Source organism: Flavobacterium sp. CG_9.10, from assembly GCF_015752245.1.
Taxonomy (GTDB): domain Bacteria; phylum Bacteroidota; class Bacteroidia; order Flavobacteriales; family Flavobacteriaceae; genus Flavobacterium.
Genome location: NZ_JADOVD010000003.1, coordinates 57672 through 115342 on the forward strand (window position 1 = coordinate 57672; position 57671 = coordinate 115342).

At 34.3% G+C, this 57671-nt stretch carries 49 protein-coding genes (2 of these 49 cut by a window edge); 13 read left to right on the forward strand and 36 right to left on the reverse strand.

Annotated features, from left to right (window positions below; translation table 11 throughout):
* From IWX84_RS03185 to IWX84_RS03280, 20 genes are all read right to left on the reverse strand, one after another.
* A protein-coding gene (locus tag IWX84_RS03185) for an MBOAT family O-acyltransferase (protein WP_196849323.1) crosses the window boundary here: on the reverse strand, positions 1-976 show its 5' portion. The gene continues 458 nt to the left of window position 1, outside the view; 976 of the gene's 1434 nt are visible here — the first part of the coding sequence; its start codon is at positions 974-976; the stop codon falls past the left edge of the window.
* A 16-nt stretch (positions 977-992) separates the two neighbouring features.
* A complete protein-coding gene (locus IWX84_RS03190) occupies positions 993-2075 on the reverse strand; it encodes a glycosyltransferase family 4 protein (RefSeq protein WP_231385398.1) in 1083 nt (360 codons plus the stop codon).
* Complete coding sequence (locus tag IWX84_RS03195) at positions 2066-3457, reverse strand: hypothetical protein (protein WP_196849324.1); 1392 nt, start codon at positions 3455-3457, stop codon at positions 2066-2068. Before IWX84_RS03195 ends, IWX84_RS03190 begins: the two co-directional genes overlap by 10 nt.
* Entirely contained in the window at positions 3457-4578 is a 1122-nt protein-coding gene (gene neuC, locus IWX84_RS03200; RefSeq protein WP_196849325.1) for a UDP-N-acetylglucosamine 2-epimerase, read from the reverse strand. Before neuC ends, IWX84_RS03195 begins: the two co-directional genes overlap by 1 nt.
* 274 nt (positions 4579-4852) lie before the next feature.
* Positions 4853-5641, reverse strand: a complete 789-nt coding sequence (locus tag IWX84_RS03205) for a glycosyltransferase (RefSeq protein ID WP_196849326.1) — start codon at positions 5639-5641, stop codon at positions 4853-4855.
* Positions 5634-6674 carry an N-acetylneuraminate synthase family protein gene (locus IWX84_RS03210; protein WP_196849327.1) on the reverse strand — a complete coding sequence of 347 codons (1041 nt, stop codon included), beginning with the start codon at positions 6672-6674 and terminating at the stop codon, positions 5634-5636. The genes IWX84_RS03205 and IWX84_RS03210 overlap by 8 nt, the downstream gene beginning before the upstream one ends.
* Positions 6675-6815: 141 nt before the next feature.
* Positions 6816-7493 (reverse strand): cytidylyltransferase domain-containing protein, encoded by a 678-nt coding sequence (locus IWX84_RS03215; RefSeq protein ID WP_196849328.1) that lies wholly within the window; start codon positions 7491-7493, stop codon positions 6816-6818.
* Between the two features lies 1 nt (position 7494).
* Complete coding sequence (locus IWX84_RS03220; RefSeq protein ID WP_196849329.1) at positions 7495-8379, reverse strand: glycosyltransferase family 2 protein; 885 nt, start codon at positions 8377-8379, stop codon at positions 7495-7497.
* A gap of 635 nt (positions 8380-9014) precedes the next feature.
* Positions 9015-9455: an acyltransferase family protein gene (locus IWX84_RS03225; protein WP_196849330.1), complete on the reverse strand. Its 441-nt coding sequence runs from the start codon at positions 9453-9455 to the stop codon at positions 9015-9017.
* Positions 9456-10463, reverse strand: a complete 1008-nt coding sequence (locus IWX84_RS03230) for a glycosyltransferase family 2 protein (protein WP_196849331.1) — start codon at positions 10461-10463, stop codon at positions 9456-9458.
* Positions 10460-11365, reverse strand: a complete 906-nt coding sequence (locus IWX84_RS03235; protein WP_196849332.1) for a beta-1,6-N-acetylglucosaminyltransferase — start codon at positions 11363-11365, stop codon at positions 10460-10462. The genes IWX84_RS03230 and IWX84_RS03235 overlap by 4 nt, the downstream gene beginning before the upstream one ends.
* Complete coding sequence (locus IWX84_RS03240) at positions 11366-12511, reverse strand: glycosyltransferase (RefSeq protein WP_196849333.1); 1146 nt, start codon at positions 12509-12511, stop codon at positions 11366-11368. It lies immediately after the preceding gene.
* A complete protein-coding gene (locus IWX84_RS03245; protein WP_196849334.1) occupies positions 12512-13318 on the reverse strand; it encodes a glycosyltransferase family 2 protein in 807 nt (268 codons plus the stop codon). It lies immediately after the preceding gene.
* Between the two features lie 4 nt (positions 13319-13322).
* Entirely contained in the window at positions 13323-14315 is a 993-nt protein-coding gene (locus IWX84_RS03250; RefSeq protein WP_196849335.1) for a glycosyltransferase family 2 protein, read from the reverse strand.
* Entirely contained in the window at positions 14276-15397 is a 1122-nt protein-coding gene (locus IWX84_RS03255; protein ID WP_196849336.1) for a glycoside hydrolase family 99-like domain-containing protein, read from the reverse strand. Before IWX84_RS03255 ends, IWX84_RS03250 begins: the two co-directional genes overlap by 40 nt.
* A complete protein-coding gene (locus IWX84_RS03260; RefSeq protein WP_196849337.1) occupies positions 15398-16273 on the reverse strand; it encodes a glycosyltransferase in 876 nt (291 codons plus the stop codon).
* 18 nt (positions 16274-16291) lie between these two features.
* Positions 16292-17128 (reverse strand): class I SAM-dependent methyltransferase, encoded by an 837-nt coding sequence (locus tag IWX84_RS03265; RefSeq protein WP_196849338.1) that lies wholly within the window; start codon positions 17126-17128, stop codon positions 16292-16294.
* Positions 17129-17133: 5 nt separating this feature from the next.
* Positions 17134-18411 carry an ABC transporter ATP-binding protein gene (locus IWX84_RS03270; protein WP_196849339.1) on the reverse strand — a complete coding sequence of 426 codons (1278 nt, stop codon included), beginning with the start codon at positions 18409-18411 and terminating at the stop codon, positions 17134-17136.
* Between the two features lie 225 nt (positions 18412-18636).
* Entirely contained in the window at positions 18637-19506 is an 870-nt protein-coding gene (locus IWX84_RS03275; protein WP_196849340.1) for an ABC transporter permease, read from the reverse strand.
* 946 nt (positions 19507-20452) lie between these two features.
* A complete protein-coding gene (locus IWX84_RS03280; RefSeq protein ID WP_196849341.1) occupies positions 20453-20731 on the reverse strand; it encodes a helix-turn-helix domain-containing protein in 279 nt (92 codons plus the stop codon).
* A gap of 640 nt (positions 20732-21371) precedes the next feature.
* Here IWX84_RS03280 and IWX84_RS03285 point away from each other — a divergent pair.
* The 3 genes from IWX84_RS03285 to IWX84_RS03295 are packed head-to-tail and all read left to right on the forward strand — an operon-like array spanning position 21372 to position 28508.
* The gene (locus tag IWX84_RS03285; RefSeq protein ID WP_196849342.1) at positions 21372-24437 is read left to right on the forward strand and encodes a SusC/RagA family TonB-linked outer membrane protein; all 3066 of its coding nucleotides are present in this window, start codon (positions 21372-21374) and stop codon (positions 24435-24437) included.
* Positions 24438-24453: 16 nt separating this feature from the next.
* Positions 24454-25881 carry a RagB/SusD family nutrient uptake outer membrane protein gene (locus IWX84_RS03290; protein ID WP_196849343.1) on the forward strand — a complete coding sequence of 476 codons (1428 nt, stop codon included), beginning with the start codon at positions 24454-24456 and terminating at the stop codon, positions 25879-25881.
* The gene (locus tag IWX84_RS03295) at positions 25881-28508 is read left to right on the forward strand and encodes an alpha/beta hydrolase family protein (protein WP_196849344.1); all 2628 of its coding nucleotides are present in this window, start codon (positions 25881-25883) and stop codon (positions 28506-28508) included. The genes IWX84_RS03290 and IWX84_RS03295 overlap by 1 nt, the downstream gene beginning before the upstream one ends.
* 78 nt (positions 28509-28586) lie before the next feature.
* On the opposite strand, the gene IWX84_RS03300 is transcribed toward IWX84_RS03295, so the two are convergent.
* The 5 genes from IWX84_RS03300 to IWX84_RS03320 form a co-directional block, all read right to left on the reverse strand.
* The gene (locus tag IWX84_RS03300) at positions 28587-28835 is read right to left on the reverse strand and encodes a hypothetical protein (protein ID WP_231385399.1); all 249 of its coding nucleotides are present in this window, start codon (positions 28833-28835) and stop codon (positions 28587-28589) included.
* 111 nt (positions 28836-28946) lie between these two features.
* Positions 28947-30044 carry a hypothetical protein gene (locus tag IWX84_RS03305; RefSeq protein ID WP_196849346.1) on the reverse strand — a complete coding sequence of 366 codons (1098 nt, stop codon included), beginning with the start codon at positions 30042-30044 and terminating at the stop codon, positions 28947-28949.
* 2 nt (positions 30045-30046) lie between these two features.
* Positions 30047-30496: a MauE/DoxX family redox-associated membrane protein gene (locus IWX84_RS03310; RefSeq protein ID WP_196849347.1), complete on the reverse strand. Its 450-nt coding sequence runs from the start codon at positions 30494-30496 to the stop codon at positions 30047-30049.
* Positions 30497-30648: 152 nt separating this feature from the next.
* Entirely contained in the window at positions 30649-31584 is a 936-nt protein-coding gene (locus IWX84_RS03315; protein WP_196849348.1) for a helix-turn-helix domain-containing protein, read from the reverse strand.
* A 38-nt stretch (positions 31585-31622) separates the two neighbouring features.
* Positions 31623-32000, reverse strand: coding sequence for a hypothetical protein (locus tag IWX84_RS03320; RefSeq protein ID WP_196849349.1), 378 nt, complete (start codon positions 31998-32000; stop codon positions 31623-31625).
* Between the two features lie 210 nt (positions 32001-32210).
* Here IWX84_RS03320 and IWX84_RS03325 point away from each other — a divergent pair, with 210 nt between their 5' ends.
* The 6 genes from IWX84_RS03325 to IWX84_RS03350 all read left to right on the forward strand — a co-directional run bounded on the left by IWX84_RS03325 (position 32211) and on the right by IWX84_RS03350 (position 37912).
* Positions 32211-34658, forward strand: coding sequence for an aminotransferase class I/II-fold pyridoxal phosphate-dependent enzyme (locus tag IWX84_RS03325; RefSeq protein ID WP_196849350.1), 2448 nt, complete (start codon positions 32211-32213; stop codon positions 34656-34658).
* Between the two features lie 31 nt (positions 34659-34689).
* Positions 34690-35523, forward strand: a complete 834-nt coding sequence (locus IWX84_RS03330; RefSeq protein ID WP_196849351.1) for an RteC domain-containing protein — start codon at positions 34690-34692, stop codon at positions 35521-35523.
* A gap of 380 nt (positions 35524-35903) precedes the next feature.
* Positions 35904-36185: a helix-turn-helix domain-containing protein gene (locus tag IWX84_RS03335; protein WP_196849352.1), complete on the forward strand. Its 282-nt coding sequence runs from the start codon at positions 35904-35906 to the stop codon at positions 36183-36185.
* A 202-nt stretch (positions 36186-36387) separates the two neighbouring features.
* Positions 36388-36723: a hypothetical protein gene (locus IWX84_RS03340; protein WP_231385400.1), complete on the forward strand. Its 336-nt coding sequence runs from the start codon at positions 36388-36390 to the stop codon at positions 36721-36723.
* 72 nt (positions 36724-36795) lie between these two features.
* Positions 36796-37563, forward strand: coding sequence for a hypothetical protein (locus IWX84_RS03345; protein ID WP_196849353.1), 768 nt, complete (start codon positions 36796-36798; stop codon positions 37561-37563).
* A 52-nt stretch (positions 37564-37615) separates the two neighbouring features.
* The gene (locus IWX84_RS03350) at positions 37616-37912 is read left to right on the forward strand and encodes a hypothetical protein (protein ID WP_231385401.1); all 297 of its coding nucleotides are present in this window, start codon (positions 37616-37618) and stop codon (positions 37910-37912) included.
* 326 nt (positions 37913-38238) lie between these two features.
* Here IWX84_RS03350 and IWX84_RS03355 read toward each other — a convergent pair whose 3' ends face one another.
* Positions 38239-38535 (reverse strand): hypothetical protein, encoded by a 297-nt coding sequence (locus IWX84_RS03355; protein WP_196849354.1) that lies wholly within the window; start codon positions 38533-38535, stop codon positions 38239-38241.
* A 744-nt stretch (positions 38536-39279) separates the two neighbouring features.
* Between IWX84_RS03355 and IWX84_RS03360 the strand changes: the two genes are divergently transcribed.
* From IWX84_RS03360 to IWX84_RS03370, 3 genes are read left to right on the forward strand one after another with little or no spacing between them, the layout of a single operon-like run.
* Positions 39280-39483 carry a helix-turn-helix domain-containing protein gene (locus IWX84_RS03360; protein ID WP_196849355.1) on the forward strand — a complete coding sequence of 68 codons (204 nt, stop codon included), beginning with the start codon at positions 39280-39282 and terminating at the stop codon, positions 39481-39483.
* Between the two features lie 12 nt (positions 39484-39495).
* Positions 39496-39822 carry a HipA N-terminal domain-containing protein gene (locus IWX84_RS03365; protein ID WP_196849356.1) on the forward strand — a complete coding sequence of 109 codons (327 nt, stop codon included), beginning with the start codon at positions 39496-39498 and terminating at the stop codon, positions 39820-39822.
* Positions 39822-40808 (forward strand): HipA domain-containing protein, encoded by a 987-nt coding sequence (locus tag IWX84_RS03370; protein WP_196849503.1) that lies wholly within the window; start codon positions 39822-39824, stop codon positions 40806-40808. The genes IWX84_RS03365 and IWX84_RS03370 overlap by 1 nt, the downstream gene beginning before the upstream one ends.
* A 1126-nt stretch (positions 40809-41934) precedes the next feature.
* Here the strand turns inward: IWX84_RS03370 and IWX84_RS03375 are convergent.
* From IWX84_RS03375 to IWX84_RS03400, 6 genes are all read right to left on the reverse strand, one after another.
* Entirely contained in the window at positions 41935-42189 is a 255-nt protein-coding gene (locus tag IWX84_RS03375) for a hypothetical protein (RefSeq protein WP_196849357.1), read from the reverse strand.
* A gap of 2 nt (positions 42190-42191) precedes the next feature.
* Positions 42192-42614, reverse strand: a complete 423-nt coding sequence (locus tag IWX84_RS03380) for a DUF5675 family protein (protein WP_196849358.1) — start codon at positions 42612-42614, stop codon at positions 42192-42194.
* Between the two features lies 1 nt (position 42615).
* The gene (locus IWX84_RS03385; RefSeq protein WP_196849359.1) at positions 42616-43371 is read right to left on the reverse strand and encodes a hypothetical protein; all 756 of its coding nucleotides are present in this window, start codon (positions 43369-43371) and stop codon (positions 42616-42618) included.
* 1186 nt (positions 43372-44557) lie between these two features.
* Positions 44558-45061, reverse strand: coding sequence for a DUF6169 family protein (locus IWX84_RS03390; RefSeq protein ID WP_196849360.1), 504 nt, complete (start codon positions 45059-45061; stop codon positions 44558-44560).
* Positions 45045-45194, reverse strand: a complete 150-nt coding sequence (locus IWX84_RS03395) for a hypothetical protein (RefSeq protein WP_196849361.1) — start codon at positions 45192-45194, stop codon at positions 45045-45047. Before IWX84_RS03395 ends, IWX84_RS03390 begins: the two co-directional genes overlap by 17 nt.
* Before the next feature lie 836 nt (positions 45195-46030).
* Positions 46031-47722 (reverse strand): hypothetical protein, encoded by a 1692-nt coding sequence (locus IWX84_RS03400; RefSeq protein ID WP_231385402.1) that lies wholly within the window; start codon positions 47720-47722, stop codon positions 46031-46033.
* Positions 47723-48282: 560 nt separating this feature from the next.
* Between IWX84_RS03400 and IWX84_RS03405 the strand changes: the two genes are divergently transcribed.
* On the forward strand, positions 48283-49020 hold the full coding sequence (locus tag IWX84_RS03405; RefSeq protein WP_196849363.1) for a tyrosine-protein phosphatase: 738 nt from the start codon (positions 48283-48285) through the stop codon (positions 49018-49020).
* Positions 49021-50156: 1136 nt separating this feature from the next.
* Here the strand turns inward: IWX84_RS03405 and IWX84_RS03410 are convergent.
* From IWX84_RS03410 to IWX84_RS03425, 4 genes are all read right to left on the reverse strand, one after another.
* Complete coding sequence (locus IWX84_RS03410) at positions 50157-50447, reverse strand: GIY-YIG nuclease family protein (RefSeq protein WP_196849364.1); 291 nt, start codon at positions 50445-50447, stop codon at positions 50157-50159.
* A 2673-nt stretch (positions 50448-53120) separates the two neighbouring features.
* Complete coding sequence (locus IWX84_RS03415; protein ID WP_410505219.1) at positions 53121-54977, reverse strand: polysaccharide biosynthesis protein; 1857 nt, start codon at positions 54975-54977, stop codon at positions 53121-53123.
* 288 nt (positions 54978-55265) lie between these two features.
* Entirely contained in the window at positions 55266-56405 is a 1140-nt protein-coding gene (locus tag IWX84_RS03420) for a DegT/DnrJ/EryC1/StrS family aminotransferase (protein WP_196849366.1), read from the reverse strand.
* Positions 56406-57211: 806 nt separating this feature from the next.
* Positions 57212-57671 carry the 3' portion of a sugar transferase gene (locus tag IWX84_RS03425; RefSeq protein ID WP_196849367.1) on the reverse strand. Its footprint extends 116 nt past the window's final position, so only the last 460 of its 576 coding nucleotides appear in the window; its start codon lies beyond the right edge, outside the window; the stop codon is at positions 57212-57214.

Genomic DNA, 57671 nt, shown 5'->3' on the forward strand with positions numbered 1-57671 from the left:
GCCAGAAACCACTCACCAGAAAAATCACGAAAGTATTGCGAATTTTCATCGCCATGCCTCCACTACTTCCTCCTAATGGAATGTATAAATAATCCTTGAACCAAGAAGACAGCGAAATATGCCACCGCCGCCAGAATTCTGCTATGTCTCTGGAGAAATACGGATAATTAAAATTGCGCAACAAATCGATCCCAAACAGTTTAGACATCCCCAGCGCCATATCCGAATAACCGGAGAAATCTCCGTAAATCTGGAAAGCAAAATACACTGCACCAAGCAACAAGGATAGCGAATTCATTGCTTCATAATTATCAAAAATGGCATTGGCATACGTAGCACAGGTATCGGCAATGACCACTTTTTTAACTAATCCCCAAACAAACTGAAAAACGCCTTCCTTGGCTTTTTGAAAGTCAAAACTGCGTTTTACTTTTACCTGTGGCAATAAATGCGTGGCCCGTTCTATAGGACCCGCGACCAGTAATGGAAAATAACTCACAAACAACGAATAATCTATAAAGTTATATTCGGCTTTAATTCTTTTTAAATAGATATCGATTACGTAGGACAATCCATGAAACGTGTAGAAGGAAATCCCTACCGGAAGAATCACGTTTAACAGCAAAGGACTCGTTTGCAATCCAAACCCATTTAGTAAGTTGGAAAATGAATCCGCGAAAAAATTATAATATTTAAATATACCTAGAAAACCGAGATTGATGCTTATACTCAACCAAAACCAAAATTTACGAAGGGGTGCTTTCTTTGCCTTTTCAATTTGAATTCCAGTGTAATAATCTAAAAAAGTCGAGAAAACCAATAGAAACAAAAAGCGCCAATCCCAGCAGGAATAGAAATAATAACTGGCAACAATTAACAGTAAATTTTGGGTGCTTTTATTTTTATTAAAAATAAACCAATACAAGATAAATACGATAGGCAGAAAGAGGGCAAAAGCAAAGGAATTGAAAAACATCTAATATTATTGAACTTTAGTAAATTATTTTTAAGTGATTTTCTACCATTTTTTCTAATGAAAAAGAATCAACGATTAAAGTCCTCGTATTTTTAGTGATTTTAGACTCGCCCAAATATACTTTTTTCAATACATCTTGCAATAAATTGATTTCCTTTACAGTAGTTATAAAACCATTTTCTCCAGTTGTAATGACTTCCTCATTACCGCCAACATTGGTAGTAATCACCGGAACATTAGCGGCTAAACTTTCTAAAATAGAAAGACTAAAACACTCCATGTGGGTAGGCTGTAACATATAATCGTATTGGCATAGTAATTCATTGAGATTGGATTTACTACCCATTAATTGAAAATTTCCTGTCAATCCCTTATCTTTAATTAGTTGTATTAAAACATCTTTGTAAGGGCCATCTCCAAAAACAGCTATTTTAATTTCACTTTTAATAGGCTCCTCTAATTGAGAAACGGCTTGAATTAGATCTTGAATCCCTTTTGATTCTCTAAGATGTGATACCACCATAAATGTTGGTTTGATAACATTTCGGTTTACTCTCACTTTTATATCCTTAATCAACACCCCGTTATAGATGATAATCGTTTTGTTTTTTAAATGGGATCCAAAATCTTTTAGGATTTCACTTACCGTATAATTAGATACTCCGACAAACAAATCGATGTATCTTGAGAACAAAATTCCTTTTACTTTTTTTTCTAGTCTCTTTTTTAACGGATAGCCAGCAATGGGTCTTGGATTGTGATCTATGACTATAATTTTGGCCGACGATAGCTGTTTCAATTTATAAAAAAAAGGGGTGCACAATTCGACAAAATGAGTAATAATATGAGAATACACTAGCTGCTTACTTTTGCATGTCTCTAGAAAAAAAATTTCTAAATTAAGACCGTTGCTCTCCAGGATAGTCAAATTAGAATAGTCCCCATGATGCGAACGATTTGGAAAAAACCAATCTACTTCGAAACCATTCTCTTTGCATTTTGCATCAAACTGCCAGAAGAAATAGTCCATTCCTCCTACCCGTTCTGGTACTAATTCATAGTTGCAAAGGATCGCTATTTTTTTTTCGCTTATGACCATTGTAAAAGCGTTTCGGCGATTCGCTTCCCAGTTCCTTTCAATGGTTTTGAAACCTGCATTTCTAAAAGTTCTTCTCTGTTTGCTTCATCCAAAATAGGATTTTCGAGATAATCATTAATAAAAGTCACGAGATCTTTCTCATTTTTAGCAATTTTTGTTGCCTTAGTATTCACCACATTGATCAGATGAGCATACTTTAAAAACCGTTGATCGTCATATAGACCATTTTCTTTAGTTCCAAAAACAGTATTAATCACCGGTTTCGCAAATTGCATAAAATCTAAACTCATCGTAGACAACATATTGATATTCAAATCAGAATGATTTAATATCCCTCTCAAATCTTTTACGTCTTCAACTGTCGGAACCCGTTGTGACCATTCTTCTTGATGCCCCTTGCGGGACAAATACCATTTGGGGAAATTCCATTTGACGAAAGGAAATTTTTCGGCTACCAAAGCAAATCGAATCGGGTCTTCCGCAGGAGAAGTCCGAACCAATAAAGTAACATCTAATATCCTTTTTTCTAAAATAGCAATTGCAATGGTTTCAATATACAATGCATCATTTTTACTGGTAGAACTATCGCCACAGCTAAAACAAATTATTTTTTTTAACGGGTCTAACTCAAATTTCAAGAGAAATTCTTCTTTATTGACGTAGTATCTATCTAATACATAAGGCTCAAATTGCGGCGTTCCCACTATTTCAATATTTTTGGCTTGCACTGTTTTATAAAAATGCAACAGCTCTTTTTTCATCAAATCACTCCAAACTAAAAAATAATCAAATTCAGCAGCCATTCGCCCTTTCGAGGCCAAATTATCCCAACTAAAAATAAAAGAAACTGTTTTTAATTTCATTTTTTGGGCTTGGTAAGCCAAAGGAGCGATAAACGGTGGACGTTGGTGCGTGAAAAATAACAAATCAAATCTTTCTTTTTCAAAAATTGCCCCGTAGTCTTTAACGATTGGATTATTTTTAAAAGACCATTGCTGTAATTGAGTATAGCACTGAATCCAATTTTCGGAATGAAATATAGAAGTCCACCTAAAAATCAATCGAGTAGCATATCCTCTCGGGTTTTTTGCATTAGATGTATTAGTATTTAAATTGTCTGTGATTCCAAAATTATCTTTTTTATGCAACTTCAAATGCGCCACTTCTTTTGCTTTTCTAAAAAACCACGTGGGGAATTTTTCAGCAAATACAGGCAACTCAATAATCCTAGAATTAATAATAAAATCAGCAAAGATTTCAGCTGGTAAACAAGATAAAATAATGACCTCATCAAACGACTTTTCTACCTCTACTAAAAAATCACTTAATATAAAATTTCTAAAACCAACTCCGTCTGTAATAACTATTCCTATTTTTTTCATTAAAAATCTTTAAACTGTTTTTGATGGTTTAGTTTCCAAATATCGCTTTTTTCTAAAGAATACAGGAACAATTGCGCACTATTTCCATTTCCATAATCTGTATCGGTCCGGTGAACTTGGTGGGTATCAATATCTGTTAAGACATCAATAATACTTTCTTGATGATAATCTACATTTATAATATCGGCATGCACAGCCCTGTTTTGTTGACGAGTTCCTATGTTAATTATTGGAACACCATAATAGGGAGCCTCTCTTATTCCTGCACTGCTGTTTCCTATGATAAACTGACTATTTTTCAGTAAGGTTAAAAAATATTCAAATCGCAAGGATGGGAAAACTCTGAAGCGCGGATTACTTTGCAAACGTTGATACTCTTTTATAATACAACTGCTTCCTAAATCATTGTTAGGATATATCACCACATACTTATGTGTATCCTGCAACAGACTATCAACAAAATCTTTAGCATAATGTTGCATTTCAGTGGATTCAGTGGTCACTGGATGAAACATAACTATAGCAAAATCATCAAAATTGATTTCGTAATAGTCTTTTACAACCGCTAAATTGGGAAGTGTATCCGAGAACATAATATCAATATCCGGCGAACCTATATTAAAAATGGAGGTTTCCATTTCGCCCATTTGCAACAATCGTTTGGCTGCATCCTCATTTGAAACAAAATGAATATGGCTTAATTTACTCACACTATGCCGTATTAATTCATCTACTGTTCCTGATAACTCTCCTCCTTCAATGTGAGCCACCAATATATTATTCAAAGAACCTACAATTGCACCAGCCAGAGTTTCAACGCGGTCACCGTGCACTATAATTAAATCTGGGTTTATTTCTTTGCAGTAGGCAGATAATCCTTCTATTGTTTTGGCCAGCGTCAAATCCATGGTGGTTTCGTGCGTATGATTCTCGAAAATATGAATGTTTTTGAAATTGCATCGCTCAATTTCTAACACAGTATACCCATATTCCTTTAATAAATGCATTCCTGTCACAAAAACAAAAACTTCAAAATCAGGATGGGTATCTAGAATAGAAATGAGTGATTTAATTTTGCCAAAATCTGCTCGTGTTCCGGTAAGAAAAAGGATTTTTTTCATTTTGATAATTTAACCTCTATATTTTCACAATTTGCAAATATACTTTTTTAAACTTACTCTATATCATGTCAAGCGCAGGCAAAATGTTTTCAAAAAAAAACACCATCGCAACTAAAGCATATATTGAGCGAAATACGTAAGACTCGATTTGACATGTTCATTACCCCTCCAGCTATGTCACGTCGAGCGCAGTCGAGACAGAGTATAAAACAATACCTATTTTTTACTTTTTACAAACCAAAAGACTTTAAAAAAGTAAAATTATCCCAACTGTTTAGAACTTTTCAGGCTTATTATGTATGAATTTTACAAGAAAACAGAATCTTTTGAAAGTATAATACATACTACTACTAAAAACTCTACAGGCATTTATAGTTGAACCCGCTACCATTTTCAAAGCGGTAGTAAATTTATAATCGGTATGCCATAGTTGATAACTGCCAATGACTTCGTTTTTATATCTAAAAAAAAGCTGTTCATCGGTTCTTTTTATATCATAGCAAAATATAGCGGGAACAAATTCAATATCATATCCCTGATGGAGTACTCTTTGTGACCATTCTTTATCCTCCATGGTCTGAATATCATCTTTAAATTTGAATTTTTCCCACACCTTTTTATTAAATGCTGAACCGCAAAAAATCACACCAGCTTCATTTGGATTTTCCTTAGACGAAACTTCATTAATGTAGTGTTTGTAATCATTACCATTATGAAGACATCGAAGTCCAGCCAAATTACTGTTTTTTAGAAAACTTATTTTTATAAGTTTAAAAAAATCATGACTAACTGGAAAAGCATGCGCACTAAAAATCACTATTAAGTCATTTCGTGCACTTTCAGCTGCTAAATTAGCACTCCCACCATAAGAAAACTGATCTATAGTCACTTTTTTTACACCCTGTTTTTCAATAATTTGCAAACTATTATCTGAAGATCGATTATCCAACACAATGATTTCATCAATATCCTCTGAATACCTTTTTTTTAAATTAGTAAGCAAAAAATCTAAGGATTCGGCCTGATTTTTATTTCGAATAACAACGGTTATTGTATCATTCATAATCACTCCCATTTAATTGCTCATCGCTATCAATGTCTTGAGTTGCTGTTTTCCCAATGATATCATTATACCGTTCGGCTAAAATAGCTCCAGTTCCCGGACGCTTTACCCAGATATTTTCTTTGGTAAATACCTCTCCTTTTTTTATTGGAGCAATGGAACAAACCGTAGCAAAAGCAAAATCAATCGTTACTTGTTCCTCAAAAGCAGGCTTCTTAGTTCCACCGCGCATCTGCCACATTTCATGAGAACTTGCAATCAACTCCGCACAAGCCTGCTCATCCATACTGCATACAATATCGGGTCCGATGCGTTGCATGCTATCTGTAAAATGACGTTCCAAAATACTAGCGCCCAGCGCAACAGCACCCAAACAAGCATTATTATTTAAAGTATGATCCGACAAACCAAAAACTTTATCGGGAAAAGCATAATGCATTTCCATCATAGCACCAAAACGGACTAAATGAATGGGAGTTGGATATAAATTAGTAGTATGCAACAGCGCGACAGGTACGTTGTGCTTGTCAAAAATAGCCACCGCTTTTGTAATGCTTTCAATGGTATTCATGCCAGTACTTAAAATCACCGGCTTGCCAAAAGCTGCAATATGTTCCAGCAGCGGATAATTATTACATTCTCCAGATCCTATTTTGTACGCTGGAATATCAAATTTCCGCAGCCTTTCTGCAGCCGCTCTTGAAAAAGGGGTAGAAATGAAAATCATACCTTTACTTTCTACATAATTTTTCAGTTCCAATTCATCGGATTCGTTTAAAGAGCAGCGATCCATAATTTCGTAAATCGAAACGGTGGCATTACCTGGAATTACTTTTTTGGCTGCTCCACTCATTTCATCTCCCACAATATGAGTTTGGTGTTTGACTACCTCAGCACCTGCTTTGTGAGCAGCGTCAACCATTTCTTTGGCTACAGATAAAGAACCTTCGTGATTAATTCCTATTTCGGCAATTACTAAGGGAGGATAATCCGGTCCAACTTTTCTGCCTGCAATTTCTATGTATGGATTCATTATTTTTAATGAATGGTTTTAGGTTAAGTTTTAAAATAAATATTTAAAGTAAGCGCACTAAGATTGCTTTGAGCGATGTCAGAAATAAACAATCTCGACTGCGCTCGATTTGACAACAAAATTCTCATATCTCAACAACTGTCACGTCGAGCGCAGTCGAGACGATTTGTTAATTAAATACTCCGCATAATCCAAATCATCTTGGGTATCAATATCTACTGTCGCAAAAATATGATTTACTTCATAAGGGGCGCTATTTTCAGAAACTATTTTGCCCTCCCGTATCAAATTTGCTTTAGTAACGTACAATAATCCATTTTCAAAATAAAGTGGTTCTAAATCCTGACTACGCTGACCTATGGAGTAGTTATAAGGTATAAAACAATTGTTTTGTATTTTTCCTAATTTTTGATGATTCCTAGTCACGGTGAATAAACTGTCGGCATCACTATTGCGATACTTTTCAAAAGCTTCTTGCAGCAATTTCTCTGGTCGCAACGGATTAGTAGGTTGTAGTAACACAACCAATTCTACAGCATCAGGAATACTTTCTAGAACATGTTGGACGCAACTTATCGTAGGCTCAAAATCGCCCGATAAATTATCAGGTCTATCGATTACCCTAGCACCATACTGTAAAGCAATTTTTTTAATTGCTGCATTATCGGTGGTTACATAGATTTCATCAATAATAGACGCATTTCTTTGGGCATATAAAATACTATGAACCAACAAAGGAATTCCTTCTAAAAGCAACAAATTCTTGTTTGGCAAACGTTTTGAGCCACCACGAGCTGGAATTATTACGATAGTTTTCATATTAAAATTGTGGATTACTAAGTTGATTCATTTTTAGTAAAGTTTCAGGATTTACTGGCGCTCGAAATTTTAAAACTGCTGAAGCTTGAGAAAAAACGATAATAATAGTCTTAAAAAATAATTTAAAACATTCCCAATCTGTTAAAGCGTATTTTTTAAAGTTGTGCCAGTACAGTTTTATTATTTTGAGTAAAGGAGACGGATAATAAACTAGATAGTAAAAAGTTGTGTTTTTTAGTTGCTTTTCAAATCTAAAATAATTCTGTTTATTTAATTTTCTTTTCGCAATATTGACCCGATGATTTACTTTTATTGCGTTAGTATATAAAATATCAAAACCCTCAGCTACAACTTCAATTGACAAACAGGATTCCTCTCCATAAATATCAATCCAAACTGGAAATCCGTTTGTCATATCGTAAACGGACTTTCGAATAGCAAATCCACTTCCAATAAATTCAGAACAAAAAAATTCGATATGCTTATTTCCTGATTGTTTGTATGCCTCTTCATCTGATGAAAATACACCTTTTATTTCTTCAAAAGCTAGAATTGCAACTTTTGGATTTGCTTTGAAGAGAATTTCTATTTCCCATACAAAGTTTTTAGTTAGCGGATGTGCATCATCATCGAAACCAATTAAAATTTCAGATTTTGCAAAGGGATAAATTTGATGTCTCGCTGCTGAAGCGCCAATAGACTTTTCTGAAATAAAAAACCTGACCCAGCTCAATTCATCAATAATACTAGGCGAATCATCGGTACAACCATCGAGAAAAACTAAAACCTCAACCGCAGATTTATCAATTAATGAATCAATAATTCTTAAAGTTTTAAGTAATTCTTCTTTTCTGTTTTTAGAAACAATAAGTATTGATGCTTTCAATGTCTTTAAAATTTAACATGATTTCTAAAAAACTTAATAATCTTAATCTCAATATCTTTTGTAAAAAGAAAGCTAATAATTACGAACACGAGAATAAAAAAAAGAGGCATTATTACAGACAAATAATTAGAATTTATAAAATTTTTATTTATCAATAATACTCCAATGTTTTCATGAATTAAATATAAGAAATATGACGACACTCCTACTTTATGTAATACTAAATTATCCAAATATGCTATTTTATTTGGTCTGTAAATCATTAAATAAAATAAAGAGAGGAAGATCAGTATCAACAATATTTTACCAGAATCATAAATACTATTAAAAATTAAAAAAAGAGAAAAGAAGAAAAAAACAAATAATAATAAGTTTGAATTTCTAATTTGTCTCGCTCGATTATTAAATAACACATAAAAAGCCGAACCCAAACAGAAAAAAGGAAGTGCATCAATTAAATTAAAAATTGTCATCAAAGACTTTAACTTTAAAATTATGTAATCATTAGTGTATATATGTGATAAAAGCCAGCTAAAGACAGCAAGTAAAATAGCAGTGCCAAAAAACCAAAAATATTCTTTTTTTGAAACAAAGAAGTAAAAAAAAGATGCAAAAATATAAAATTGAATTTCAATTCAAAGACTCCAATAGGAACCACTAATGTAATTAAAATCAAATTGATAGCCAGTTAATGAAGAAATTAAATCAGGCTGAATAAATGTAAGGCTAACAAAAACATTTATAACCTGATGGCTTGTTGGGAAAAGTAATTTATCATCGAAAAATATAAAAATTAAGTAAGTAATTATTGAAGCAAAAAACATAGATGGTATCAATCTAAGAAATCGATTCCACCAAAATTGTAAAAAAAATTTGGTGTTGTCAAGAGTGTAGAAAATAACAAAGCCACTGATCATAAAAAAAAAATGAACTCCAAACTTTCCAAGTCTAAAAAAATCATATTTGTTTTGATATGGATAATATTCGATCCACCTCGAAAAAAAATGGTAGAAAATAACCATTAGAATGGCAATTCCTCTGTAACTATCTAAAAGACTGATTCTTTCGTTTCTCATCTAATTTATCTGGCTTCGAATTAATCTCAATTTATTTATAAATTTTACTCTGATTAAAATTAACATCCAAATTTTTGGATTTAATCTATTCTTTCCTGAACGTTTCCATAAGTCTAATACTTTCCGAGCGAGCATGTAACTAAATTGTTCTTTATCCTCTGTGACTAATTCTTGATGATAATTTAAAAAAAGACTATTAAACGAATCAATCAAGATATTTAGTTTCAGATAAAAATTTTCTTTAACGCTTTCACTCGTTTCATAATATAACTCATATACTTGATCGGGTGAAAGAATAATATTGAAAGTTTTCCAGTACTCTGAAAGTATAATAGATCGTTCTTTTAGATGTAACACTGCATTTTCTGAAGACCGATGATTACTAGTTGAAACTATTCTATTCTTACTTAGGAAATCTGGCAAATTAATTATAATATTTTTTTTTACGATCTTAGTCCATAATTCCCAATCTTCGCAAGTTTTAATATTAATGTTGTATCGAAAGTAATTCTTTATTAAGATTGATCTAAAAATAATCGTTTGGTGTCCAAAAGAAGCTGAAAAAAGTAAATACAATTTTATGTAATTATAATTTTCTGGCTGTAACCAATTAATTATTCTTAATTCATTCATATTCTTTAGCCAGTAAGCCTGAGTGCCGGACATTGCGATTTCGGGATTCATTTCCATAAAGTCAATTTGTTTTTGAAATCTTTCTGGAAATGCCCAATCATCTGCGTCCATTCTGGCAATAAACTCATATTGTGGCAATAACAAATCCAAGCCACAATTTAAGGTTGCTGCAATACCGAGATTTCTATCATTTTTTATATAAAAAATTCTGCTATCAGTATAACTATGAATGACACTTTGAGTTTCGTCAGTTGAGAAATCATCGTATATGTAAAAATCAAAATCAGAATAGGTTTGATTTAATATTGAATCAATACTTTCACGCAAATAGACAGCGCAGTTATAAGCTGGCATTAATACAGCTAATTTTTTCATTTAATAATAGTTTCTTTAATGAAATTTATAGCACTTTGATTTACTGACAAATCAAATTTTCTCGCAAATAGAAAATCACATTTAATATTATTTTCTAGCTCTTCAACTGTCAAGTATGCTGGATTTGGTTCAGCTTTACTAAAATGAATTAAATGTTTAGAGATATTTGTGATAGAAAATTGTTGCTGAATATCATAATTTAAAATTAAAGTGGCAAAATACAATTCGTCAGATGCTAGTGTGTATTTAAAAATGGAGTTGAATTTAGAATTGTCGTTACTAATTTTTATCACAAATTTTATTAAATCGTGGTTCAATATCATCCACTGACTATGACCATAAATTGTAAACTGTGGATATTGTTTCTTAAACCGATTTAAAGGGCTCAAAAAGGCCATTCCCACTTTTTTAAATATGTTATTTATCCAGTAATTAAGTTTTTTATTTTTTTTATATCCAAATAAAAATAAGTTTTCTAAGCGAAAAAAACCACCTCCCCACCATTTTTCATAGGGTAACTGCCAGTGATGCATAAAAGAGATGCTCTGATTTGTCTCTAAAAATGAATGAATTTCGTGATTAGCTTTTAATGGTAAATCTTCTCCTGACAGCATAATGAAGTGATATGTATCCATGAAATAATTTAATTTCATAAATTCATTCACCTCAACCATTGCATTTAATGTGGCCCTGACTAAACTAAATTTGCCCCACTCGCATTCTACACGTTTTTTGATCAAATAAACTTTTAAATTTTTAGATAAATTTTGAAATTTATCTTGATTAACTTTCTTGTCAATATGGATGAAAAAAAATGATTTTCCGTCATCTAAAAGAGAAACTAATTCCAGAATTTGATTGGGGTTTTTGTGAGCTAAAATAAAATAGACTTTATAATACATTTAGATTGTATTTAAAATTGCTACCAACTTATCAGCAAAAATTAAAGCAGGATTTTCTGGAATTTGATTTATAATCGCTTTTTTTGCATTGGTCCCTAAAGTCTTCCAATTTAACCTTTGTTGCCAAGCTCTTTCTAAAGCTTCATCAACATACTCTGGTCTTGGTGCAGCAGCTATAAATCCATTTAGATTGTCAGTAATTAATTCTGTATTTCCACTTATATTGGTAACAATAGCTATTCTTTCACAAAGCATTGCTTCAACAATTACAAGCGGTAATCCCTCGAAACGCGAGGTTAAAATTAATCCCTGATTTGTTCGCCAAATATCTATTGGCTCGGTATAAGGGTGAATAAAAACGTTATTCAATTGGTACATATTTATAAGATCTTTTAGATTTTCTAAATCATTTCCGGTACCATAAAAGTTGACAATTAGATTTCTTTTTTTCCATTTTTCAGATGAAAGAACTTGCAACAAAACATCTTGGCCTTTAGCAAAAAAATCATATCTACCAACACACGCTAAATGAAAATCATTCTGGATAGGAAAATCTAAGTCAATACTATGAGATACGTTAAAAGGATTTCGAATAACTACAGCGTTATCAAGAAAAAAGCCCAATTGATTCTGAGTGACCACAAGATTATCGGCACTGACGAAGTAATTGGCAACACTGTTCTCAAAACCCATTCTCATCTTTTTCCTCAAAACAATATTAGGCCATAATCCTTCATTTACAGCATGCGAAATTGTTATATATTTTAGTTGATTTCTTACTGCGAATGCCATTGTATCGACTCCATTAAAATTATAACCTTGATTTATAACTAATAAATCAGGTTTAAAATTTAATATAAAAGATAGTCTTTCATTTTTTTTCTTGAATCGATTTTTATAAGGTAAACAGCGATTTAAAACTCTTTTATAAAAAGATAAATCAGCATTTGAAAATTTAAAAACCTTGAGTTTTTCTTCGCTTTGTAAAATGTTAATTTCATCTGGAATTGCAAGCCTATCATCAATACAAATGCCGATTTTGAAATTATTTGAAACTAATTCTACAACAGTTTTCGACCACAATAACTCACTGCCACCCCAGCAAATATTCTCGGTTGTAAATAATATTTTTTTATAATTGTACATCTAGAAATTTAACTTTCGCTTTAATTTTTTTAAAATGATTTTAGTAATACGATTCATAGAGGGCTCCTCTTTAAGTTTTTTATTTTCAATCAAACATTCACGAAAATAATATAGATGCTTTAATTCTTTTTTACTGAAAATATAGTTCAGTAAAACATCTCTTTTTTTCCAAGCGTCACTAAGCATTGAATGATCTCGCACGCGATAATCGAAAAAAATCTCATCAACGTATTTAAATTGACAACCTGAATTTCCCATACGTAACCATAAATCCCAGTCTTCAAAACCCATTAATGGCATATTTTCATCATAACCACCTAGTTTTTCCCATGTTGATTTCCTAAAACCAGCGCACGCATCAATATAATTATTAAGCAACATTTCCTTAAAATCGAATGGCTTTGATTGCCATACTGTGTTTTTATTACCAAAATTCTGAGCGTTACCGTGAACAACGTCAATAGCTTGATTGTTTTTTAGTATTTCAATTGTTTTTTCTAAAAAAATCGGTCGCAACTTATTATCGGCATCAAGTATAATGATAAATTCACCCTTGGACTCTTTTATTCCATTGTTTCTTGCTTTAGCTAAACCTAAATTAGGTTGGTTTATCAGTGTAATCGACAAGTCATTTTTAGAAATCAATTCAATAATTTGATTGGTTAACGCATCTGTTGAACCATCATTGACTACTATGATTTCGTATTCTTGAATATTACAATATTCTTGTACGCTCTCAATTGCTTCTTGAAGAAATTCGCCGAGGTTGTAGCAGGTAATAATGATGGAAAGAAATGGTTTATGCATACTTTCAAAAATTATTGAATTGAGTTTTGAAGTAATTATATCCGATTCCCTTAAAAGCGGCTAATTTAGTTAAATGATAAAATATTATAATAGTACCAAAAAACATAATTTTGTGATTGAAAATACCTTTCTTATACGCCAAAAAAGAAAATAAAAAAAAATATTTAAAGTGTAAATTATCAAAAATTAAAATATTAAACATTTTTTTAAAATAAAAAATTGAATCTTTTTCATTTTTTTCTAAATGTAAGTTAAAAAAAATGTAATTATTTTTAACCTCCGTTTTAGATTTTCTGAAATTGCTACTTATTTTTTGTCTGTAAAAACAATCTGGAGTTTCAAAATTAGCAAACTTTAATTGATACCCTTTTTTCAAACTTCTTAAATGTAATTCTGGATCTTCAATCATCGTCATTTTCTCCATAAACCCTTTTAATTCGATTAATACATTTTTTTTCCAGAGCGGCGCAGTAATCACAAATGGATGATTTCCTTTCATAAATTCTTGCCTGCAATAAATACTTTCATTTCCAACACCCATTTTTTTATATACAAATTTGATATTATCGGTATTTTTAATAAAAGCTACCATCTTAAAAATCCAAAAATCAAATTGTAAATTTTGTAAAGCAAAATTTATTCTATCTTGCAAGCATGTTATGCTAAGCAAATCATCTGAATCTAAGAAAATAACATATTCACCTTTGGATTTTTCAACCCCATAATTTCGACAGGAAGACGGTCCTTTTAATTTTGAGTTTGGACGATCGTAGTAAAAAAATCGCCTATCTTTTTCATTAAAATGCACAAAGATTTCTAAAGAATTATCCGTTGACCCATCATCAACTATAATACATTCCCAATTAATATAACTTTGTGCTACGACAGAATCTAAGGTTTCACTAATGAGATGTGCTCGGTTATAAGTAGGGATTATTATGGAAACTAGGGGGTTCATTATATTTGATTTTTTATTTTTTGGATTACTTCTAACCATTCTCTCCCAAACTTAGCGTCTGGTTCTAAATGATTTCCTTCTGCCCATTCATTCCATGATTTAATAACAATCAATTGCGGATTAGCTTTATTTTTTTTTAATTCCTTGATAGCGTTATTAAAATGATTAAACCAAGCTTGCGGATTTGCATTTTTAAAAATCAAAGATTGTAAACCAGAACGGGCAGTATTATCCCAGTTAGGAAAAACACATTGAATATACTTACTATGTGGAAATAAAACATTAAATTTCATGATCCCTTTAGAATAATCCAATATTAAAGGTTTTTTTCTATGTTCCACCACATCAGTATACCCGCTTTTTGCGAGTATTCTATTTTCTAATTTACCTAGAAATGATTGTCTGTCATAATAAGTTTTTTGCTGATATCTGATGTCATTAAAAACGTCCATACCCACTACCCCATAAATACTTTCATTGTTAATTACATTTTTTGAATCCACATTGCCTGTCGCAACAAAATGGATTCCATTAAACCCCATTTTAATTGCTAATTTGTTAAAGATTTCAATAAAATTGTTGAGATCAGGAATATGGTCCAGTCGATAAATATGAAACATCGGTTTATTATTGACTTTTATGTACCTTTCATCTTTGAAAAAAGGAAGCAAATAATTGAAATAAGCGATGTAGTCCTCTTCTCCTTGATAAGTTTGTTCTATCAAAACATAAGGATTATCTAAACCGTGCCAAATACCCTTCCATGTTTCATTTGCCCAGCAAAAACAAAATGGTAGTGAGATATTTTTGTTTTTCAACATCGCTTCAGCGGGTTTCTCCAGAAGCATTTTACCATTCCCAAACCAATACTGGTAATAAATAAAACCATCAATACCGTAGTCCTCAGCTAATTTAGCTTGCTGTTCTTGCACTTCCGGTAATCTTAAGTCATAAAACCCTAATTCCCCTGGCAAAATAGGTTGGTAATGCCCTTTAAACAACGGTTTCGCTTTAGTTACATTTGTCCATTCTGTAAATCCTTTTCCCCACCAAGCATCATTTTCAGGAATAGGATGGAATTGAGGAAGATAATAGGCTAGGAATTTAATGCTATTGGACATTTATTTCTTGAGTATTTTATTTGGAATATATAATTTAATAATTTTTTTAAAAATTTTAACTTTAAACTTTGAACTTGACTCTCGAAAAATAAGTACAAAATATATTAAGATTTTAAAATCAAATTGATAATTCAAAAAAGCATCGATAAATTGCAGTCCATTATCTATTTCCGTCTTTTGTAGCTCTTTCAATTTCTTTTTATTCTCAAAAACAACTACTGGCAAAAATGAATTGTAAATTCTATGAAATTTTAAAGTAGAAACATACCAAGAAATATCTATGACACCATTTGAAAAGTGCTCGATTAATATATCTTTTGTAACAACAACTTTCTTCCCTGCTTTTAAAGTTTCTAGAGAAAGGTTCAAATCATAATTATGAAAACCTTTCAGTTTAGTGTTAAATCGTATTTTGGATTTTCTCATTACCATAAATACACCATCAATTACCGCCACTTCTTGAACAACCCCATTTTTCAAACCATACAACCAATTTTCAATTTTCTCAATAGAAATATGTTGTATAATATTAATATGTTTCAAATTATCTGGACAGTTCCACCAACCAGAAGGCATTTTAGTTTTCACTTCGCTGCCAGCCACACCAATTAGACCTATATTTTCATCTAATTTGAATATCTCATTGACTATGTTACCCCAGCCTTGTGTGTGAAACAAAATATCATCATGTATAAAACACAAATACTCCCCCTTACTTCTTTCAATTCCTAAATTATAAGCTTCAAAAATTGAATATTGATTTTCTGCATTATCTATAACTATCAATTCATATTCACGGCCGATGGTTTTGTCAATATTTAATGATAAATCATTTGGAATAGTATTTTTTCTGGAACATATTATTATGGAAATCATTGTTTTTACCCTTAAAAACTATCTGTTAATATTATTTTTATTTGAAAAAATCTTCTCATTTACAAGAATCATTAAACCATATAATCCTTTAGACTTATAGGCCTTATTAATAGAATTTATTCTTAAAATCTTATTAATCGCAAATTTAATTGCGCTTGTAAAGCTTTCTTCTATTTTTGGAATTGGAAAATTGTCAATTGGTATAATAATCTCACCTTTCATTTCAGAAATTGGAGGTTTCATTAATTTCTTTTGAATAACCAAAACACTATCATAATAATGCAATGAATATGTGTTTTTTGTAAAGTCAATCACTTTAAGTCGCTGATCTTTTGAATGCCAAGCATTTATTAAATCAATAAAATTTTTACTGTATTCAATAAAACTTTTTTGGTTTTTATAACCTCCCTGATATTCCTTCCAATACGAAGTGTGCAGATCTTCACATAAATATAAACCATCGTCTTTAATATGACTATACAGTTCCTCAAATGAAACTATTTGTTGATTCATTGTATGTCCTCCATCATCTATTAAAATATCAAATTTCGGCACCTGCGTTTTAACATAAGCTAAAAACTCTTTGTCTTCTTGCGAGCCAATAAATATTTTTGTTTTTTCAGTCTCAAACTGCTTACACATTGGATTAATATCTATAGCAAATATTTGAGCTTCCTCACCAAAGTAATCTCGCCACATATTTAAAGATCCCCCTTGATAAACACCAATTTCTAAAATAACTATTGGTTTGTTTTTATACTTATTGAACCAGAAATCATATATGTCAAAATAATGAATCCATTTATGAATGCAGTTACCCGTATTATTATTAAAATAATCTTGAAATTGTGACATAATTATTAATTAATCTTATTAATTGAATTAAACCAATTGGGCCTAATTATTGAATTTAAAAACAAACTATTTTCAACATAAAATCTATTCCCATAGTCGCTCTCGGCAGTAATGGCAAATGATAAATTAGATTTTTCACATGTATACTTTTTAACAAAAGGAATTGATAAATTAAATTCAATTTCATAATCACCTGTTGCTAAACTACAAGAGGGTATTGTAAATATTACTTCGTACGTACCCGGTAATATTTCATTTAAATTGTTGTAATCATTGTATAATAAACCCACAATAGGGTTGCCCGTTGGTGTACATATAGTTGCCCCTATAACTATATCTTTAAACTTTTCTCCAATTTCAAATTTTAAAACGATGTGAATTAGATCTGTATTTTTTAAGTTTTTACTCCTTAATTCATTGTAGATTTCAGTATTCAATAATCTCATACTTTTATCCCCGTCTTCACCTTTCCAATAATTACGATTCTGGTTAGATTTTAAATATAAATTCAACAAGGGTTCAATGCCTCCCTCAAAGACTATTTTTCCGTTCTCCAACAATATCCCTTTTGTACACAAACTCCTTACCGCCGCCATATTATGACTCACAAATAAAACCGTTCTTCCTCCTTCTCGAGAAATATCCTGCATCTTCCCAATCGCTTTTTTCTGAAACTCAGCATCACCTACTGCCAAAACCTCATCAATCACTAAAATTTCTGGCTCTAAAAAAGCGGCTACGGCAAAGGCTAAACGCACCGTCATTCCAGAACTGTAACGCTTTACCGGAGTATCAATGTAACGCTCACAACCCGAGAAATCTATAATTTCGTCAAGTTTTGAGGCGATTTCTTTTTTGGTCATTCCTAAAATAGCACCATTTAAAAAGATATTTTCTCTACCAGTCATTTCGCCATTAAAACCTGTTCCTACCTCGAGTAACGAAGCAATACGACCTCGAGATTTTATGCTTCCCGTGGTTGGTGCGGTAACCTTAGATAATATTTTTAGCAACGTCGATTTTCCAGCTCCGTTTTTACCTATAATCCCCAGCACTTCACCACGCTCTACTTCAAAATTAATATCTTGTAATGCCCAAACATAGTCGCTAGAACCTTTTGTGCTTCGGTCATTGACATCGCCTATTTTTAGGTATGGATTTTCCTTACCACGTATTTGATGCCACCAGCGGTTCAAGTCATGACTTAGCGTGCCAGTTCCCACTTGGCCCAAGCGGTATTGCTTAGAAATGTTTTCGGCTTTGAGAATGATGTCTTTGCTCATTTTATTTATTCATTGTTCTAGTTACGCAAATTGATGCTTGCGAATCAATTTTTAGGATTTGCTACCTGAGAAAACATAATTATCTAAAATCGTGCTACCGCTTCGCTTACTGAATCCCAATAATTATTGAAATACAGAAACAAAATTTTACTTTTTAGCGCTCTTTACCATAGCAAATACTTCGCATCGACTCCCTTTTCTTCGGAGGGGGCCGGGGGGAGGATCCTACACCGTATCTATAAAACTCTTCTCGGTCTTATTAAATATTAATATTCCCACCAACAGCAGAGCTATCGTAACTCCTATAGTGTAGGCCAATCCTAACATAGAAATCTGCCCTACATTTAATAGCATATAACGTGCCGTTTCTATAATATACGCCAAAGGATTGTATTGCACCAGCCACGCATAATGCGGTATTTTTTCTTTGATCAACGCCAAAGGATACATTACTGCAGAAAGGTACATCAGCAATTGCACACCAAATCCAATTAAATAACTAAAATCCCTGTATTTAGTGACCAAAGACGAAATAAACATCCCCAATCCCAATCCTAAAACTCCCATTAAAACAATAAGTAAAGGAAAAAACACCGCCGAAGGATTTAAACTAATAGCTGCTCCTTGACTATAATAATAGAGATAAAATAGTATAAAAATAAAGAATTGGATTCCAAATTTAATTAAATTAGAGATCACTATGGAAATAGGTACAATCAATCTGGGGAAATATACCTTGCCAAATATTCCTGCATTAGCACCAAAAGTATTTGAGGTTCCTGTTAAGCAGGCCGTAAAATAATTCCATACTGTAATTCCTGCTAAATTAAACAAGAATGGAGGAACAGTGCCGGTTTCGATTCCGGCTAAATTATTAAAAATAATAGTAAAAGTAATTGAGGTAAACAGCGGCTGGATAAGATACCAAAGCGGACCTAAAACAGTTTGTTTGTAAACCGTTACCACATCCCTTTTTACAAAAAGCATCAGTAAATCCCTGTACTGCCAGACTTCCTTAAGGTTGAGCGAGAAAAATTTATTTTTGGGTGTTATTTCAAACAGCCATGTGGTGTTGGTATGTTCGGGTTGGTTCATTGGTTTATGCTAAAATTCTAGCCATTATTTTATTTTCTCATGAGTGTCATATCGAGCGCAGTCGGGAGACGAGAGATATTTTTTTTATTTACTAAATGATTTCATTAAGAAGCAAATATAAATAATTTGTACTTTTTATTTACTTAAAAAATGACGTCCCAATGCATTTATGTTGAGCAATTGTCCTCATAAATTAATACTTACAAAGGAGAAAAACGAAAGTTCCGGGCACGCTTCGCGACTCTAACTAACAGTTTAAGGCAATGCCCATTTGTTAATAAGAGTAGTTTGTCAGCGAATATACTATTCCTTTATAAATAATAACAATAATTAACAATCAATCGACAACATTGACACATTCGAAGCGTATTCATCTGTTTTTACCTTAATAAATTTATCTTGAAAGCAGCAGTTCGAATGATTTTTATAGCGAAGTTAAGATTCCCTATTTAAAGACAAAAGTAGCCATAAAACTTGTAACGAGAACTTTTGTGCTATTGACAGAAGAGGATAGTTCTAAATTTTCGTCTCCCTTTAGTCCCGAAGCTTCGGGAGGACCAAAACGGAAATTATTCGGTTAGTTCAATAAATAGCGAATCCTTAAAGTCAATATCATCCTTGATTTTTCAACTAATAAAAATACCCCCAAAAAGTTAGATCCTTTTTGAGGGCATTTCATATTCTGTATATTTTATTTCTTACTCCTCCAGCTACTATTATTATTATAATCCCTCCTAAACTCATAAAACTCCCCTCTCAAGTAAAGACCTATAAACCATCTTACAACTACCACTATTATTTCATACCATTCCATACCTCAAATATAGAATGCTTAAAAACTATTTAATTTATGAGTAAATCAGAAACTCCTTTATTGACAACTAATAATCCCGAATTGACAAGTATTCTCGCTCGCTAATAAACAAAAAAGATGCCTCTCAGCATCTTACTTATTTATATCTTTTATTTTCAATCCTTTATCAACTTCTTCAACTTGTTTGAAAAATTCAGATATTGGCACTTTATAATATTCACACAATTCATAAAGAGTACTCACAGTCATATTCTGATTTCCGGTTTCATTACGGCCAATATGAATTGACAAATCTTTATTAGCTTTTATATTGTTTGCTACCTGCTCTTGAGTCAAGCCAGTTTTAGCACGAAGTTCTTTTAAAACTAGCTTTACTGCACTTAATAATTTTTCATTTTTTATCTGTTCCATCGTATTTCAAATTGAATCAGAAAAATATTTTTATACAATGACGTATTTGTCATTTTATTTTTTATCTTTATACCCACATTCTATTAGAATTAGTATTATTTTTGCGATTCTTCATATAAAATATTTGAAGCATTCGCTTAGAATCTCGTTTTCAAAAACTGGTAATTTTTAAACGCTCGAGATGATAAGTAAGATGCTCACGTCCCATGGCGTGGGCTCACTTATTCGTGCGTAGGGTATACCAGTACCTTGAAAAACGATATAAGCTGAGTTCCATGCCATTTTTTATGCGCAAAAGTCACTCACTTTTATTCTTAGCATCGCTTCCTTTTTAAAGTCTCGCATACAAATTAATTTAGTGAATTAGTTAGTTTGGAAACACACTGCCGGCGTTGGGCTGCAACTGGCAACGGCGGTGTACTTCCTTAAAAAAAACCTTTAAATCCAAGTGCCTATGCAATAAAAAAAACTCCGTATCACGTTGTCACCTACTTGAAACTCGTTATTCCTTTTTTGTCTCACGACTTTTAACTTTTGAATCACGACTCAAAAAAAAAAATGCCCTCTAACTCGTCGCCAAACTAACTAGAGAGCCATAGCAAAACAAAACTCACATTTCATTTAACCAATAACCAATATTATGAAAAATTTTTCAGTTTATAGGCCTTGGAAGGCATTTATATACCCCTTTATTTTGGGCTTGTCTTTGTCCATTACTCCTGCCCTAGCAAATAATCCAGCAATACACAAATTGTCAAGAAATCAAACAAAACTTGGCGCCCTTGTGCCTTGGTGGCAATTCAAACAACAAACCCATCAAGTCAGTGGTACCGTTTCTGATGCTAATGGGCCAATACCAGGAGCAACCGTTTCCATAAAAGGAACGAAAACAATTGCCATTACTGATTTTGATGGAAAATATATAATATCTGCCACCCTAACAGATACGCTTGTCTTTTCATTTATGGGCTACAAGACAGCAATAGTAACAATAAATGGACGCACTACAATAAATGTCAAACTACAGGAAGATGCAACAACACTTCAGGAAGTCCGTGTCAATGCGGGCTACTATAGCGTTAAGGAAAGTGAACGTACAGGTAGTATTGCCAAAATTTCAACCAAGGATATTGAAAAACAACCCGTTACAAACGTACTGGCTACCATGCAAGGGCGAATGGCGGGAGTAAATATTACCCAAACCACTGGAGTTCCCGGAGGAGGATTTGATATCCAGATTCGGGGGCAAAATAGTTTGCGCACTAACGGAAACAGTCCCTTATATATTATTGACGGGGTTCCTTATTCATCGGATCCTATCGGTTCCGGAATTAATTCCGCTGTGTTGCCAACACAACCAAGTCCGCTCAACAGCATCAATCCCGACCAGATAGAAAGCATAGAGGTTTTGAAAGATGCGGATGCCACTGCAATTTATGGTTCGCGCGGTGCCAACGGCGTTGTACTTATTACTACCAAGAAAGGTAAAGCAGGTAAAACTCGGTTTTCTGCCAACCTTTCCAAAGGTATTGGGACTGTAACCCACTTCATGGATTTAATGAATACGGAGCAATTTTTGCAAATGCGAAGAGAAGCTTTTGCAAATGACGCTATTTCCCCAATACCCAATTATGCTTATGACGTTAACGGGACTTGGGATCAAAAACGTTATACAGACTGGCAAATGGAATTGATGGGCGGTACTGCCGACATCACTAATATCCAAACTTCTCTTTCTGGCGGTTCCCCACAAACACAATTTTTACTCAGCGGGAATTATAACAAACAGACAACGGTTCTGCCTGGTGACTTTAGTTATCAAAAAGGGAATATGCATCTGAACGTAAACCATGAATCGGAGAATAAAAAGTTCAAAACGAATGTATCGATAGGTTATACGATGCAGAACAACAACCAACCCCGACTGGATCTTATAAGAGAAGCCGTGAATATCGCACCCAATGCTCCCGCGCTTTATAAGACAGACGGCACTCTGAATTGGGAGAACAACACCTTCAACAATCCATTGAGGAATCTGGAAGGAAAATATGAATCCACGACCAATGACCTTATTGCAAATATGATGTTGTCCTATGAGCTGATTGACGGCTTACAATTGAAATCGAGTTTTGGATATACCACACTTTCCGGAAAAGAAACCACTGCGAACCCATCGACTATGTTTAATCCTGCCTTTGGATGGGGACCTGAATTTTCATCGCTGATTGCCGGCGGGGCGGAACGTAAATCATGGATTATTGAGCCACAACTAAACTGGAATAAAAGTATTGGTAAAGGGAAATTGGATGTGCTACTGGGAAGTACTTTTCAAACACAAAAAGGCAACCAATTGGTACAGTACGCATATGGATTTACAAGCAACAGCCTGATTTACAATCTCGCTTCGGCTTCGAATATTTTTACGATGGTCAGTGAGGAATCAGAATATAAATATCAGGCGTTTTTTGGTCGTGTGAACTACAACTGGCAAGAAAAGTATATTGTAAACCTAACTGGTCGAAGAGACGGATCCAGCCGTTTTGGTCCCGGCAAGCAATTTGCCACTTTTGGGGCGGTTGGGGCTGCATGGTTATTTTCGAAAGAATTTTTTTTTAAAGACACTGCCATAGTAAGTTTTGGAAAATTAAGAGGAAGCTACGGGATTACAGGAAATGATCAGATTGGAGACTACCAATATCTCAACACCTATGGTTCTTCGGGTATTAATTACGGTGGCATAGTTGGCTTGGAACCCACAAGACTTTTTAATCCTGAATTTGGCTGGGAAACGAATAATAAATTTGAGCTGGCACTCGAAACAGGTTTTTTTAAAGACCGTGTATTTTTTACCGCCGCTTGGTACAACAACCATTCGTCAAACCAGTTAACAGGAATACCGTTACCGGGAACTACTGGATTTACTTCCTTACAAGCAAACCTCGATGCTACAGTGCAGAACAGAGGTGTGGAACTGACCCTTCGTACTTTGAATATACAAGGAAAGAACTTTAATTGGAGCACTAACATTAACCTTACAATGTCCCGCAACAAACTTTTGAAATTCCCTAATTTGGAAGGCTCAACCTATGCCAACCAACTGGTCATCGGAGAGCCACTGAATATCCAAAAAGTGTATCATTTTACAGGTGTGGATCCGCAAACGGGTGTGTATACTTTTGAAGATGTAAATGGTGATGGTTTGCTTAATGCTGCCGATTATAAGAAAACCATCAAGGATTTTAACCCGAAATATTACGGTGGACTGCAAAACACCCTGAAATACAAACACTGGCAATTGGATTTCCTTTTCCAGTTTGTGAAGCAAATTAATTATAACGCTTCTGTTTATTTTGGACTTCCCGGTTCACAAAACAACCAGCCTATTGGCGTGCTGAATCATTGGCAAAATCCAGGCGATAGCACTCCTTATCCCATTTATACAGACGGAGCCAACAGTGCCGCCGTGGATGCCTTTTATAAATATTTTGAAAGTGACGGTGCCGTAAGTGACGCATCCTATGTGCGACTGAAAAACATTTCAATTTCGTATGATGTGCCATTGAAAGACTTGCAGTGCAAGGTGTTTTTTGAAGGGCAAAATGTGCTGACTTTTACGAAGTATAATGGAGCTGATCCTGAGTTTAAATCTGCCGGATACTTACCCCCTTTGCGCATTCTTTCAGCAGGAGTGCAGTTTAGTTTTTAATTTAAAATTTACAATGATGAAAAAATTCAATACCAATTTATATAGTTGGAATCGCAAGAATTCAATTTGCAGAGTAACCTTTTCAGCTATTAGCCTTTTGATATTTGCGACAATCATGAACGCCTGTGATGATTTTGTGAATGTGGATCTGCCGAACTCACAGCTTACTACCAATACCGTTTTTGAGGAAAAGGCTACTGCTAATGCGGCCATGACCAATATCTATTCGAAAATAAGGGATGCGGGAATGCTGACTGGTTCGGCTTCCGGACTATCGCATTTGCTTGGCAACTATGCGGATGAACTGGATTTCTATGGTAATCCGCAAAGCGGAACTGTGGCGTTTAATCACAATTCGATAGTCGCTTCGAATCCTGATGTTAAAGATTTATGGAACAACAGCTATAACCAGATTTATGCAGCTAATGCAGTTATTGAAGGAGTGGCACAATCGGTCAAACTAACCGCGGCCGATAAAGCACAATTGACAGGGGAAGCATTGTTTGTACGAGCGTTGCTCCATTTTTACCTAACCAACCTCTATGGTAATGTTCCTTTTATCACCACAACAAATTATGAGCAAAACCGAGTTGCGGTACGGATTCCAGTTGATGCCGTTTATGGTAACATAAAGGCTGATTTGGAACAGGTAATACAACTTTTACCCGAAAATTATCTTACCACTGACAGGGTACGTCCAAATAAATACGCCGCACACGCCCTACTTGCAAGAGTGAACCTGTATGCGGGTTTATGGAATGAAGCTGCTGATGAAGCCTCGACCGTGATTAATAATACGAGTCTGTATGTTTACGAAGAAGACCTTGACAAAATTTTCCTCAAAGAAAGCACTTCGACGATCTGGCAATTGGCTTCGGGATTTAGTGGCGGGAATACCTTGGAAAGCGTGACTTTTAATTTTACGATTGGACCACCGCCATTATCGGCACTGACCAATGATTTTATGGCTGCTTTTACTGGAAGTGACCAGCGAAAAGTGCATTGGACAGAATCAGTTACTGATGGAACAAGTATTTGGTATCATCCCTTTAAGTATAAAAATTCGAATACGGGAACTTCCAGCGAGTATTCCATTATTTTCCGACTTGGAGAAATTTATCTGATACGTGCAGAAGCACGAGCACATTCAGGCGATTTGACAGGCGCTAGAGAAGATTTAAATAAAATAAGACACACAGCTGGACTTGCGGATACAGCAGCACTGACACAGGCAGAAATCCTTGATGCCATTTTGAAGGAAAGAAGACTGGAATTGTTTACGGAGTTCGGGCATCGTTTTTTTGACCTCAAGCGACTCAATCTAATTCAGCCTGTTTTATCAGCTATAAAACCCGGTTGGGATGTGCACGATGTCCGGCTTCCCATTCCTGAAACGGAACTCAACCTAAATCCAAATTTATTACCTCAAAATTTAGGATACTAATGGATACAACAATTTACAACTGCAAAATTATTTGGATTAGTTTTATTTTGTTTTTGATAGCCTGTCCGGTAAACGGACAGCTTAGAAAAACTCGGCAAATGACACCGGCGGATTATGGTTTATGGAGTACGCTAAAGGCAGAAAGTATTTCTGACTATGGGAAGTGGGTGAGTTATTCGTTGTCGTATGAATCGGGAATGGATACGTTATTTGTTAAAAGTACGGTTACCAGTAAAACGTTTGCTTTTGCAAAAGGAAATAATGGAAAATTCATCGGAGATAAGTGGTTTGGATGCCTGTTGGCAGAACAAAATTTTAGGCTTTTAAATTTGGCTTCCGGTAAAATGCAGGATTTTGGAAAAATACAAGAGTTTGCAGTTGCAGATGGCGGTCAATATATTATTCTTTATTGTCATGGCGATGGGGATAAAATGAAACTTGTAATCCGAAATTTGAATGGCGAGATCATGGAAAGCACTGATGATGTGAGTTCGTTTACAATGAGCCCAAAGTGTGATGCGGTGGGGTATTGCGTTTCGAATGCAATCGGCGGCACTGTCGGTTTGATTTCCTTTGGAAAGAAGCTTGTGAAAAGTATCATAACGGGAAGCGAAGTCAACCACTTTCAAAATGTGGTTTGGCAGACTGATGGAAGGTCACTCGCTTTTGTGAGTCGCGTGATTACTGCAGAAGCTTTTTCGGGCGATGCCGTTTTATTTTACCGATTGCAGGAGCAAAAACTATTTCAATATGATACGACAACAGCATTGAACTGGCCCAAAGATATGGCCTTGGAGGCCTGTTATATAGGAACTCTCGGAATTTCTGACGATGGGAAGCGGGTGTTTTTTAACATGAGGAAAAAGACTGAAACTATCGAAGGTAGCAATGGTACGGGTATACAGATTTGGAATGCTGCTGATAAGGATTTGTTTTCGTATCGGGATAGTTTTGGCATTCGCGAGGATGACCCACGACTTGCGGCTTGGTGGCCTGATAGCGATCGTCTTTTGGTTGTTGGGGATAATTTACAACCGTCTGCTTTTTTAAATGGTGACCAACAGTTTGCGTTAGTGTACAATGATAACGATAATAAGCCCACTTGGAAACAGGCAGCTGACAGGGACTACTATCTCACTGATTTATCGACCGGTTCAAAAAGCAGTTTTTTGAAGAAGCAGTTGGGTACAGAAGGATATTTCTTCTTTTCTCCCGGCGGAAAATATATTTTATATTTCAGGGATCGGAATTGGTGGGTTTATTCTATAGCAGCGCAAAAACATACCAACATTACAAAAAAATCAAATATTGCATTTTACAACAAGACCATTGACGAGCCTGAAGAGCCTCAGCCGTATGGAAATTCAGGATGGTATAGTAACGATCAATCATTTCTGATCTATGACCAGTTTGATATTTGGGAGTTTTCCCCGGATGGAGGTTCAGCCAAAAGATTAACACGTGGTAGAGAAAAACAGCTAGTTTACAGAGTTGAAAAAAATTCCAATGACTTCTCTGATGGTGTGGTTGCCAAGAGCAAAGCATTTGAAGCTAACCAAAGTTTAATTGTGAAGGCTAAAGCCATAGATAACAGCTGGTCAGGCTATTTTACAATCAATAAAAACGAAGAGGTCCGACCGATAATATATACTGGAAAGCTAGTGACTGAATTGCATAAGGCACGAAAAAGCAACGCCTTTATATTTTTACAGGAAGACTTTAACGAGCCACCCGCTTTACTATTAAACAACAACAGCGAAGCGAAAATAATTTTTAAAAGTAACTTACAGCATTACCAATATAGTTGGGGAAAGTCGGAACTTATTGAATATAAAGATTCCAAAGGTACTGCCTTAAAAGGAGTGCTTTGTTATCCTTTTGATTATGACCCTAAAAAACGCTATCCGATGGTTGTTGACATTTATCAAAGACAGACTGCACAATTGCACACATATACTAATCCAAGCCTTTTGAATGGGTCGGCATTTAATGCGACCAATTTTACGAGTCAGAGCTATTTTGTATTGTATCCTGATATTGCTTATGAAATTGGAAATCCCGGCTTTTCCGCTACCGATTGCGTTATTGCTGCAACCAATACCGCAATTAAGATTGCTCCCGTGGATAAAACCAAGATTGGGTTGATTGGTCATTCATATGGTGGTTATGAAACCGATTTCATCATTACACAAACCAATATGTTTGCTGTGGCTGTGGCGGGTGCTGCGCTTACTGATATGACAAGCGCTTACTTATCTGAGAACGTTGGCAATAAGAATTCCAACGGTTGGCGTTTTGAATATCAGCAGTTCCGCATGAATAAAACCTTGTTTGAGGATTTCAACGGGTATCAAAAAAATTCACCAATCAATGGAGTATCAAGAATAACCACACCACTTTTATCGTATACGGGATCAGAAGATACACAGGTTAATCCATATCAGACGATGGAATTTTATCATGCCTTGCGAAGATTACAAAAAGAACATATCATGATTGTTTATCCAAAAGAAAATCATGTCATACAAGGGCATGAAAATCAAATTGATTTGACGAACAAGATTTCAGAATGGTTTGGCTATTATTTAAAAGACGGTGAAAAACCGAAATGGTTTGCAGCGCATTAGACCTTTACGGTAAAAAAAAACAATGCAGTTCCTATGGATGTGGGAACTGCATTGCATTTTAAAATAATCTAAAACTTTTTAGTTCTGGATTTTGTACAACGGAATTTGACAAGTAGCAGCACTCGGATTCGTTTTACCCCATAACTGATTGCTACCTGACGTACAGACATTTGCCGTTACAACATTACTACACATCAAATCAAGATGACAAGGATCTGCCTGAGAGACAAATCTGTAACCCTGCACATTTGCTAATGCTTTTGTACTACTCATTGATGTAGTGATAAAAGCACCAGCGACACCCAACACCATGACTGCCAGTGGCATCATGAGTCTTTTGAAAAAATTTGTTTTCATAATAAAATTATTTAATCATTACGATCTACTCTTTTTTACAGGTTTTCGATCTTATCCCTGACATCGGCCGATATATTTTCATTAGTTTTTAGTTTTTGAATATTCTTTGGCTGAACGACTTTGGGTAAGGTGTTCACGTAATTTGTAGCATACTATTTTGTCGCCTATCAGTGCATATAAAAACGTACCTGACACTATCATACTCCTCATTTTTTTCTTTCCGATATTGTAAATTGCGAAGCTGGAACGATACGTTTTATTCGTCAGATCATAAACGTCCACAATGCTTGCCATTTTCCAAATCTCCTCTGATTCATACAATCCTGATAATGCGGAATTTACATAAAGTAAATTTTTATCAACTGCACTTAGTTTATTGACAATCAATGGCGGTTCAGCAAAGGTTTTCATATTACTATCCTTAAACTTTGCCAATTTAACCCGCGCATGACTTATGGTATCAATAGTGTTGCCTCTGTAATCCAAATTAAGATTTGGTTCAGCTACAATGAATTCATTTCGATACAAGTAGACATAAATTATCCGATTGAGGTCGTGATTGACAAGTAGACTTCCATCTGTATCGAAAACACCATCAAATTGTTTTTGTAAAAGTGAGCTGGCATATTTTGTTTGTATTGTGTCTGCAAGGTTTAAGCTGCCAATAATACTTTGGCCACTTTTGGGCAGCATATAACGTATGGCTAAATTCTGAGAATCAATAGGCTCTACCTGAGAGAAGTAGTGACCGCTATTCATTTTTAAAGTTGCTTTCCAATCCTTAATATCACCTTTGAATATATAAGGTACAATACCTTCAAACACGTAAAAATTGTGATCGAGTACTCTTATTAGTGGTGATTGGATTGGAAGATGTTGTTGGTTCAGTTCAATATGATAAATCTTTCTTGCCTTGAGTGCAGTATCCAAAACCAACACTTGCAAGGGTGCAGTGTAATTACCAAGATATATTTTACCGTTACCTTTTCCGGCAAAATAATACGAATTAAATTTTAAATCGGCACTGTATAATTCCTGTGCCGTATGCTGTGGAAACCGACGTATGAAAGTATTGTGATAGTGAGCGATATTTTCGGAAAGATTGTAAAGTACAATAATGGCAGCGCCACCAAAAGTCGTGCAGATTAATAGGATAATTATTTTTGATTTCAGGTTCATGATTACACTCTTTTGCGTTGATTTGAAATACTTTTCATTGGCATAAGTAATACTGCAATTACCGCTAAAAAGATAAAACCGATATTAAAAATAAGGTGTTGGTTCCATGTCATTTTTTGCAGTATTCCACCGCAAGAGCAGGGAATAAATGAACTGTAGTTTAAAATGATATAAATGTATGCCGTAAACATAGCCATTAACGAGTAGGCTGCAAAAAGCCCTGTAAACCTAAGTCGTGGGAGCAACAACATCATAGCAATAATGATTTCGGTTACAGGAATGATAATCGAAATCCAATCCGTAAAAGCACTTAGCAGCGGTGATTGACCTAATTGGATACGAAAGGTATTAAAGTCTAAAAGTTTGCTTGTGGCAGCATAAGTAAATAGTAAAGCATAAAGGGAGCATATTATGTTTACAATACTATTTTGGGTTCGGTTATTAAGTTTCATATCGTTTAATGTTATAATTTAATCCGATATAAAATTCCGATAAACAAAAGACTAAGGCTTTGCAAATCGGTATTATTTAGTTGTCAAAAAGGTATTATTTATTTACCCCCTATAAAACAGCATAGTATGTAAGCTAGTAAAAAAGGCTGTCGCTATTGCTTTCTTATAATTTTATTAGGTGCATAGCCATATGATTTCCTAAATGCTTTTGAGAAATTTGGGTAATTAATAAAACCGGTCATCGCGGCAATTTCTTTAAGTGGTATGCCAGTATTCTCAATTAACAAATGCGCTTTTTTTAAGCGTTCTACATTATAAAATTGATAGATACTGGTTTTAAATAAATGTTTAAAACCATATTTTAACTTATACTCATTTGTGCCAAAAATATGAGACAACTCCTTTAAATTAGGTAAAGGACTATCAATATGAATTAAAATATAATCGTAAACCTGTTGAATCAATTGTGCATCAGACAAACGATAAACGGACTCTTTTCTCGAAATCACAGGGGCTGCAGAAGTATCATCATCAATAACATTATCTTTAACTGCTGTTGTAACTACTGTTGTAACTACTGTTGTAACTAAGCTAATTAATATTTTACTACTATCCATAAAACGGCAAACAGTACAAAATGCAGGCACAAGCAATTGCTTTTGGCTTACAAAAACCAGCTCCAAGTTTTCTGAATAATTACAATTATTTGACAATTTCTCTTTGATGTTATTCCAAGAGACAGCAGATTCTTCTGATAAAATAATTTCAAAAGCGGCTCCATAAATCGTTTTGGGACTGTAGCCCAATAAAATAGACACATCAGTACTTATCTTTTTTACTATCCAATTGGAATCTAAAATAAAACTGGCCTGAACATACGAACTATAGCTGTTGTGTGGATTTACATAACTCAGATGAGAAAAAGAGGATTTCAATTCTTCTGCTACCATATTCAACAGCAATATTAAGGATTCCACTTCATCATCAGCTGTACTCCGCTGAATACGATAGCTGAAATTCCCTACCGCCATTTCAAGTAACATTTGGCGAATAGGCCTAATACGCGATTGATTAATTTTATCTTCCATGGGATATTATTAGCATTTAAAAAGAGTCTTTAATAAAACTAAATATAATTGGAAATAAATACAATCGCGGCCAATTGATCTGTGAATAGCCGAGTAGGAACACTGGGTTTGTTAATTTTAAGATAAAAATAACTTACCATCACAGAAACCTGTTCGTTGACCAGTAAACCAACTGCTTTAATAAGCAACGAACCCGATTTCGCTAAATAATCTCGTGCTGGTTTATCCATGGATACAATACCTCGGGCATCACAAAAAATAGGATAAGCCACATCATTTTGAAACTGAATCCTATCTGCTACAATACATTCTGCTGCCGCCAAATTAATTTTGACATTATCTTTATATATAAAAAAAAGAATAGTCCCGTCAATCCAAAAACGGGCAAATTCATTCTCAAAGCTATCTGTTTCCATATTATAATATTAAGTAAAAAAGTACAAATAAATGAAATATTATTCATAAATAATTAACATATAATAATAAATTAATACAAAAAGCAACAATTAACCATTGTTGTTGTCAATTCGGGAGTATCACTTGTCATATAGGGATTTTCGCATAAAAAAGTCAAAATATCTAATTTTTTATACTCACTTTTATAAAAATAATCAAAACCTTACACTATGGCAAAAATTAAACACAACAACTTTATTGACACCGTTGATGAAGTATTTTCAGGAGCAAAAAAAGAGGGCGTAATGCATCTTTATGCAGAGGATAAATCCTTAAATGGCAGAACAATTCAAATAAAAGGCAAAGAAATGTTTCATTTTGGAACTACGGGTTACCTAGGTCTTGAACAAGATAGCAGACTAAAAGAAGCCGCTATGGATGCCATACAAAAATTTGGAACCCAATTTCCATTGTCCAAATCGTATATATCCAATCCCCTATATGCAGAATTAGAAGCTAAAATGGAGTCTATGTACGGTATTCCTCCTATTATCACCAAGAACAGTACCCTCGGGCATATGGCGGTAATTCCAACAGCGGTTAGAGATGAAGACGGGGTCATTCTAGATCATCAGGTCCACTGGAGTGTTCAAACTGCCTGCCAATTACTCAAATTAAGAGGTATTCCAGTCGAAATGATTAAGCACAGCAATATGGATTTGCTAGAAGATAAAATCAAACAATTGGCGTCAAAATGCAAAAAAATTTGGTACATGGCTGACGGAGTTTACTCGATGTTTGGAGATTATGCACCGATTGCAGCACTAATGGAATTAAGCAAAAAGTATCCTCAATTGCAGCTTTATTTTGATGACGTCCACGGAATGAGCTGGAAGGGAAAAAACGGCACGGGCTATGTGTTAAGCGTACTAAAAGAAATACCCGATAATGTGATGATTATGGGGACATTAAGCAAAACATTTGGAGCCAGTGGCGCCGTTTTACTTTGTCCAAATGCAAAGCTTCGCGAAAAAATAAAAGTTTTTGGTGGCCCACTAACTTTCTCCGCACAACTGGAACCAGCTTCGGTAGCTGCTGCCATAGCTGCTGCAGATATCCACCTGTCTGAAGAGATCACCATTTTACAAGCGGAACTAGCCGAAAAAATAGCGTATTTTAATGAATTAATTTCTCAAACGGCAATACCTATAATAGTCCAAAACGATTCACCTGTGTTTTTCCTTGGTACGGCAATACCAATAACTTCTTATAAATTAGTTCAAAAACTATTCGAAGAAGGATTCTTTGTCAATCCTGCAATATATCCAGCGGTTCCTGTTCAAAACACAGGGATTCGCATCACACTTTCGAGACACAACCAAAAAGAAGAAATAAAAGCATTAGTCGAAGCAATAGAAAAGTATTTACCCATCGTGCTCAAAGAAACAGGAAATAGCTTAAACAAAATACAAAGTGCATTTGGTTTGGTCGAGACCCATACTAATATAGGCACAATAGTTGACAAATCCTCGTTACAACTGAAATATGAAACATCGATATCAAAAATGGATAAATCTACTTGGAATCATTTACTAGGACAACAAAGCACATTTGATTGGGATGGCCTTCATTTTTTAGAAACTGCTTTTGCCCATTCTGATGAACCTGCAAACAAATGGGACTTCCACTACTACATCATCACGGACAAAAGTGGAATTCCTGTAATAGCCACTTTTTTTACTTATGGACTGTGGAAAGACGACATGATGGCAACAGAATCAATATCAAAGCATTTAGAAGAGGAAAGAATAAAAAATCCTTTATATCTAACCTCTAAAGTTTTGGGAATGGGCTCTTTATTCACAGAAGGAAATCATTGCTATCTCAATACATCACATCCCTTACTAGAAGAAGCTATTCTAATGCTATTGCAAGAGATAGAAACTCTTTACAATCATTTAAATGCCGATATGTTAGTATTAAGGGACTTTGAAGAGAATGAACAATTGAATCGCATATTCCATAATCAAGGCTACTTAAAAGTAAATATGCCTGACTCCTGTGTGGTTGAAAATCTGGAATGGGACACTCCACAAGCCTTTGCCAACAATCTTTCCCCACGTTCGAAACGCCATTTTATTGAAGAGGTGCTTCCCTTTGAAAAGGCTTTTGATGTAGTAATAAAAAATAAACTAACTATACTAGAAACAGAAAAAATCTATCAACTCTATAAAAACGTAAAAAACAATAATCTCGCCTTTAACACTTTTACCTATCCTCCTAACGTATTTATAGCCATGGTTGCCGACCCAAATTGGGAATTTATAATGCTATATTTAAAAGCCAAGAAGAATGAGCCACAACTGGAGCAGCTCGTGGGCACTCTCTTTTGCTATAAAAACAATAATTACACTTATTCACCATCTCTGATAGGAATGGATTATAATTATGCTAAAGAATTTCAAATTTACAGACAACTTTTGTATCAGGGAATTAAACGTGCCAAGGAACTAAACTTTAAAAAAATAGATTTTGGTTTTTCAGCCACTTTTGAAAAGAAAAAACTGGGAGCTACAATAATTCCAAAAGTAGCCTATATCCAAGCAAGAGATAATTTTTCAATGGAATTGATGGGTACGCTACAAAACGAAGACAAAACAAATAGAAACAACACATAAACCTAAACCATTGTAAACCCAAAGAGACAGTATGTTTAAAATAAATGTCGAAGAATTTGATAAAAAACTCAAATCAATAATTAATAGTCCTGAAAATAATCATAAAAAATCTAGTTTGGGAATTAATTTATGTAATGAAACACTCTCGAATATAAAGGATAAAGTGGAGCAAAAAGATTTTGAAACGGTTTCAAGCGAAATTGATTTTTTTAAAAATATTAAAACAGTACCGATGAGTTATTTAATCTATTTTACTGAAGTTCATTCCTGTGAATTACGAAAACCCAAAACTGGACGAGCGTACCAAATTGAATTTCTGGAAAAAGAATTGCGGAAAATAAATAAATTCTTTTATCGCAACGTAGATTTTGTGCATTACATGGAACAAGGATATACCTATCTGGATCATCAATTTTTCACTAGAAACCACAGAAACAACTTCCCTTTTACACCCATGACGGATTATTATCAATTTCCGGAATTCTCAACTTCACATGATATGCTTTGGGCTAAAGTAAAAGCAATGAACCGGTTCATTCATTACATCCGCGAAGCAATGCAAAAACTCAATGCTGGTAATGAAATGATGTTTGAGGAAAAAAAACACAAAGTATTGGTATGGACAGCTCCCAAAGCAGCGATTACGGAACTAATTTATGCGCTATACTCCAATGGCTCGTTAAATAATGGTGCAGCCGACATCAATACCATAGTCGCCTCTTTCGAAGATTTTTTTAATATCAAATTAGACAATATCTACAAAACCTATTCTGAAATCAAAGGACGTAAAAGCAGTAAAACAAAATTTCTGGAAGAACTGACATTGAACCTTAAACAAAAAATTCATAAGGAAGAGGAAGTCTAAAATACGTAACCTCTTCGTAACTACGAAAAACCAAAATGCAGTACTGTGATGAATTCAAAAGTCACATTTACTGCATTTTTTATGTCTAAATAAAGACAAATCCCAATCAAGACAAAAAAATATTGTAATTGAAATTAAACCGCGAGTCAAAGATTCCATAAAATGACACACTAAATTGAAATAGTCGAGTAGAAATAAAAAATAAGAGCCATTTACAGTTTAAATCAGGACTTAGAACTAATTAAAATGTTAAATTTTATCGTAACTACGAAGCGTATAGGGAACGAAAGTAAAATAAAGAAATCACTTTTGTCAAACTAAAAGGCAAGCAAGTCTTTTTAGATTCAAATAAAATTAACCATTATTCAAATCATTCCCTTATGGCTGTATCAATCCTTACCGCAGAAGATTTAGAAGTATTCAAAATCGATCTTTTAAAAGAATTTAAAACTATTTTAGAAAACCAAACAACAGTAAAACCCCAAAAGTGGATGCGCTCCACCGAGGTCCGTCAACTGTTGAATATTTCAAACGGCACACTTCAAAACCTCCGCATCAACGGAACGCTTTCCTATGCAAAGGTTGGCGGGATACTATTTTATTCTTCCGAAGACATCAACAAATTAATGTCCCTTAACAAAGTACAAGCTAATTGTCATTAAGTTCAGAGATTTTTGAATGCAGATTTTGTGTTAATAAATACAAGTATTTTGATTTTTAGAAGGTCTATTCCATCCGAAATCGAAAATCGTTAATCAAAAATCTTAAATAATTTTATAGTTTATCTTAAACTTAATGACATTGGGTACAAGTTACATCCACACTTTTTCAAATAATATCCTTTTCACTTTTCACTTTAAAAAAATGAACTACTTAAAACACCTTTCTGAATTCTTTGACCGTATTATGCAAGATCAGAACCTCAACCCTACCCACATCAGTTTATACATTGTCTTATTTCAATTTTGGAACTTAAATCGGTTTCAAAATCCTATTACCATTACCAGAGATGAGGTGATGCAAATCAGTAAAATTTATTCTAAAGCTACTTATCACAAATGCATGAGAGAATTAAATGAAAAAGGATATGTTAAATACGAACCCTCATTCAATCCTTACAAAGGTAGCAGCGTACACCTAATCGATTTTTCAGCAAGCGAACCCATTAATAACAGAAAAAGTAGTAGTAGGAAATTTTGAAAAAAACTCCCCTCTCCTCTGGCTAACGAATAAAACTTCTCCCTAAAATCAACAAAAAATTAACTAAAAAAAATGGCAAAAGTAATAGCTCCTTTTTTAATAAAAGGAACAATCGATGATATCAACTTTGTAGTAACTGCCGATGGAAATAATTATGCACGATCAAAACGAGAAGCTAGCTTAACATCCCTGGAGTTCAATAAAAATCCCATATATGATCGTATTCGCAACCATGGCAAGGAATTCGGGCACTGCGCAAAAAAATCAATTATTTTTCGCCAGTTGGCAGTACAGTTCAACAACCTCGCCAAGGATGGCAGCTTCGCAGGTAGGGTAAATAAACTTCTATTCGGTATTCTTCAAGAAGACACCACCAATCCATTAGGGAAAAGAACCCTCTCGGAAGGTTTAAAAACCAGTGAAGGCAAATCAATGTTGTTATTTTTTGAGGGCAACAAACTAAGGGCCTTACGCCAAGTTCTTAAAATAAAGGAACAATGGCATCAGCAAAGCCAAACAATAACACTGACTGACTTCTTGGCAAGCGAGCACTTAGATTGGCCTTCAGAAGCCACTCATGTTCATTTGGCAATGGCCACATCCAATTGGGATTGTGAAAACGACACCTTCCACACCTCCTACAGCAACGAATTGATACTGGATAAAGAAGCAGTAAAACAAACGATAACACTATCCACACTGGCACCTGTAGGGAATGAATTATACCTGACATTCCTTTTCATAGGATTTCTAAAACAAGAGAGCAAAAAACAAAAATTCTTACATAGAAAATACAACACAATAACACTAATAGGGTATCAAAAGCCGCAAAAAAACTAATACCTGATCACGGATTACTTAACACGGATTACTCAACACTGCATACTATCTCATGAACTACTTAAAACACCTTACTGAATTCTTTGACCGTATTATGCAGGATCAGAACCTCAACCCTACCCGTATCAGTTTATACATGGTCTTATTTCAATTTTGGAACGTAAATCGGTTTCAAAATCCTATTACCATTACCAGAGATGAGGTGATGCAAAGCAGTAAAATTTATTCTAAAGCTACTTATCAGAAATTCAGGAGAGAATTAAATGAAAAAGGATTCCTTAGATACGAACCCTCATTCAATCCTTACAAAGGCAGCAGTGTACACCTAATTGACTTTTCTGCTGAGTAGGGGAATCGATTGCTCGTGAATCGAGGATTCGTGAATCGGTGTTTCGTGAATCGATTGTTCTGATTTCGGTTGACGATTCACGAAATAATGATTTTATTAATTGGATTAATAAGGGTATTCGAGAAACAAATTTAGAGAGCAACTAAGAAGATTTGACACCATAACTTCACTCACCCCGTCCTCTCGGATTTACACACAATAGTTAGCCCAATGAGTGAAGTGCGGTTATAAGAGGAACAGCACAATAATAGAAAACGTGTTTTATAAAAGAAAGGGCTGAAAAGCTCGCTCGGGTGCAAATCCACTATCGGGATTGGCAATATAAATCAGGAAATTTGTTTGAGAATTTCCCTTTCAGAATGGCGAACCAAGACTTTGAATTTTTCATACCATTGTTTCCAATCCGCAGTACCCATGTCTTTTGCGAGTTCTTTTTCAAAATCCGCAAGTGCGACATAAGACGATTCAAAAATCAGTCGGTAACTTTCTCCCGTAAAGTCGGTTAAAACCCGATTTCCGGTTGTTTGTGGAAACAATCCGCCTTGTGTAGCCTCATCAATCAAAGCTTTGGCATCTTTATAACGGCCAAATTGGAGATAAAAGATTTCACGAACGATATACATGGGTACAAAAATTAGGAGTTAAACAAAATAATTTTACACGTATAAAGTTATGAAATAATACAGTTGATTCATATTTAAAGTATTGAAAAACAAAAATAATCCACTGATTAAAAGGATTTTAGCAGATTAGCACAGATTGATAGTATTAAAAACGATTCTCGATACACGTCACTTCGAGTAGCGAAGCATATCGAGAAGTTTTGCTACATTACATTTCGTAAAAAACACTTCCCGAAACAAGTTCGGGATAAACGGAACTGACGTTGTAGATAATTACACCCATCAGGTTATTATTATTATTTAGGTGATTGATATTATCAAAAATCTGCGTTTATCCGTTGCATCTGTGTCTGTCATCCTGAGCTTGACGAAGGGTGTGTGCCATTTTCGTCTTTAGTGCGCATATTGGAGTCTAAACGTCTCCGTTTAACCAGGTTCATTCCCCTCTTGAAAGCGAAGATTCAACGACTCCAAACAAAATAATATAGGGAGTTAGAGGGGTTAGTGGTGTGTTTTTTATTGGTCTGCCTACTCAACTCCCCAAACTAGCAGCCAAGTGTGGTTAGCACCTATACTGAAAATAAACAGAAAATTCAATTCCAAACCCAAAAAGTGCAACATAATGCTCTATTTGATTAAAAAACAAATCAACAATAGCTAATTCCATTAAAAAATGCACTTTAGTGCACTTTGTTGTGTAAATACACATTTAAAATGTATATTTACATAAAAAAAAGCCATATAATGCACTTTGAAGAATTAATAAAGACCATAAAAGAGCGAAGACAGATGCTTCAGGTTACCCAAGAAACGGTAGCCGAGTTATCAGGTGTTGGTCTACGAACATTAAAACAATTTGAAAGTGGAAAAGGAAACCCTACACTGCATACGTTACAAAAACTGGCTGATGTGCTAGGCTTAGAAATCAGTTTAAAAATTAAAAAATAGATCAGATCGCTAATGAGAAAAGCAGCAATAGTATATAAAGAGGAAGAAGCTGGCATCTTAATGCAACACGATGGCGGTTCTTTTACATTCCGTTATAATGATAATTGGATGGCAGACCCCAATAAGCCCGGTATCAGTCTTACTTTACCTAAAAACCAGCAAGAATTTAATTCAAAATTCTTGTTCCCTTTTTTTTACAACATGCTACCGGAAGGATCTAATAAACAAGTAGTATGCAAGTACAATAGAATAGATAATGACGATTATTTCGGCTTACTGATGACTGTCGCAAAATACGACAGTATCGGAGCAGTCAGAGTTGTTAAAACAGAAAAATGATGAGTTTAGCTGAAATAAAATATTGTCCTGGAACCTTAGCAGAAGGTTTTGACACCTATAGTAGAACCTGCTTGAAAAGAGTATTTCAGGGTAAAAAAGTGTATCATATATTACCTTATGATGCACCAGCATCCAATCCTGAAACGGATAAACTTTTTGAAGAAAATCGAAAACAGATGTCCATTTCAGGGGTTCAGGAAAAATTCTCTGTTCTACTGGATAAGAACAAATTACGACTTGCAAAGGAAGAGGAACGTGGTGCTTATATTCTAAAACCAATTCCCTCCATAGGTAAAAGGCCGGATCAGATGCCAGCCAATGAACACCTAACCATGCAAATTGCCCGTCAAATCTACGGAATAGAAACAGCTGAAAATGCATTAATCTTCTTTAAAAATGGAGCTCCTGCCTATATTACCAAGCGATTTGACATAAAAGAAGACAGCACTAAACTAGCACAAGAAGATTTTGCGTCCTTGTCCGGAAGAACACCACAAACCCATGGAGAGCATTATAAGTATTTAGGAAACTATTTAGAGTTATTTCAATTAATGCAAAAACATTTACCTGCATACAAATTAGAAGCTCCTAAACTATTAAAAATACTTATTTTTAATTATCTGTTTTCAAATGGAGATGCGCACTTTAAAAATTTTTCTTTGCTTGAAACCCCAATGGGAGATTATCGATTAAGTCCTGCCTATGATTTATTGAATAGTCGTATTCACATTGAGGATAAAGACTTTGCACTAGATGACGGGCTTTTACCGCGAAATCTAGCAGGAGGAAAAATGAGTCAGCAATTTGCCAAATTATCAGAACAGGCGGAAATCAATGTGAAAATTTTCAATAAAATTATGGAACTTATGCTTTCAAAATCAGAATTTGTAAAAAAAATGATAGCAGCATCTTTTCTCAGTGATACTACAAAAAGAAATTATTTGCAAGCCTACCAAGGTCGTTTAATACAACTAATGAAAGGATAAGACATTTTTGACTTAACAAATTCTTACTTCCAAACTTATCAGCACAAGTTAACAACACTCGAACTGACGTTGTAGAAAATTACACCCATCAGGTTATTATTATTATTATTATTATTATTTAGGTGATTAATATTATCAAAAATAGCCCACTGATTAAACGGATTTTAGCAGATTAGCACAGATTGATAGTATTAAAAACGGTCCTCGATACATGTCACTTCGAGTAGCGAAGCATATCGAGAAGTTTTGCTCCATTTCATTTCGCAAAAAACACTCGAACTAACGTTGTAGATAAATACACAGATTGGATTATTATTATTTTTATTTAGGTGACTGATATTATCAAAAACCCGCGTTTATCCGTTGAATCTGTGTCTGTCATCCTGAGCTTGACGAAGGGTGTGTGACATTCTCTGCTTGAATCGGCATAATGGATAGTCCTATTTATTATTGTTAACCCGTTGGATGTGATTCATTCTTGCATTTTTTTTTACCACATAGAAACATAGTTTTTTTTTGGATTCTTAAAGTCATTTCACTTTACACAAAGATTACATAGCTATGTGAACCCAATAATTGGGCTATTGAATTTTTTTTCTATGTTTCTATGTGGTTAAATTTTATAGAACTATTTATTATTATTTAGTTGATTGATATTATCAAAAATAACCACTGACAAAACGGATTGTAACAGATTAGCACAGATTGATAGTATTAAAAACGGTTCTCAATACAAGTCACTTCGAGTAGCGAAGCATATCGAGAAGTTTTGCTCCATTCCATTTCGCAAAAAACACTCGAACTGAGGTTGTAGATAATTACACCCATCAGGTTATTATTATTATTATTATTTGGTTGATAGCAAAACAAAAAAAGCCCAAACCGTACTACACGGAATGGACTTTAATTTTGTTCAACTTCAAATCATTGCAATTCAAGTCAAACTAGTGTTTGCGCTTCTTAATTATACATTTGAGTAGCATTGATATTATAAAACTGACTGTTGCTCCAATCGCGGCCAACACCGCAGTTCTCAAAATATCATCCGAATTTAAATTCGGTACCAAACTCAAAAAGACACCGCCAGCGGTATTTATTTTAGTGGAAATATCAATATGCATTGATTTTACACTTTGCTATCGGCAGCCCTAATTCCTGTCGCAGGAGTAAGGACATCATCATTGCCCGTCGTTATCTGGCTTACTGCCGAAAGTACGCCGCCGACAACAGTTAAATAACCGGCAACGGAGCCCAAGACAACAGGCAACGCAATGGGTGCGGCCAGAATAGTTCCGCCCACTGCTACCAATGCCAATCCAATATTTCGAAGCACTTTGAAAAATTTTGGCGTTGGAGCTTTCGCTCTTTTTACTATATTCATAATTACAATTTTAAGACCTGCTCGCTGCAGGCTAGTTGAACAATTAAACACACGTCTTCCTCCCGGTCTAACCTTTTATAAATTGACTCTTTTAATTTATAAAAGGCGCTTCGTGACATCAAACCTAAACCTGCTCCCGAAATTTTCGTTACGGGAGCGATACAGCCCTTTAATTCTAAAAGAGCATTGTTTGCCGGATGAATCAGAATCCCTTTTCTGTTTTCCACATTCATCACTTCCAAATGCCACTTAAATTTGTCGCTGTACCGCTTTCTGATACAATATTTCCCTTCCGGAATGCAAGAAACTTTCTTCTCATTTTTCTTCCATGGCAATTCAATGGTGTTGCAAATAAATTTACCCTCGCATTCGAGTTTACCATTTGTTCCATCAGGGAAATAAGTTCTGGATAGTACTATAACCATTTTACAATCCGCTTACTAAAACCAAAGCCAATGGATTGTAAGCCCCATTTTTCAATGGATACATTCGGCCATTCACTTCTTGATAATACTCCACTCCAAGTGCCAAAAACAGGGGACTTACGCTGTTTGGATCTACGGCATTCAACTGCTGGATAACAGCCGTAGGCGTGTTGTCCCAAGGAATTATTGCCGTTTCTGAACTTGCCACAACAAAAGTTTCTGCTTCAAAATTAATAGCAGCACCAGCTGAAATAATTTTAAAATGGCTTGTTCCTCCTGGAGCTGCAATCATATTCGCTGGAACAAAGGATGCCAAATCAACCGAAATTTCACCGGTAACCCGATCAATTGTCCCAACAAAAGGAGCAAATAGACTGGTTCCCAATTTCCCACCAATATTGAACTCAAAGCCCGCAAGCAATTCCGCCTCACCATCAATTACGTTCCGCAATCCTCGCTCATTTACTAAATCTGCTTGGATTACTTTAATCATGGACTGGGTCAAACGGCTCACCATTCTGTTGTCGGCCGAATTTAAAAGTAACGTTCGAAAGGCGGTTCGCAATGTTTTCCCTGCCTTGCCTGCCCTGCCAAATTCAGCGCCATTCTCACGTGTTCGTTGAAACGCCGGATCACTTGCAATTCTACTGGCTTCAATTCCGCCTTTCTCCCGAGCCAAATGCCCGTCTTTGGTTTTGTAAAAAGTAATATCCCCGATAGTCCCTTTTAATTTAATAATCCCTTTCTGTCTTGCCATAATTTGTTAAAATTTAAATTTAAAATAATCCAACTACTCTCTCATTCCGAATATTCGTTGCAACTAAATCTTGAATGATTTTAAACAAAGTTTTCATTAATTAATCCACATTTCAAAAAGCCAGCGTCCATAACGGTACTAAAAGGTACATAATTACCTACTTTAGTCACTTATTAAACGATTGTTTTTCATACATTTACAAAAGTAAAACCCAATATTGTGGCAAATAAGAACAATAGGGGCAGCTAATACATTAAAACAAGAAGTGTGATTGCAAGTAACATCAGGGTATGTATTTATCCAAAAGATGTACAACGGATTACAGGTAAAACATACCGACAAGCAAGGTTGTATCTGAATAAGATCAAAACCAACTTGAATAAAGAACCACACCAACTAATTTCCATTGAGGAATTTTGTGTGTATTCAGGGCTTCAAATGGAACATGTGGTACGTTGTATAGTCGGATAAAGGTTTAAGGCAATTAAAAGAGTCTGCACCACTTCCGAAATCGAGCGATACGGGTTCAATAAGAAGTTCAGCAAGTTGTTCAAATAATAGTTCTCTCCCATAAATTCATCTTGATGCAATAACTTTTTAATACAACGAAACTATTTTGCTATTGCAGCATACAGAATAGCAAGTTATGCAGAAGGACTCCCTAACCAATTTATTTACCATTCATCATAAAAGAATAGAATAATGTATGTTATTATGAACAAAAAAGCTCAATTTGCACCCGGTAATAAACATTCATGAAATGAATACAAAAAACAAGAACTCAATTTTAGTCACCTGGTATCGCTCAGCAAAAATGGAATAGAAGTAATGGTTTATATGACTTTAATTGTATCGATGCTTATCTTAATTTATAAAAAAGCCAATAACCTTGATTACAAAACAGTTAAGAGAAGATTTGTAATGGAACTAAGAGAACTTATTACAGCAATAATGATACTATTTTTAGGAGGGGATCCTTCAAAAGTCTTTAAAACATAAGTGGCCGGAATTTCTTCCGACCACTCGTAGACTAGGGGGACATCTTTTTTATTTCTAATTTCTTTCTTTTTAAGAAATTCTTGAACCTCTTTTTTACTAACTTCCTTTACTCTTTTAAAGAAAATCAATTGTTGAAATATTAAAATATCTGCAATACAATATATGTTACGATCCCAAATGTAGAATTTTATTTGCCAGAATTTAGCACTTTTTCAATGTCATTATAAGTCGCAACTATATATTCAATATTCGGATTGTCATTATGATAGAGGAATGAAGTATATAAATTATAATTTATTCCTTCAGAATCAAAGGATATAATATTATCAATTTTAGTAACAAATTGATTAAATGAGCTATTTCTATACCACCTATCAAAAACAGTAAAGCGAATTTTTCCTTTCCCGTGGTCGTCTGAGCAAATATAAATTAGAGAATTATTCATATTAGAAAAAAAAGCACAAACTATATTTTCAATAGTTTTGGACACCAAGTTGTCGAATGGCTCTAATTCATCGCTAACCTTTTCGATTACAATTTGATAAACATTTTCAATTAATATATCGCTAGCTGAAATAGAATTTAGAGTTTCATCCACTAAAAAAGCAATCCTATATAAAATATTATTTTTGGTGATAAAACTATAAGTGCTTGTGAATTCGTCGAAGGTATAACTATAGAGGTTTGGCAAACTTAATTCCTTTTTGAGTTAATGCTTCAATAGGAGTATTACCTTTCAAGAATGAACGAACCATTGACTTATCTGAAACCATTTTGGCTACAGATTTCATTATTGTTTCTTTATTGATAACTTTCTTGTTCATTTTACAAAGATATTACAACATTCACAAAGTTAATTAACATCTCCATCACTTATTTTTATAATTAAATCATTCATTATAAGCACTCTCTATTACTTAAAAGCATGTTCTTCTAAAATTTCTTTATCAATAGTAACTTTCCATCCCTCAAATATAGAACGGGCAATAGTGTTTTTTTTGTAATGTAACAGTTGAAATATTCTGGTAATTAACCGCGTAGCACACGCTACGTTTTATATCCTAATGTAAATAGGCACTCGTCGCAGGCAAGCACCAGATTGTAGTTTCAAACTAGGACGAGAGGGATAAAAAAGAACGCAACGCTAACCTCCCTTAAAAAACGGGACTGTACTATTTTCTATTATTAACTAGTTGGATGTAATTCATTCTTGATTTTTTTTAACACATAGAAACATAGTTTTTTTTCGATTTTGAAAGTCGTTTCACTTTACACAAAGAAAACATAGCTATGTGAACCCAATAATTGGTCTATTCAACTCTTTTTTCTATGATTTTATGTGGTTAAATTTTATGTTTAGCGATTCAATGTCTTTTCTGTATAATTACTCCCAACTGGATATTATTATTTAGTCGATAGCAAAACAAAAAAGAGCCACTGATTATTCGGATTGTAACAGATTGTAACAGATTACCACAGATTAATATTATCAAAAATCCGCATTTATCCGTTGAATCTGTGTCTGTCATCCTGAGCTTGACGAAGGGTGTGTGCCATTTTCTGCTTGAGTCTGCTCAGTGGATAGTCCTATTTATTATCATTTAGGATATAGCAAAAAAAAAGCCCAAAGATTAAACTTTTGCGCACCTCTTTTCTTGTATTATTTTGGAAGTACAATTTCAGCTCTGAAGCCTTTATTGGTTTGAGAATCGAAAGTAAGCGTTCCATTTACGGCCTGAATACGGTTTTCGGCATTTTGAAGGCCATTTTTCAAAATTAGTTTTTCCGAGAAGCCTATTCCATTATCTGAATAGTCAATTTTTATCGTATGGTGTTCTGCATCGAAACCAATGACCACAAAACTGGCTTGGCTGTATTTTTTCATATTGATCATCAGTTCTTGCAAGACTCTTTGCAGCGCTATCTTTTTTTCGGTTTGCACTTTTGACCAGTCTATGGAATTTCCGTTTTTGATAATCACTTCGGTACTGTTGCTTTTGTAGCTACTTAACATTTGTTTTAAATTATGTTCAAAAGATGCTCCCGTTTCTATAGGGCTATTTTCTCTGGAGAAATTTCGTGTCCTGCCGTATATTTTGTCCAAATGGTCTAAAAGCGTTTCTTTTTTAATGGGATTTTGTAAATCTTGGGTTTCGGCAAAAGTCATCGCATAAAAAACATCATTGGCCAGTTCGTCATGGAGTTTTTTAGCAATTCTGGTTTCCGTATTATAACTCGCCTCGAAGCGTTCCCGTTTGGTTTTATTTTGGTAATAATTGACTAGCCCAACGACAGCGAAGAGCAACAAAATGAGTCCAAAAATGAGTAGGTACTTTTCGTTTTTTTGTGTTTCAAGTTGGAAGAGTGTTTCGGCTCTTTGTCCCTTGTATATTATATTTTCTAAAGTCGCTTTTCTGGAATCATACTTGATTTTAGCAAATTGATTTTTGGCATTGTTGCGCACTTTTTTAATACTGTCGTTTAGATTTATAAATAATGTGGCGTAACTATTTACTCCATTTTCTGGATTATGCGACATTAAAAAAGCCAAGGCTTCCAATCGTTCGTCTATGCTCTGATATTTTGTGGCTGCATTATACCCTTGCAGGGCATTCTCTTTAGATTTTTGATAGCTTCTATTTTTATAAAAATCAGCTAAATGCAAATAGCTTTCTATACTTCCATAGGAGTCTTTAATTTCGGTTCTGATTACTAAAGCCTGCTTCATTAATGCCAGTCCCTTTGGAATCTGATTGTCTTTGTAAAAAGCAAATCCCAGATTGTCATTAATTCTAGCTTTTTTATTCTGAAGCGTATCTAAAAAATGGGATTTCACATATGGTTCTAAAATTTTTATCGCTTTTCTATACTTTTTTTGCTCTATATAAACTGTGGCAATATTATTGAGAGCTGTAAATCTAGATACAGAATCGTTGGCTGTTTTTAAAATGGTGGAATAATAACGAACGGCATCATCGTAATTCATCAGCTCTGCTGCTGCAATACCAAATAAATTATTTGCAGCCATTTGATATTGTAAATCATTATTTATATAGGGTAAAGCCTCCGTCAATGTTTCTTCACTGCTGTAATAATCACCGGAAGTCTGCTGAATATGAGCCATTCCAATAAGATTATAGGCAATGTAAGAGCTGCTGCCCTCCTCTTTAAATAATTCTGTAGATTTATTATAATAGTAGAAAGCACTATCTAATTTATTTTCGCTAGTAAAGGAATCTCCTAATGCTGAGTATTTCTGGCCTTGGATTTTTTTTGCGCTTACTTGTTTTTTAGAAGTATCAATAGTTGTATCTAAACGTTTTTGACACGATACGATAGAAAGCAAAAACATTAAAATTAATAACGGGGAACGCAACATATAAATTTTCTTTGCCCGAAATTAGTATTTAATTGTAAACAATGACTTATAATTTTGAATTTTTTGATGGTGCATACTAATTTGAAAAATACATCTTCAAAGGCTACGATAGTACTGCATTGCTATTGGAAAAAGTAAAACAAACTCAAACACCAGCCGCAGTATCAGCTGTACCGAATGAATTATAGCTGACGTTAGTTTTCATAGGATTTCTATAACAAAAACGAAAAAAAACATCCTGATAAAGAAAATGCAGCACAAATACCTTAATTGCGTATCAAAATCCTCAATAAAACTTATCTCTGAACACTGAGACTGGACACTAACCCCTGATTACTGATAACTGATTACTGAAAACTGATTACTGAAAACTGAGACTGAACGCTGAGACTGATCACTAACCACTGATTACTGATTACTGAGACTGAGCATTGAACACTAATTACTGCACACTGAATACTGAACACTGATTACTGAACACTGAGACTGAGACTGATCACTAATTACTAATAACTTTTTTCTACCTTTGCATCATGTTTACACTTTTCAAATCAAAACCAGTACTCAAGGACCTCATTCCTGAGGGGCACATTGACATTCACTCGCATCTTTTACCGGGCATCGATGACGGCGCGAGAAATTTTGAAGATACTTTACGACTCACACAAGCGCTCCAAGGTTTTGGCGTTTCCCAGTTTATTACCACGCCACATATTATTCAATATGTTTGGGATAATACCCACGAGCAAATCCTATCTAAGAAAGCAACTACGGCTTTGGAATTAGAGAAAAACAATATTACTGTTCCTTTTAGCGCCGCCGCAGAATATTTGATGGATGATCAGTTTGTACAACTTTTTCAGTCACACGAATTATTGACGCTAAAAGATAATTATGTATTAGTTGAAATGTCTTATATCAATGCCCCAATCCAACTGTATTCTATATTATTTGACTTGCAGGTGGCGGGTTATATTCCTGTATTAGCCCACCCGGAACGCTACCTATTTTATCATAATAATTTCAATGAGTACGTAAAATTAAAAAGAGCTGGTTGTTTATTTCAGCTGAATCTATTGTCGGTAGTGGGTTATTATGGTGCCGAAATTACTAAAATATCCGAGCAACTTCTAGCAAAAGGAATGTACAATTATGTGGGTTCTGATGTGCATCATGACAAACATATTGCTTCATTTGATCAAAAAGTAAAACTAAAAGACTTGGTCCCATTAAAAGAAGCTATCGAGAACAATCAATTTTTTAAGGTTTAGTAGCTCATATGTTTTCCATTGCATTGGTTCGTAAGTTCCGATTGTTATTGGAATTAAAAATTGCGATTAGCTATTTTTGAAATCGTATTGCGAATAGTTGGTCAAAAAACTTCTCGATACATTTTTGGCTTATCATGCTGTTTTTCCACATGATAATTCTTCAAGCCAAAAACACTCGAAGAGACGAGCGTGAATTAGGAAAAACATCAGCATCGACGACATTTCTCAAGCCTCATTAAGTAAAGTCTGCACCGAGTTTCTATCGAAGCGTCGGTTCGAGTAATTGAAAAGCTAAAATCAGACGTCACGTAAAATGAAATTATGAAGCTTTTAAATCGTATCGAGAACAGTTGGTCAAAAAAACTTCTCGATACATTTTTGGCTTAGTGTAAGTTATTTTAAAAAGATAATTCTTCAAGCCAAAAACACTCGAAGAGACGACTGTGGTTTCAAAAAATAAGATAGGTGTCGAAAACATTACTCAAGCCTCATTAAGTAAAGTCTGCACCGAGTTTTTATCGAAGCGTCAGTTCGAGTGATTGAAAAGCTAAAAGTAGAAGTCAAGTGAAGTGAAATCATGACGCTTTTAAATCGTATCGAGAACAGTTGGTCAAAAAAACTTCTCGATACATTTTTGGCTTAGTGTAAGTTATTTTCAAAAATAATTTTTCAAGCCAAAAACACTCGAAGAGACCACTGTGGTTTCAAAAAATAAGATAGCTGTCGACAACATTTCTCATGCCTCATAAAGTAAAGTCTGCATCGAGTTTTTATCGAAGCGTCAGTTCGAGTGATTGAAAAGCTAAAAGTAGAAGTCAAGTGAAGTGAAATCATGAAGCTTTTAAATCGTATCGAGAACAGTTGGTCAAAAAAACTTCTCGATACATTTTTGGCTTATAATGCTGTTTTTCCACATGATAATTTTTCAAGCCAAAAACACTCGAAGAGACGGGCTTGAATTAGTAAAAAAATAGGTGTCGACGACATTACTCAAGCCTATTCAAGCGAAAACTATTCTAAGTTTTTTATAGAAGCGTCGGTTCGAGTAATTGAAAAGCTAAAATTAGACGTCACGTAAAATGAAATCATGAAGCTTTTAAATCGTATCGAGAACAGTTCGAGTGATTGAAAAGACCTTAATTAAATTTTTTCTTGGCGAGATTCACCAAAGCATCAAAATCTCCATTAATTAAAGCTTCTTTTTTAGCTCTTGACCATTTTTTAATTTGTTTTTCCGTTTCTATGGCCAGATTAATATCTGTAAATTCACAATAAAACACCAACTGCAATGGTCTTCTACTACAAGTATAACTGTCAGGATAAAATCCCGAATCATGTTTGAAAATCCTACTTGTCAAATTACTAGTAACCCCAGTATAATAACTAGTATCAGAACATTTTAAAATGTAAACAAAGGATTGCTTCATAGTATCCGCTTTAAAAACAATTAGGAAATCATTATCCATAACGCAAGTTCATCTGTTTAGAAAACTGTCGCGATTTAAAGTGAAGATAATACTTTAAAACCTTTACTGTAAAATTTGATCAATAGCGATTGCAAAAAAAAACTTCTCGATACATTTTTGGCTTAGTGTAAGTTATTTTCAAAAATAATTTTTCAAGCCAAAAACACTCGAAGAGACGACTGTGGTTTCAAAAAATAAGATAGCTGTCGACAACATTTCTCATGCCTCATAAAGTAAAGTCTGCATCGAGTTTTTATCGAAGCGTCAGTTCGAGTGATTGAAAAGCTAAAAGTAGAAGTCAAGTGAAGTGAAATCATGAAGCTTTTAAATCGTATCGAGAACAGTTGGTCGAAAAAACTTCTCGATACATTTTTGGCTTATAATGCTGTTTTTCCACATGATAATTTTTCAAGCCAAAAACACTCGATGAGACGACTGTGGTTTCAAAAAATAAAATAGGTGCCGACAACATTTCTCAAGCCTCATTAATTGAAGTCTGCACCGATTTTCTATCGAAGCGTCAGTTCGAGTGATTGAAAAGCTAAAAGTAGAAGTCAAGTGAAGTGAAATCATGAAGCTTTTAAATCGTATCGAGAACAGTTGGTCAAAAAACTTCTCGATACATTTTTGGCTTAGTGTAAGTTATTTTCAAAAGATAATTCTTCAAGCCAAAAACACTCGAACAGACGAGCGTGAATTAGGAAAAAAATAGATACCGACAACATTTCTCATGCCTCATTAAGTAAAGTCTGCACCGAGTTTTTATCGAAGCGTCGGTTCGATTGATTGAAAAGCTAAAAGTAGAAGTATAGTAAAGTGAAATCATGAAGCTTTTAAATCGTATCGAGAACAGTTGGTCAAAAAAACTTCTCGATACATTTTTGGCTTATGATGCTGTTTTTCCACATGATAATTCTTCAAGCCAAAAACACGCGAAGAGACGAACGTGAATTGGGAAAAACATCAGCATCGACGACAATACTCAAGCCTATTCAAGCGAAAACTACTCTAAGTTTTTTATAGAAGCGTCGGTTCGAGTGATTGAAAAGCTAAAATTAGACGTCACGTAAAATGAAATTATGAAGCTTTTAAATCGTATCGAGAACAGTTGGTCAAAAAAAACTTCTCGATACATTTTTGGCTTAGTGTAAGTTATTTTCAAAAGATAATTCTTCAAGCCAAAAACACTCGAACAGACGAGCGTGAATTAGGAAAAAAATAGATACCGACAACATTTCTCAAGCCTCATTAAGTAAAGTCTGCAACGAGTTTTTTATAGAAGCGTCAGTTCGAGTGATTGAAAAGCTAAAAGTAGAAGTCAAGTGAAGTGAAATCATGAAGCTTTTAAATCGTATCGAGAACAGTTGGTCAAAAAACTTCTCGATACATTTTTGGCTTAGTGTAAGTTATTTTCAAAAGATATTTCTTCAAGCCAAAAACACTCGAAGAGACGAGCGTGAATTAGGAAAAAAATAGATACCGACAACATTTCTCCTGCCTCATTAAGTAAAGTCTGCAACGAGTTTTTTATAGAAGCGTCAGTTCGAGTGATTGAAAAGCTAAAATTAGACGTCACGTAAAATGAAATTATGAAGCTTTTAAATCGTATCGAGAACAGTTGGTCAAAAAAAACTTCTCGATACATTTTTGGCTAATTGTAAGTTATTTTCAAAGAATAATTGTTCAAGCCAAAAACACTCGAAGAGACGACTGTGGTTTCAAAAAATAAGATAGGTGTCGACAACATTTCTCAAGCCTCATTAAGTAAAGTCTGCTCAAAGTTTTTTGTCGAAGCGTCAGTTCGAGTGATTGAAAAGCTAAAAGTAGAAGTCAAGTAGAATGAAATCATGAAGCTTTTAAATCGTATCGAGAACAGGTGGTCAAAAAAACTTCTCGATACATTTTTGGCTTATGATGCTGTTTTTCCATATTATAATTCTTCAAGCCAAAAACACTCGAAGAGACGAGCGTGAATTAGGAAAAACATCAGCATCGACGACATTACTCATGCCTCATTAGGTAAAGTCTGCACCTAGTTTTTATCGAAGCGTCAGTTCGAGTGATTGAAAAGCTAAAATTAGACGTCACGTAAAATGAAATTATGAAGCTTTTAAATCGTATCGAGAACAGTTGGTCAAAAAAAACTTCTCGAAACATTTTTGGCTTATTGTAAGTTATTTTCAAAAGATATTTCTTCAAGCCAAAAACACTCGAAGAGACGAGCGTGAATTAGGAAAAAAATAGATACCGACAACATTTCTCCTGCCTCATTAAGTAAAGCCTGCTCAAAGTTTTTTATAGAAGCGTCGGTTCGAGTGATTGAAAAGCTAAAAGTAGAGGTAAAGTAAAGTGAAATCATGAAGCTTTTAAATTGTATCGAGAACAGTTCGAGTGATTGAAAAGCTAAAAGTAGAAGTCAAGTGAAGTGAAATCATGAAGCTTTTAAATCGTATCGAGAACAGTTCGAGTGATCGTGAAGCTAAACTTAAACTTGCAGTAAAATCATAATAAACAAATTCCGAAAGCTTTCGCTGGTAAAAAGAATCGAGTGTTTTTTCACAAACCTTAAAACAATAAAAAGTCTGTAAAGAAAGAATTCTTTGCAGACTTTTTATCTAAACCCAATCTATATTCTTATTTATCCAATAATTGAAAAGTAGAATTCATACTTACAAATTCAGGGACGATTTTCTTCATTTGAAGTACGATATCGTCATTACCAAAAAAGTTAGCCTTATGAATCAGCTCTTCAATATCGAAATTTAAATTCTCAAATTCATCGTGAATTTCCTGTGCAATCATAATTTTCTCATGATAGGTAGGCAAGGTTTTGGAAGTATCATTCAGCAATTCTTCATATAATTTTTCCCCTGGACGCAAACCAACTATTTCAATCTTGATTTCCTTATCAGGTACAAATCCTGCCAACTTGATCATCTTATTGGCGAGATCTATAATTTTAACTGGTTTCCCCATGTCAAAAATATAAATTTCTCCTCCGTTACCCATAGCTCCTGCTTCCAAAACCAACTGGCAAGCTTCTGGTATAGTCATGAAATACCGAATTATGTCAGGATGCGTAATGGTAACCGGTCCGCCTTCGGCAATTTGTTTGGTAAATAAAGGCACCACTGATCCATTAGAACCCAAAACATTTCCGAAACGAGTGGTGATGAATTTTGTAGTCGTTTTATCTTCTGAATTCTGATTTTTAGACTGTAAAGATTGTACGTATTTTTCGGCTATCCTTTTACTGGCCCCCATCACATTACTGGGATTAACGGCTTTATCAGTAGAAACCATTACGAACTTTTTAACTTTATACAAACACGACAAATCAGCTATATTCTTGGTTCCCTCTATATTAGTAAGAATGGCCTGAGAAGGATTTTCCTCCATCAATGGTACATGTTTATACGCAGCAGCATGAAAAACAACTTGCGGCATATACGTTTTAAAAACCCGGTCCATCGCCTCTTTATTTCTAATATCAGCAACTACTGTTCTTATTTTTGCATTTGTGTTTATACTTTCTGTCTCTAATTTCAAGTGGTGCAACGGGGTTTCAGCCTGATCGACCAGAATAATTTTCTTTGGATTAAAAACCAGCACTTGTCTTACAATTTCACTTCCTATTGATCCTGCCGCACCTGTAATCAAAATAGTTTTATCTTTCAATTGCTTCGAAATTGACTTACTGTCGAGAACAATTGGTTTTCTTTCGAGAAGATCTTCAATTTGTATCGTTTTTACTTTTTGAGAAATCTCTTTCTGATTTTCCCAATTGGTAATTAAGGGAACATTATATACTTTGTAATTGAATTCCAGACATTGATCTATAATAATCAATTGTTCTTCTTTAGATAAACTTTTGTCAGCAATAATAACGCCTTCGGCACCTATCGAACGCATTAAAGTGGGTAATTTTTTCTTTTGAACCAAAATGGGTAAATCCAGCATCCTTTTGGAAGCATTTTGATTATTCCTGTCTACAAACCCAACAATTTTAAATCGGGTTGGTGTTTCAAACTTCAAAGCATTCGCTACTGATATCGCATTGGCATCCGTACCGTAAATGATAGTTCTTATCAGTTTTTCGGTTCCAATTTCTGAAAAATAAAGCTCGAACGTTTGTTTTATTATAACCCTATATACAAACAATCCGCAAAAAGAAAGCACTATATTTATAAAAAAAGCTGTGTTTAAAAATGCTTTTTGGCCATATAAAAACTCGTATGAAAAATTAAAAAAAAGAAAGATAACGAGCACCGCCATTTGCGAAAACAACAGCTTCACGGCATCAATATATGAAGAGTGCCTAATAATTCCTGAATAGGTCCTGAATAACCAAAAAAAGAAAATATTTACTATAAAAAAAGATAATACAAAGACAATACTATGCGGTGTGATAATATAATCTAGTCCTGTTCCTCTAAAAATTAGGATCGTAAAAAAAAACGACAATAGCAGAACAGAGAAATCTATCATCACAATTATCCACCGGGGTAAATAACCTAAATTACGAATACTGAATTTTAAATTTTTCCTTGAAAAAAAAGGAGAAGTTAAGGGCTCTGAATCAAAATATTTATTAGTACTCAAAGTATTTATTTTTAAGATTAATGCCTTTTAGTACCCCAAAAATAACATTTAATGAATGGAAAAAAAAATCTAATTGATTCAATTTAATTTAATATTTAAAAAAACAAAAAAAGAGATGGGTTACATCTCTTATTATCAGTCAAAAACTATATCATATTCAGGAATTAAAAGCCTTTTTTATTTCTTGAATAATTTAAAAATAACTGCTCTTATCCTGCTTTGATCCTCCAGTGAAAGCGTGGGGCCGGAAGGCAAACAGAGGCCATTATCAAACAGAGTTTCGGCAACTGTAGTACCAAAATAAAGATACTGACTAAAAATAGGTTGCAAATGCAAAGGTTTCCACAACGGTCGTGATTCAATATTCTCTTCAGCTAGTGCCAATCGTACCATTTCTCTATCTATTCCACTGGTTTCCAAAGGATGTATTAAAATAGTAGTCAACCAATAATTTGCAAAAAAATTATCATTAGGCACGATAAAAACGCTGATTCCTTCTATATTTTTAAATAAATCGACATAAAATTCATGTATCGCTCGTTTTAATACAATATGATCATTCAACACTTCCATTTGTCCGCGACCAATACCGGCACAAATGTTACTCATTCGATAATTATATCCAATCTCACTGTGCTGATAATGCGGTGCCTTATCCCTAGCTTGTGTGGCTAAAAAAATAGTTTTCTCCTTAATTACTTTGGACTTAACTACAACAGCTCCACCGCCTGAGGTAGTAATTATTTTACTCCCGTTAAAAGATAAAACGCCTATATCTCCAAAAGTCCCACACATTTGCCCCTTATAACTACTCCCTAGCGCTTCTGCACTGTCTTCAAGAATAGGAATTTCATATTTATTGGCAAGCGTTCTCACTTCATCAATTTGATACGGTATTCCGTATAAATGAACTGCTATTATTGCTTTGGGTCTTTTTCCTTTGGCCAAACTATCTACAATAGCTTCTTCAAGAGCAATTGGACATAAATTCCAAGTTTCAGGCTCACTATCAATAAAAACAGGAGTGGCACCCAGATAAATAATGGGATTGGCGGAAGCCGAAAAAGTCATGCTTTGGCATAGAACCAAGTCTCCTGTCTGCACTCCCAGGAGAATCAAACCAAGATGTATGGCTGCAGTACCAGAATTTAAAACGGCAACATGTCCAGAACCCAAATAATTTTCGAGATCTTGCTCTAAAAAAGTCAAATTCGAACCCACTGGAGCTATCCAATTAGTGTCAAATGCTTCCTGTATGTATTTAAGTTCACTTCCCCCCATGTGCGGAGTCGAAAGCCAGATTTTATCTTTTGACATATTCATCAAAAATATGGAATTTATGGTAAGTTAAAATAAGAAAAATTTCGCTAGCGTTGTAGCTTTCCTTAAGATAGACTCCTTTACAATCGTATTATTCTTTAATTCAACAATGGTTTTCAAAAGGATAATCGTCAGTTCGAGGCAGAATTTTTTGCAAAAAAAGCAATATAAAATAACATTTAAAATTTTGAATCGGTTTAGCCAAATCGCTATTATTTACGAGACCCAAACGTCCTTCGCATCCGCAGTCGAGCGTCAAATATTTGAAGGATGCGTAAAAAGAAAAGCTGTCTGAGGACGAAGGACGAGTTTTTTTCTTTTAGCATTCGAAAATAAATTTGACCGACGAGGGTGTGTAGACTTGATTTTTTTGTTTCTTTTTTGATCAAGCAAAAAAGAAAATTATAATTCCTGGAAACCAAAATTACTTACCTTTAAAAAAGCGTCATTGGTAGTGATTTTTAAAGCTTAACTAAACCACTATGGAAGGAAAGTCCATATATTTGGTTTGGCCGACTGAAAGTCTGTACTGTTAAAATTTTACCACGACCCGAGCGATAGCGAACAGACGAAGTAATTACACAAATTTTCACAAATTAATTCGTGCTAATTTGTCTAATTTGTTGTAGAAAATAGTTGCAGAAGCTAAAGCTAAATGCACTAGAGTGCATAGTTTTAACTATTTTTGTGACCAATAAAAAAAACACTAATCGCTTACTTTTAGGGTTTTTAAGTTGTTTTCAAAGGGACGTTTCGATAAAAACACAGGGCAAATTACAATAATTATACCCAACCTTTTTGTTTTACCTACTTCCAAAAACAATAAACTCAACGGTCTTTAAAATAATCATGAGGTCTCCCCAAAAACTTCGGTTGTAATAATAGGCTAAATTCAGTTTTACTTTATCGGGAAAAATAATAGTATCATTACTAATCAAAGGATTTTCCTGTTGTTCCAAGAAGTGTTGCTCCTGGCTGTATTTCAAAGCCGCCGGACTGGTCAAACCAGGTTTTAATTCCAATATTTTTCGGTTCTCTCCTTCCAATACGTCATAATAACCGGGTAAATCGGGTCTTGGCCCTACTATGCTCATTTCTCCTTTCAAAACATTCAACAGTTGTGGCAACTCGTCTAATTTATATCTTCGAAGTAGTTTACCTATGCTGGATATGGTCCTCTTTTCTGAAGCTAAGTCAACTTGGATGGTACGAAGTTTATAAATTTTGAATTTGGCGCCGTATTGACCAATTCGCACTTGTAGA

What these genes read in the sequence shown, in the direction of transcription:
- IWX84_RS03190 (WP_231385398.1), bottom strand. Translation starts at nt 2,075, where the DNA reads ATGGTCATAAGCGAAAAAAAAATAGCGATCCTTTGCAACTATGAATTA.
- IWX84_RS03195 (WP_196849324.1), bottom strand. Translation starts at nt 3,457, where the DNA reads ATGAAAAAAATAGGAATAGTTATTACAGACGGAGTTGGTTTTAGAAAT.
- neuC (WP_196849325.1), bottom strand. Translation starts at nt 4,578, where the DNA reads ATGAAAAAAATCCTTTTTCTTACCGGAACACGAGCAGATTTTGGCAAA.
- IWX84_RS03205 (WP_196849326.1), bottom strand. Translation starts at nt 5,641, where the DNA reads ATGAATGATACAATAACCGTTGTTATTCGAAATAAAAATCAGGCCGAA.
- IWX84_RS03210 (WP_196849327.1), bottom strand. Translation starts at nt 6,674, where the DNA reads ATGAATCCATACATAGAAATTGCAGGCAGAAAAGTTGGACCGGATTAT.
- IWX84_RS03215 (WP_196849328.1), bottom strand. Translation starts at nt 7,493, where the DNA reads ATGAAAACTATCGTAATAATTCCAGCTCGTGGTGGCTCAAAACGTTTG.
- IWX84_RS03225 (WP_196849330.1), bottom strand. Translation starts at nt 9,455, where the DNA reads ATGAGAAACGAAAGAATCAGTCTTTTAGATAGTTACAGAGGAATTGCC.
- IWX84_RS03230 (WP_196849331.1), bottom strand. Translation starts at nt 10,463, where the DNA reads ATGAAAAAATTAGCTGTATTAATGCCAGCTTATAACTGCGCTGTCTAT.
- IWX84_RS03235 (WP_196849332.1), bottom strand. Translation starts at nt 11,365, where the DNA reads ATGTATTATAAAGTCTATTTTATTTTAGCTCACAAAAACCCCAATCAA.
- IWX84_RS03240 (WP_196849333.1), bottom strand. Translation starts at nt 12,511, where the DNA reads ATGTACAATTATAAAAAAATATTATTTACAACCGAGAATATTTGCTGG.
- IWX84_RS03245 (WP_196849334.1), bottom strand. Translation starts at nt 13,318, where the DNA reads ATGCATAAACCATTTCTTTCCATCATTATTACCTGCTACAACCTCGGC.
- IWX84_RS03250 (WP_196849335.1), bottom strand. Translation starts at nt 14,315, where the DNA reads ATGGTTAGAAGTAATCCAAAAAATAAAAAATCAAATATAATGAACCCC.
- IWX84_RS03255 (WP_196849336.1), bottom strand. Translation starts at nt 15,397, where the DNA reads ATGTCCAATAGCATTAAATTCCTAGCCTATTATCTTCCTCAATTCCAT.
- IWX84_RS03260 (WP_196849337.1), bottom strand. Translation starts at nt 16,273, where the DNA reads ATGATTTCCATAATAATATGTTCCAGAAAAAATACTATTCCAAATGAT.
- IWX84_RS03265 (WP_196849338.1), bottom strand. Translation starts at nt 17,128, where the DNA reads ATGTCACAATTTCAAGATTATTTTAATAATAATACGGGTAACTGCATT.
- IWX84_RS03270 (WP_196849339.1), bottom strand. Translation starts at nt 18,411, where the DNA reads ATGAGCAAAGACATCATTCTCAAAGCCGAAAACATTTCTAAGCAATAC.
- IWX84_RS03275 (WP_196849340.1), bottom strand. Translation starts at nt 19,506, where the DNA reads ATGAACCAACCCGAACATACCAACACCACATGGCTGTTTGAAATAACA.
- IWX84_RS03280 (WP_196849341.1), bottom strand. Translation starts at nt 20,731, where the DNA reads ATGGAACAGATAAAAAATGAAAAATTATTAAGTGCAGTAAAGCTAGTT.
- IWX84_RS03285 (WP_196849342.1), top strand. Translation starts at nt 21,372, where the DNA reads ATGAAAAATTTTTCAGTTTATAGGCCTTGGAAGGCATTTATATACCCC.
- IWX84_RS03290 (WP_196849343.1), top strand. Translation starts at nt 24,454, where the DNA reads ATGAAAAAATTCAATACCAATTTATATAGTTGGAATCGCAAGAATTCA.
- IWX84_RS03295 (WP_196849344.1), top strand. Translation starts at nt 25,881, where the DNA reads ATGGATACAACAATTTACAACTGCAAAATTATTTGGATTAGTTTTATT.
- IWX84_RS03300 (WP_231385399.1), bottom strand. Translation starts at nt 28,835, where the DNA reads ATGCCACTGGCAGTCATGGTGTTGGGTGTCGCTGGTGCTTTTATCACT.
- IWX84_RS03305 (WP_196849346.1), bottom strand. Translation starts at nt 30,044, where the DNA reads ATGAACCTGAAATCAAAAATAATTATCCTATTAATCTGCACGACTTTT.
- IWX84_RS03310 (WP_196849347.1), bottom strand. Translation starts at nt 30,496, where the DNA reads ATGAAACTTAATAACCGAACCCAAAATAGTATTGTAAACATAATATGC.
- IWX84_RS03315 (WP_196849348.1), bottom strand. Translation starts at nt 31,584, where the DNA reads ATGGAAGATAAAATTAATCAATCGCGTATTAGGCCTATTCGCCAAATG.
- IWX84_RS03320 (WP_196849349.1), bottom strand. Translation starts at nt 32,000, where the DNA reads ATGGAAACAGATAGCTTTGAGAATGAATTTGCCCGTTTTTGGATTGAC.
- IWX84_RS03325 (WP_196849350.1), top strand. Translation starts at nt 32,211, where the DNA reads ATGGCAAAAATTAAACACAACAACTTTATTGACACCGTTGATGAAGTA.
- IWX84_RS03330 (WP_196849351.1), top strand. Translation starts at nt 34,690, where the DNA reads ATGTTTAAAATAAATGTCGAAGAATTTGATAAAAAACTCAAATCAATA.
- IWX84_RS03335 (WP_196849352.1), top strand. Translation starts at nt 35,904, where the DNA reads ATGGCTGTATCAATCCTTACCGCAGAAGATTTAGAAGTATTCAAAATC.
- IWX84_RS03340 (WP_231385400.1), top strand. Translation starts at nt 36,388, where the DNA reads ATGAACTACTTAAAACACCTTTCTGAATTCTTTGACCGTATTATGCAA.
- IWX84_RS03345 (WP_196849353.1), top strand. Translation starts at nt 36,796, where the DNA reads ATGGCAAAAGTAATAGCTCCTTTTTTAATAAAAGGAACAATCGATGAT.
- IWX84_RS03350 (WP_231385401.1), top strand. Translation starts at nt 37,616, where the DNA reads ATGAACTACTTAAAACACCTTACTGAATTCTTTGACCGTATTATGCAG.
- IWX84_RS03355 (WP_196849354.1), bottom strand. Translation starts at nt 38,535, where the DNA reads ATGTATATCGTTCGTGAAATCTTTTATCTCCAATTTGGCCGTTATAAA.
- IWX84_RS03360 (WP_196849355.1), top strand. Translation starts at nt 39,280, where the DNA reads ATGCACTTTGAAGAATTAATAAAGACCATAAAAGAGCGAAGACAGATG.
- IWX84_RS03365 (WP_196849356.1), top strand. Translation starts at nt 39,496, where the DNA reads ATGAGAAAAGCAGCAATAGTATATAAAGAGGAAGAAGCTGGCATCTTA.
- IWX84_RS03370 (WP_196849503.1), top strand. Translation starts at nt 39,822, where the DNA reads ATGAGTTTAGCTGAAATAAAATATTGTCCTGGAACCTTAGCAGAAGGT.
- IWX84_RS03375 (WP_196849357.1), bottom strand. Translation starts at nt 42,189, where the DNA reads ATGAATATAGTAAAAAGAGCGAAAGCTCCAACGCCAAAATTTTTCAAA.
- IWX84_RS03380 (WP_196849358.1), bottom strand. Translation starts at nt 42,614, where the DNA reads ATGGTTATAGTACTATCCAGAACTTATTTCCCTGATGGAACAAATGGT.
- IWX84_RS03385 (WP_196849359.1), bottom strand. Translation starts at nt 43,371, where the DNA reads ATGGCAAGACAGAAAGGGATTATTAAATTAAAAGGGACTATCGGGGAT.
- IWX84_RS03395 (WP_196849361.1), bottom strand. Translation starts at nt 45,194, where the DNA reads ATGAACAAGAAAGTTATCAATAAAGAAACAATAATGAAATCTGTAGCC.
- IWX84_RS03400 (WP_231385402.1), bottom strand. Translation starts at nt 47,722, where the DNA reads ATGTTTTTGCTTTCTATCGTATCGTGTCAAAAACGTTTAGATACAACT.
- IWX84_RS03405 (WP_196849363.1), top strand. Translation starts at nt 48,283, where the DNA reads ATGTTTACACTTTTCAAATCAAAACCAGTACTCAAGGACCTCATTCCT.
- IWX84_RS03410 (WP_196849364.1), bottom strand. Translation starts at nt 50,447, where the DNA reads ATGAAGCAATCCTTTGTTTACATTTTAAAATGTTCTGATACTAGTTAT.
- IWX84_RS03420 (WP_196849366.1), bottom strand. Translation starts at nt 56,405, where the DNA reads ATGTCAAAAGATAAAATCTGGCTTTCGACTCCGCACATGGGGGGAAGT.